This is a genomic window from Komagataeibacter saccharivorans (genome assembly GCF_004348195.1).
Lineage (GTDB): Bacteria > Pseudomonadota > Alphaproteobacteria > Acetobacterales > Acetobacteraceae > Komagataeibacter > Komagataeibacter saccharivorans.
Genome location: NZ_CP036406.1, coordinates 56,776 through 114,446 on the forward strand (window position 1 = coordinate 56,776; position 57,671 = coordinate 114,446).

The 57,671-nt window shown below is 58.4% G+C and carries 52 protein-coding genes, 5 pseudogenes and 1 other annotated feature (2 of these 58 only partly in view); of the genes and pseudogenes, 23 read left to right on the forward strand and 34 right to left on the reverse strand.

All coding sequences use genetic code 11. The annotated features are described in order from the left end of the window. From KSAC_RS15470 to KSAC_RS15490, 5 genes are all read right to left on the reverse strand, one after another. Nucleotides 1-497, reverse strand: the 5' portion of a protein-coding gene (locus tag KSAC_RS15470; RefSeq protein WP_243705408.1) for a DNA/RNA non-specific endonuclease. The gene continues 328 nt to the left of window position 1, outside the view; 497 of the gene's 825 nt are visible here — the first part of the coding sequence; it begins with the start codon at nt 495-497; the stop codon falls past the left edge of the window. Nucleotides 498-619: 122 nt separating this feature from the next. After that, entirely contained in the window at nt 620-856 is a 237-nt protein-coding gene (locus KSAC_RS15475) for a hypothetical protein (protein WP_132306654.1), read from the reverse strand. Nucleotides 857-918: 62 nt separating this feature from the next. Then, entirely contained in the window at nt 919-1,305 is a 387-nt protein-coding gene (locus tag KSAC_RS15480; RefSeq protein WP_132306656.1) for a hypothetical protein, read from the reverse strand. Nucleotides 1,306-1,323: 18 nt separating this feature from the next. Beyond that, entirely contained in the window at nt 1,324-1,506 is a 183-nt protein-coding gene (locus tag KSAC_RS15485; RefSeq protein ID WP_007396069.1) for a hypothetical protein, read from the reverse strand. Between the two features lies 1 nt (nt 1,507). Then, nucleotides 1,508-1,789, reverse strand: a complete 282-nt coding sequence (locus KSAC_RS15490) for a hypothetical protein (RefSeq protein ID WP_132306658.1) — start codon at nt 1,787-1,789, stop codon at nt 1,508-1,510. A 259-nt stretch (nt 1,790-2,048) separates the two neighbouring features. On the opposite strand from KSAC_RS15490, the gene KSAC_RS15495 reads away from it, so the two are divergent. Next, nucleotides 2,049-3,283, forward strand: a protein-coding gene (locus KSAC_RS15495; protein ID WP_132306660.1) for an IS3 family transposase whose coding sequence is annotated in 2 segments (ribosomal slippage) — nt 2,049-2,343 and nt 2,343-3,283 — 1,236 coding nt in all. Because the reading frame shifts where the segments join, the coding sequence is not laid out codon by codon here. Further along, nucleotides 2,336-2,452 (forward strand) — a sequence feature (AL1L pseudoknot). (Overlaps the previous gene by 117 nt.) Nucleotides 3,284-3,437: 154 nt before the next feature. Here KSAC_RS15495 and KSAC_RS15500 read toward each other — a convergent pair. The 13 genes from KSAC_RS15500 to KSAC_RS17455 form a co-directional block, all read right to left on the reverse strand. Further along, nucleotides 3,438-3,755, reverse strand: coding sequence for a hypothetical protein (locus tag KSAC_RS15500; protein WP_132306662.1), 318 nt, complete (start codon nt 3,753-3,755; stop codon nt 3,438-3,440). A gap of 62 nt (nt 3,756-3,817) precedes the next feature. Then, nucleotides 3,818-4,441, reverse strand: a complete 624-nt coding sequence (locus tag KSAC_RS15505) for a hypothetical protein (RefSeq protein WP_132306664.1) — start codon at nt 4,439-4,441, stop codon at nt 3,818-3,820. Nucleotides 4,442-4,632: 191 nt separating this feature from the next. Beyond that, entirely contained in the window at nt 4,633-5,097 is a 465-nt protein-coding gene (locus KSAC_RS15510; protein WP_132306666.1) for a DUF3085 domain-containing protein, read from the reverse strand. Between the two features lie 551 nt (nt 5,098-5,648). Beyond that, nucleotides 5,649-5,906 (reverse strand): hypothetical protein, encoded by a 258-nt coding sequence (locus tag KSAC_RS15515; RefSeq protein ID WP_132306668.1) that lies wholly within the window; start codon nt 5,904-5,906, stop codon nt 5,649-5,651. 53 nt (nt 5,907-5,959) lie between these two features. Further along, nucleotides 5,960-7,768, reverse strand: a complete 1,809-nt coding sequence (locus KSAC_RS15520) for a ParB N-terminal domain-containing protein (protein WP_132306670.1) — start codon at nt 7,766-7,768, stop codon at nt 5,960-5,962. 160 nt (nt 7,769-7,928) lie between these two features. Continuing rightward, nucleotides 7,929-13,019: a methyltransferase gene (locus KSAC_RS15525; RefSeq protein WP_132306672.1), complete on the reverse strand. Its 5,091-nt coding sequence runs from the start codon at nt 13,017-13,019 to the stop codon at nt 7,929-7,931. 334 nt (nt 13,020-13,353) lie between these two features. Further along, complete coding sequence (locus tag KSAC_RS15530; protein WP_132306674.1) at nt 13,354-14,325, reverse strand: phosphoadenosine phosphosulfate reductase domain-containing protein; 972 nt, start codon at nt 14,323-14,325, stop codon at nt 13,354-13,356. Continuing rightward, nucleotides 14,322-14,696 (reverse strand): hypothetical protein, encoded by a 375-nt coding sequence (locus KSAC_RS15535; RefSeq protein WP_132306676.1) that lies wholly within the window; start codon nt 14,694-14,696, stop codon nt 14,322-14,324. Before KSAC_RS15535 ends, KSAC_RS15530 begins: the two co-directional genes overlap by 4 nt. Nucleotides 14,697-14,917: 221 nt before the next feature. Next, nucleotides 14,918-15,814, reverse strand: a complete 897-nt coding sequence (locus tag KSAC_RS15540; protein WP_165927371.1) for a ParB/RepB/Spo0J family partition protein — start codon at nt 15,812-15,814, stop codon at nt 14,918-14,920. Nucleotides 15,815-15,818: 4 nt separating this feature from the next. Beyond that, nucleotides 15,819-16,844: an AAA family ATPase gene (locus tag KSAC_RS15545; protein ID WP_132306680.1), complete on the reverse strand. Its 1,026-nt coding sequence runs from the start codon at nt 16,842-16,844 to the stop codon at nt 15,819-15,821. A 238-nt stretch (nt 16,845-17,082) separates the two neighbouring features. Next, nucleotides 17,083-18,009: a replication protein RepA gene (locus KSAC_RS15550; protein ID WP_132306682.1), complete on the reverse strand. Its 927-nt coding sequence runs from the start codon at nt 18,007-18,009 to the stop codon at nt 17,083-17,085. A 358-nt stretch (nt 18,010-18,367) separates the two neighbouring features. Beyond that, a complete protein-coding gene (locus tag KSAC_RS15555; protein WP_132306684.1) occupies nt 18,368-19,204 on the reverse strand; it encodes an IS5 family transposase in 837 nt (278 codons plus the stop codon). A 50-nt stretch (nt 19,205-19,254) separates the two neighbouring features. After that, nucleotides 19,255-19,647: a hypothetical protein gene (locus KSAC_RS17455; RefSeq protein ID WP_207918863.1), complete on the reverse strand. Its 393-nt coding sequence runs from the start codon at nt 19,645-19,647 to the stop codon at nt 19,255-19,257. Nucleotides 19,648-19,768: 121 nt separating this feature from the next. Here KSAC_RS17455 and KSAC_RS15565 point away from each other — a divergent pair, with 121 nt between their 5' ends. Further along, on the forward strand, nt 19,769-20,851 hold the full coding sequence (locus tag KSAC_RS15565) for an IS5 family transposase (RefSeq protein ID WP_165927363.1): 1,083 nt from the start codon (nt 19,769-19,771) through the stop codon (nt 20,849-20,851). Nucleotides 20,852-20,947: 96 nt separating this feature from the next. On the opposite strand, the pseudogene KSAC_RS15570 reads toward KSAC_RS15565, so the two are convergent. From KSAC_RS15570 to KSAC_RS15590, 6 genes and pseudogenes are all read right to left on the reverse strand, one after another. Next, nucleotides 20,948-22,075, reverse strand: a pseudogene (locus KSAC_RS15570) (IS1182 family transposase); the annotation flags it as partial. Between the two features lie 53 nt (nt 22,076-22,128). After that, on the reverse strand, nt 22,129-22,746 hold the full coding sequence (locus KSAC_RS15575; RefSeq protein WP_165927372.1) for an invasion associated locus B family protein: 618 nt from the start codon (nt 22,744-22,746) through the stop codon (nt 22,129-22,131). A gap of 51 nt (nt 22,747-22,797) precedes the next feature. Continuing rightward, nucleotides 22,798-25,350, reverse strand: a complete 2,553-nt coding sequence (locus KSAC_RS15580; protein WP_132306688.1) for an autotransporter outer membrane beta-barrel domain-containing protein — start codon at nt 25,348-25,350, stop codon at nt 22,798-22,800. A gap of 147 nt (nt 25,351-25,497) precedes the next feature. Further along, on the reverse strand, nt 25,498-27,846 hold the full coding sequence (locus KSAC_RS15585; RefSeq protein ID WP_243705410.1) for a beta strand repeat-containing protein: 2,349 nt from the start codon (nt 27,844-27,846) through the stop codon (nt 25,498-25,500). Further along, nucleotides 27,847-29,037: pseudogene (locus KSAC_RS17870) on the reverse strand (autotransporter-associated beta strand repeat-containing protein); the annotation flags it as partial. It abuts the gene before it with no gap. A gap of 184 nt (nt 29,038-29,221) precedes the next feature. After that, nucleotides 29,222-29,452, reverse strand: a pseudogene (locus tag KSAC_RS15590) (transposase); the annotation flags it as partial. Nucleotides 29,453-29,571: 119 nt separating this feature from the next. Here KSAC_RS15590 and istA point away from each other — a divergent pair. The 4 genes from istA to KSAC_RS15610 all read left to right on the forward strand — a co-directional run bounded on the left by istA (nt 29,572) and on the right by KSAC_RS15610 (nt 34,355). Continuing rightward, complete coding sequence (gene istA / locus KSAC_RS15595) at nt 29,572-31,095, forward strand: IS21 family transposase (protein ID WP_132306692.1); 1,524 nt, start codon at nt 29,572-29,574, stop codon at nt 31,093-31,095. After that, the gene (istB, locus tag KSAC_RS15600) at nt 31,085-31,864 is read left to right on the forward strand and encodes an IS21-like element helper ATPase IstB (protein ID WP_132306694.1); all 780 of its coding nucleotides are present in this window, start codon (nt 31,085-31,087) and stop codon (nt 31,862-31,864) included. The genes istA and istB overlap by 11 nt, the downstream gene beginning before the upstream one ends. Nucleotides 31,865-32,051: 187 nt before the next feature. After that, the gene (locus KSAC_RS15605; RefSeq protein WP_165927382.1) at nt 32,052-33,104 is read left to right on the forward strand and encodes an IS5 family transposase; all 1,053 of its coding nucleotides are present in this window, start codon (nt 32,052-32,054) and stop codon (nt 33,102-33,104) included. A gap of 36 nt (nt 33,105-33,140) precedes the next feature. After that, nucleotides 33,141-34,355 (forward strand): IS256 family transposase, encoded by a 1,215-nt coding sequence (locus KSAC_RS15610; RefSeq protein WP_132304347.1) that lies wholly within the window; start codon nt 33,141-33,143, stop codon nt 34,353-34,355. Nucleotides 34,356-34,567: 212 nt separating this feature from the next. Here the strand turns inward: KSAC_RS15610 and KSAC_RS15615 are convergent. Then, nucleotides 34,568-35,695, reverse strand: a pseudogene (locus KSAC_RS15615) (IS1182 family transposase); the annotation flags it as partial. A gap of 623 nt (nt 35,696-36,318) precedes the next feature. Further along, nucleotides 36,319-37,500 carry a Fic family protein gene (locus KSAC_RS15620; RefSeq protein ID WP_132306698.1) on the reverse strand — a complete coding sequence of 394 codons (1,182 nt, stop codon included), beginning with the start codon at nt 37,498-37,500 and terminating at the stop codon, nt 36,319-36,321. Nucleotides 37,501-37,833: 333 nt separating this feature from the next. Here KSAC_RS15620 and KSAC_RS17735 point away from each other — a divergent pair, with 333 nt between their 5' ends. Further along, nucleotides 37,834-38,778 carry a tyrosine-type recombinase/integrase gene (locus KSAC_RS17735; protein WP_165927373.1) on the forward strand — a complete coding sequence of 315 codons (945 nt, stop codon included), beginning with the start codon at nt 37,834-37,836 and terminating at the stop codon, nt 38,776-38,778. Between the two features lie 155 nt (nt 38,779-38,933). Here KSAC_RS17735 and KSAC_RS15630 read toward each other — a convergent pair whose 3' ends face one another. Further along, entirely contained in the window at nt 38,934-39,839 is a 906-nt protein-coding gene (locus tag KSAC_RS15630; protein ID WP_132306702.1) for a hypothetical protein, read from the reverse strand. A 370-nt stretch (nt 39,840-40,209) separates the two neighbouring features. On the opposite strand from KSAC_RS15630, the gene KSAC_RS15640 reads away from it, so the two are divergent. Then, a complete protein-coding gene (locus KSAC_RS15640) occupies nt 40,210-41,472 on the forward strand; it encodes a cation:proton antiporter (protein WP_132306704.1) in 1,263 nt (420 codons plus the stop codon). A 61-nt stretch (nt 41,473-41,533) separates the two neighbouring features. Here KSAC_RS15640 and KSAC_RS15645 read toward each other — a convergent pair whose 3' ends face one another. Beyond that, complete coding sequence (locus tag KSAC_RS15645; protein ID WP_132306706.1) at nt 41,534-42,004, reverse strand: GNAT family N-acetyltransferase; 471 nt, start codon at nt 42,002-42,004, stop codon at nt 41,534-41,536. 497 nt (nt 42,005-42,501) lie between these two features. Between KSAC_RS15645 and frmR the strand changes: the two genes are divergently transcribed. Genes frmR through fghA form a run of 4 tightly spaced genes read left to right on the forward strand, consistent with a single transcriptional unit; the run spans nt 42,502 to nt 45,241 of the window. Beyond that, nucleotides 42,502-42,777 (forward strand): formaldehyde-responsive transcriptional repressor FrmR, encoded by a 276-nt coding sequence (frmR, locus tag KSAC_RS15650; protein ID WP_025829448.1) that lies wholly within the window; start codon nt 42,502-42,504, stop codon nt 42,775-42,777. A 41-nt stretch (nt 42,778-42,818) separates the two neighbouring features. Next, on the forward strand, nt 42,819-43,928 hold the full coding sequence (locus KSAC_RS15655; protein WP_039733241.1) for an S-(hydroxymethyl)glutathione dehydrogenase/class III alcohol dehydrogenase: 1,110 nt from the start codon (nt 42,819-42,821) through the stop codon (nt 43,926-43,928). A gap of 59 nt (nt 43,929-43,987) precedes the next feature. Continuing rightward, on the forward strand, nt 43,988-44,389 hold the full coding sequence (locus KSAC_RS15660) for a VOC family protein (RefSeq protein ID WP_039733238.1): 402 nt from the start codon (nt 43,988-43,990) through the stop codon (nt 44,387-44,389). 24 nt (nt 44,390-44,413) lie between these two features. Continuing rightward, a complete protein-coding gene (gene fghA / locus KSAC_RS15665; RefSeq protein WP_039733239.1) occupies nt 44,414-45,241 on the forward strand; it encodes an S-formylglutathione hydrolase in 828 nt (275 codons plus the stop codon). A gap of 175 nt (nt 45,242-45,416) precedes the next feature. Here fghA and KSAC_RS15670 read toward each other — a convergent pair whose 3' ends face one another. Beyond that, complete coding sequence (locus tag KSAC_RS15670) at nt 45,417-46,313, reverse strand: LysR family transcriptional regulator (RefSeq protein WP_082084838.1); 897 nt, start codon at nt 46,311-46,313, stop codon at nt 45,417-45,419. A gap of 116 nt (nt 46,314-46,429) precedes the next feature. On the opposite strand from KSAC_RS15670, the gene KSAC_RS15675 reads away from it, so the two are divergent. The 6 genes and pseudogenes from KSAC_RS15675 to KSAC_RS15700 form a co-directional block, all read left to right on the forward strand. After that, a complete protein-coding gene (locus KSAC_RS15675; RefSeq protein WP_171789708.1) occupies nt 46,430-46,774 on the forward strand; it encodes a YciI family protein in 345 nt (114 codons plus the stop codon). Then, a complete protein-coding gene (locus KSAC_RS15680; RefSeq protein WP_039733240.1) occupies nt 46,771-47,391 on the forward strand; it encodes an NIPSNAP family protein in 621 nt (206 codons plus the stop codon). Before KSAC_RS15675 ends, KSAC_RS15680 begins: the two co-directional genes overlap by 4 nt. A gap of 158 nt (nt 47,392-47,549) precedes the next feature. Beyond that, nucleotides 47,550-47,819, forward strand: a complete 270-nt coding sequence (locus KSAC_RS15685) for an antitoxin (RefSeq protein ID WP_110548427.1) — start codon at nt 47,550-47,552, stop codon at nt 47,817-47,819. Next, a complete protein-coding gene (locus KSAC_RS15690) occupies nt 47,816-48,226 on the forward strand; it encodes a type II toxin-antitoxin system VapC family toxin (RefSeq protein ID WP_110548428.1) in 411 nt (136 codons plus the stop codon). The genes KSAC_RS15685 and KSAC_RS15690 overlap by 4 nt, the downstream gene beginning before the upstream one ends. 23 nt (nt 48,227-48,249) lie before the next feature. Next, on the forward strand, nt 48,250-48,531 hold the full coding sequence (locus tag KSAC_RS15695) for a hypothetical protein (RefSeq protein ID WP_132306708.1): 282 nt from the start codon (nt 48,250-48,252) through the stop codon (nt 48,529-48,531). 40 nt (nt 48,532-48,571) lie between these two features. Next, a pseudogene (locus KSAC_RS15700) lies at nt 48,572-48,990 on the forward strand (transposase); the annotation flags it as partial. A gap of 55 nt (nt 48,991-49,045) precedes the next feature. Here KSAC_RS15700 and KSAC_RS17620 read toward each other — a convergent pair. The 3 genes from KSAC_RS17620 to KSAC_RS17630 are packed head-to-tail and all read right to left on the reverse strand — an operon-like array spanning nt 49,046 to nt 50,644. Beyond that, nucleotides 49,046-49,843, reverse strand: a complete 798-nt coding sequence (locus tag KSAC_RS17620; protein WP_243705412.1) for a transposase — start codon at nt 49,841-49,843, stop codon at nt 49,046-49,048. Then, complete coding sequence (locus KSAC_RS17625; RefSeq protein WP_243705413.1) at nt 49,735-50,166, reverse strand: transposase; 432 nt, start codon at nt 50,164-50,166, stop codon at nt 49,735-49,737. The genes KSAC_RS17620 and KSAC_RS17625 overlap by 109 nt, the downstream gene beginning before the upstream one ends. Beyond that, nucleotides 50,102-50,644, reverse strand: coding sequence for a transposase family protein (locus tag KSAC_RS17630; RefSeq protein ID WP_341812913.1), 543 nt, complete (start codon nt 50,642-50,644; stop codon nt 50,102-50,104). The genes KSAC_RS17625 and KSAC_RS17630 overlap by 65 nt, the downstream gene beginning before the upstream one ends. A gap of 81 nt (nt 50,645-50,725) precedes the next feature. Here KSAC_RS17630 and KSAC_RS15710 point away from each other — a divergent pair, with 81 nt between their 5' ends. After that, nucleotides 50,726-51,016 (forward strand): transposase, encoded by a 291-nt coding sequence (locus KSAC_RS15710; RefSeq protein ID WP_165927374.1) that lies wholly within the window; start codon nt 50,726-50,728, stop codon nt 51,014-51,016. A 230-nt stretch (nt 51,017-51,246) separates the two neighbouring features. Here the strand turns inward: KSAC_RS15710 and KSAC_RS15715 are convergent, their stop codons facing one another. Further along, nucleotides 51,247-52,461 (reverse strand): IS701 family transposase, encoded by a 1,215-nt coding sequence (locus KSAC_RS15715; RefSeq protein ID WP_132306712.1) that lies wholly within the window; start codon nt 52,459-52,461, stop codon nt 51,247-51,249. Between the two features lie 105 nt (nt 52,462-52,566). On the opposite strand from KSAC_RS15715, the gene KSAC_RS15720 reads away from it, so the two are divergent. Next, nucleotides 52,567-53,345 (forward strand): IS5 family transposase gene (locus KSAC_RS15720; RefSeq protein ID WP_279433738.1). Its coding sequence is split into 2 segments (ribosomal slippage): nt 52,567-52,906 and nt 52,906-53,345, totalling 780 coding nucleotides; the frame shifts between segments, so codons are not numbered across the junction. 110 nt (nt 53,346-53,455) lie between these two features. On the opposite strand, the gene KSAC_RS15725 is transcribed toward KSAC_RS15720, so the two are convergent. Continuing rightward, nucleotides 53,456-54,337: a LysR family transcriptional regulator gene (locus tag KSAC_RS15725; RefSeq protein WP_165927376.1), complete on the reverse strand. Its 882-nt coding sequence runs from the start codon at nt 54,335-54,337 to the stop codon at nt 53,456-53,458. A gap of 114 nt (nt 54,338-54,451) precedes the next feature. Between KSAC_RS15725 and KSAC_RS15730 the strand changes: the two genes are divergently transcribed. The 3 genes from KSAC_RS15730 to KSAC_RS15740 all read left to right on the forward strand — a co-directional run. Further along, nucleotides 54,452-54,955 (forward strand): nucleoside deaminase, encoded by a 504-nt coding sequence (locus KSAC_RS15730; RefSeq protein ID WP_341812914.1) that lies wholly within the window; start codon nt 54,452-54,454, stop codon nt 54,953-54,955. Between the two features lie 34 nt (nt 54,956-54,989). Further along, nucleotides 54,990-56,336 (forward strand): nucleobase:cation symporter-2 family protein, encoded by a 1,347-nt coding sequence (locus tag KSAC_RS15735; protein WP_165927377.1) that lies wholly within the window; start codon nt 54,990-54,992, stop codon nt 56,334-56,336. A gap of 414 nt (nt 56,337-56,750) precedes the next feature. Further along, on the forward strand, nt 56,751-57,671 hold the 5' portion of the coding sequence (locus tag KSAC_RS15740) for an amidohydrolase family protein (RefSeq protein ID WP_132306719.1). Its footprint extends 453 nt past the window's final position; the window shows 921 of its 1,374 coding nt (coding positions 1-921); its start codon is at nt 56,751-56,753; the stop codon falls past the right edge of the window.

Here is a 57,671-nt window from a genome sequence, read left to right on the forward strand (position 1 = left end):
GCGAGATCCCGCACCGCCATTTCCACGCCAGCCCATATCCCTTCATTGAGTTCCGGGGTCTGGGGCACGACATTCGCCAGAGAGAATGTTTCTTCCTGGGCTGTCAGGTCCGGCGCTTCGCCCGACGGCGTCATATGGCCGCGGTCATAGCCAGAACGGCGGTAATCCGCGAGTGTCGCCCCATCGCCGGGCGGCAGGCGGGGATCGGCATGGAAGCGGTCGGTCACCCGCCCCAGCTCACGGGCCCGCGCAATATCGTCGCGCGTCAGATGTTCGGCGGACCAGAGCGGTTCATGCGCCAGACCGGAGTTCAGCGACGCATAGTCCTCGTTGCACAGCAGGGTCGTGCGCGGCGTGAGCTTCGGATTGATCAGGGCCGGAAGCTGCCCCCCGACACCGAAACCGGGGCATGACGCGGATTGCGCATGCGCGGGACAGGCGGGCAGCGCCAGCAGGGTCAGCGCGAGCGCACTGACGGGCATGATATCACGCAACATGCTGCGTTTCCTTCGTGTCTGGATGAGGGATGTCCCGGCGCATTCCCCGCGATCATGCCGCATGGGGGCCGGGCGTACAAGTGAGCTGACGCGGCGGCCTTGCGCGCCGGATTGCGCACGTATCACAAGGACGCATCGAGTAGCATCGTCATCGCCTTGCGACCGGCCTGAGAGGCGCGCCTGCGGAATGCCGCACGGACGGGGGCCGGGATCGAGGTCGCCTGTGCGCCAACTTCGAGATCGGCTTTTTCGCGCAGCAGCCCGCGCGCAGCACCCATGCGCGCCACCGACGCACTGCGGTGAAAAACCGGTGCGGCAAACAGATGGGCAACCGGTGCATGATGTGTAGTCTGGGTCATATTCCTGTTTCCTGTTGCGGCGCCGCCCGTGGCGGCGCCTGAACGCCCATGCCGGGCAATGGTCAGGGATGGGACGACGCACCTGCGCGCCAGTGCGCATGGAAACGCCGGACATCGGGAAGGCTCGGATAAGCCGAAACGCCCTGCTGCGCGTCGCAGGCAAGCAGGACACGGACCGGGATTTCCTGCCGGTATCCGTCACTGAGACGCCGGATCACGGCACGATCGGAGCGCCCCGAAATGAAGCGATCTTCCCAGCGGCCAGTCGCGGGATCGCGTCTGGCGGCGGTCTGCACGCCATTAAGGAAGGCTTCGACGATCCACCGCTCTACCGCGCCACAGCGCAGGCTGGCAGGCAGCCTGTAGATGCTCCCTGCCGCGATCGGGCCGACCCGCAGCGGATTGTCGCCGGGCGAGAACCATCGCCCGGCATGATACTGTCTGAACATGGGTTTTCCTTCGCCCGCTCAATGTCGGGCGACGACGAAACGGTGCGTGTCCCTGATCGGACCGTCCTCGGTGATGCCTGCAAGGAAAGACGGACCCACGCAGATGAACAGCATGGCCACGACCAGGCAGAGGATCGTGAACAGCGCGCCCAGCCCGTCCTTGATGTCGCGGAACAGCGGGGAGTTCAGGAACGCTTTCATCTTACCGCCCTCCCGTGCTGCGACGGGGCGACGGGAGCCGCCTGACTGTCCCTGTAGCGTCCCGCGCCTCATCGGGCACGGGTATGACCAGCGCGTCACGGGATATGCGGCACAGCGGCGGGCGGCCTGCGATGGTATAATGGGTACGCGCTTCCTTGCGGTAGACCGTCCCGAGCGGAGCGGCCGCAAACCGGAACCGGTCATGGATGGACAGCTTCCCGAACGTCACGGGCTCGGCGTCCCGGTTCTTTCCTGCCATCAGTTTCGCTGTTTTCTCTGCCATTTTCGCCTCCTCAGGTTTTTTCTGACCTGATCGCGCCCTCATCGGGGGGCGGGCGTGGCAAGGGCGGCGTCAGCCGGGAGCGGTAGCGACGAACCCTTGCCGCGACCGACGCCCTATGAGAGCGCCTTTTTCTTTTTTCATTTCTTTCCTCTCTTCGCTTTCCTTTTTCCTGCCTTTCAGCTTCGGGCAGGGCTGGGGATTACGCGGATTGAACTGCCCCGGGTTTACCGGAGAGTAAAACTCTCGGAGGATGATCCCTATGGTAGAGAAGAAGAAGACATCGCGTTATTCGCCTGAGTTCCGTGAGCGCGCCGTGCGCCTTCTGGACGAGCATCGCTCGGATTACCCGAGCCTGTCGGCGGCCTGTCGCGAGATTGGTGGCAAGCTGGGCTGCTCGGGCGACAGCCTGCACGACTGGTGGAAGCAGGCCCGACGGGACGCTGGGGCGCAACCGGGGCCGACCTCGGCCGAGACGGCACGGATCAAGGCGTTGGAGCGTGAGGTCCGTGAACTGCGTCAGGCCAATGAGATCCTCAAGAAGGCCTCGGCTTATTTTGCTCAGGCGGAGCTCGACCGCCCGTTTCGCAAATGATCGCGTTTATTGAAGCCTACCGTGCCGATTACGGGGTCGAGCCAATCTGTCGCGTTCTGCCGATTGCCCCGTCCACGTTTTACCAGCAGGCGGTCATAGCAAGAGATCCGGCCAGGGCCAGCCCGCGTGCCCGGCGTGATAGGGAGTTGATGGAACATATCCGCCGGATCTGGCAGGACAACCGTGCTGTTTATGGTGCGCGCAAGGTCTGGCACAGCCTGCAGCGTGAAGGGCGACAGGTGGCGCGTTGCACTGTTGAGCGCCTGATGCGCAAGATGGGTCTGAAGGGTGTAATCCGGGGCCGGAAGGTCATCACGACCCGTCCGGATACGGCGCGCCCCTGTCCCGATGACAGGGTCAACCGGCAGTTCCGGGCCGAGGCCCCCAACCAGCTCTGGGTGTCGGACTTTACCTATGTCCAGACCTGGAATGGCATGGTCTATGTGGCGTTCGTCATTGATGTGTTCGCCCGCAGGATCGTGGGCTGGAAAGTCTCGACTTCCATGACCACCCAGTTTGTGCTCGATGCCCTTGAACAGGCCATCTGGCAACGAAAGCCCGCGGGAAACAAGGCGCTGATCCATCATTCGGATCGTGGATCACAATACCTGTCGATCCGGTATACCGAACGCCTGGCGCTGGCTGACATCGACGCCTCGGTCGGCACGGTTGGTGACAGCTACGACAATGCACTGGCGGAAACCATCAACGGTTTATACAAGGCCGAGGTCATCCATCATCTGGGGCCATGGAAATCCATGGCGCAGGTCGAATGGGAAACCCTCAAGTGGGTGGACTGGTACAATAACCGACGCCTGCTGGCACCAATCGGCTACAGGCCTCCCGCCGAAGCCGAACAGGCCTTCTATGCAGATCAGAACAGGCTTGATATCGCTGCCTGATTACTGAACAAATCGCTCTCCGGTAAACCCGGGGCAGTTCAGATTTCAGGAGGTTTCCATCTCGCGCAGGCTCGCGGAAAGGACGCGGCAGGCCTCGTGGCACTCAGGATGATTTGTGTCCAAAACGGCACGGAGCAGCATCGCAGGACGTGGATCAGGCCTCCACGAGTTCGAACGGCGTCAGTTCGGACGCACCGGTCCACGGGCTGCGGCGCTGGATCACTTCCACGCCCCGCACTATCCCGTAATAACCGTGCTTCCTGTACTGCCGCAGGCGTTCGGGCGTAATGCGCGGCCGTGCAACGCGCGTCCGGAAATCGACCAATGCGGCGACCTCATCTGCGTACGGGCCATGCCATTCGCGCGCATTGACGGGAAAGATGCCGGGTGTGCGGATCAGGACGCCCTCACGGACGGTTGCAATCTCAAGGCGGTAGCCTGCGATCATTTCAAATCGGCTGGTGCCGGACATGGACTTCTCCCAGAAAGGTAACGGCCCCGCCTGGCGGAGCCGTTACAGTGACGAGCAATGGCTCAGGCCGCAGCGCTGCGGGCCACCCGGTCCATGGCGGCGATTTCGGTCGCCATGTCGAAGGGATGAAGTTTTCGGGCATAGGCGGCGCGCAGCGCGTCCTGCGTGCAGGTCTGCGCAGGATCCTGCTCGCGGCCCGTGAGTTGGGCCAGACGGAAGGCAACCGCGCGCGTCCAGCCGTATAATCCCAGCGAACGCTGCGCGATGGTTTCCAGATACGCCGGTCCGTCACCCGGCCAGACAGGGGCATGCCCTTCCAGACAGAACGGCGTGAATTTGCTGCCCCATGAAGACACGCCCGGGCCATCGGCATGCGGTACGGCCTGTTCCAGCGTCACATGCAACCAGGACTCACAGTTGAGTTCCTGCGCCCGTGCGGCCGCGTCAAACCCGCGCGGCTTGCGCTGTCCCCGTGCCATCCGGGCCAAAACCACAAAGGACTGTCGGGGACATGCCGCCGCAACATGCCGACCAAAAGCAATGACCTGACTTGCGACATCCGGCACGTTCGCCGCCGTAATCCGCCGTGGCGGAACCAGGTTGGTCATGATTTCGCTCTTTGTCGAAGCTCCCCACCGACCAATGGTACGGGTAGCGGGAATGGCGTTCAGGATCAGTACGGGCATGACCGTGCTCTCTCTTTATTTCTGTTTCGGATGTTTCGCGCGTGGCCATGGCGTGCCGGTCGGGGCCAGAGCGGCGCCATGCGCCGGCACTGGACCCACGCGCAGCATCGCGAGCATGGGGAAGCGCCACCTCTGGCCCCGAGCGGCACGCCATGGCAGCGCCTTCCCTTTGCTGCCTTTCGTGTTCTCTTTCAGGCCCGTCGCCGCGCGCCAGCATTACGGCGCGGTGGCGCCAGACATGGCGCGCTGATCCGTGACGGCGTCACATCGAGCCACAGGGCACCCCCCGCCGTCGCTTCAAGTGCGTTGCGGATGCCGTCGGCCGACAGAAACTCCACGCCATCATCGTCGCCAAAGGCCGCGCGCTTGATGTCGTAGCTGTCTTCAGGGCTGGTTTCAGGATCGGCCTCGCGGGCATAGGCCACCAGATTGGCGCGCCCCCGTGGATCGCCAAGCGCAGGCATGCCGTTTGACATGAGGTACAGGCCGTCATCTCCAACGAGCATCAGTCCAGCCGGGATGCGGGTATGTTCAACCTTCCCGTCCTTCACGAAGGCCGGGTCGCAGCTCTGCGCGAACGTGGGCATGTGCTCCTTCGCCGCCGTGGCGTGCGCCAGCAGCCGGGCGACCAGTGCGTGATCGAAATGCAGTTTCATAAGCGGTTTCCTTTCCATGTCCTCGCCTGAGGGCATGAAAAAAGGGTGGCGCATGGCATGCGTCACCCTCTGAAAACCCCCTGCCTTCTGCCTGTCCGTCCACGCGGCAACGAACGCGCGGGGCGGTCCTGCCCCCGCCTTTTCCCATTGTGGCAATGCTGGTGTTTCGTACTCCGCAAAACGGAAGGGGCGCGACACCGCAAGGTGTAGCGCCCCTTGAAAATCGTAGCTGGAATGTCCTAATCTGAACCCGTGGCCGGGGGGCATCCGGTGAAAGATTACCCCCCGACCGTGTGGTGGAAGTGGATTAATCCGCTAGGCCCTTCAGGACGGTGGCTGCCGCCTGGAGGGCCTTCTTCGCTGTGCGAAGCAGCTTCTTTAACCACTTCCGGTCCACCACAATCAGGACGATCATGGTTTCCCCTCAGTTCAGGACATGACATCACGGCCCCCGGGATGTCATATCCGGCTACGATGAATGGGGGCCGCGACATCCCGCGCCGTAGCCTGCGTGGATGTTTCGTCCGTCCTCGTCAGGCGGCCCCGGTTTCTTATGCCGCCAGAGCCTGCGGCGGGCAATGGCGGGACGGTCCCAGCCAGCCCTCGCCTTCAAGCCGCCTTCGCAGGAGAACCTGCGCATCGAACACGAGCGCCAGCCACTCACTGGCGGGCCGCTCCATGCGTATCCATTGCCGGTGCAGGTCCGCGCACCGCCACGCGGTTTCATGATCGGGCAGCAGCCCCAGTGTCTGCCCGCAAAAAGAGAGTTGCGCCCATGGTTCCGGCCTGCCGCAGAAGCAGGTCGCCACCCTGTAGCGTCGGGCCCTGCGGACCGACGCGCACGGCTTTGTCCGCCCCTTCATCATGCAGCCAACGCCATTTCAGGTTCGGGCGTCGCTGCATTGGGCAGCGCTGTCATGTCTGCCTCGCCTTCGTCCACCTGCATCGCGCCAGCGACGGCGTCACCCGCGCCCCCGGCGTCCTCATGCGTTTCGTCCGCCTCCAGTTCGGCGTCCAGGGCTATCATCCGGGCCGCGGCCCCGCGCTGCCGATCCAGCTTCTCCTTCCACGCAACCGGCGCCCCGGCAAAGCCCGCGACGTCAGGAACCCAATGCCCCCCGGGGCCTACATGATTAATGAGGGCTGCGCGCATGAGCTTGCCCGTGGCCTGTTCAGGCAGCCCCTCGGCCTGCACGGCCCGGGTAATCCCGGCCTTGCTGTACGTTTTCAGGAAGTCCTCGACCGCCATATTGGGCATATGGCTGTCCGCGCCGAACAGGATGCCCAGCAGGAGCGCCTGCGGGCCGCTGCCGTCGTACGGGCTGACATCGCAGTTCGCGATGCTCCGCACCACCGTCATCGCATGATGGCGCATAAGCGCCGGGTCGCGCACCAGATGCCCCTCGGGAAACAGCGCGGCCAGCGCATTATCGCGGGCGGTGGGCTGGTGATAGGCGATGTGGCTGGTGTCATTCTTCACCGTCACGTTGCCACAACCCAACGCCAGAAGGAGAGCGCCTACAAGATCCCATGGGTCGACGGCATCAGCAGCCCCATCCAGCGCCCGGTGCAGGGCCAGCGTGCGGATCTCCCCGATCATCTTCAGACCCGTTCCTGATATGTCGGGCCTCTCACGCGGTTTCTCCACGACCGGTCCCGGGCTTTCGCTGGCCCGACTGGTAGCGGACGCATCCACGCGCATCCGGAAACCCTTCTCGCCAACCCTGAGCGTCACGGGATGGAGAAAAACCGCGATCTGGTCATCTTCACCTGCTTCATGCCACGCCTGCACGGGATAGGCGTTCTCGGGCAGGATCGGATATCCGTAATCATCAGTCGGCGTGATATGGCCATTGGCAGGCAGGCCCGCCTCCATGGCCTCGCGCTGGGCGGCCGCGTAGGCACGGGCATCGCTGGTATAGCGGTTGTCCTGCCCCCCTTCACCGAAAAGGTCCTCCTCCCAGACAATGCCGTGCCGTCTGGCAGTGGCGTCGTCGAAGCGCGCATCGCGGGCATAGAACTCCGCGATCGAGAACGCCCGGGCCAGATCATCCCAGTCCATGTGCTGGCCATCCTCCACCGTCATCCGGTAATCGGCAGGGTCCTGCCCTTCTTCAGCACTCTCTGCCCAGATTTCAGCCCACACCCTTGCCTGCTCGTCGGGAGACGCCTTTGCGATGGCCTTGCGGGCATCATCATCGGGGCCGATGCCCAGTTCAATCGCATCAAGGATCGGCGGGTGCAGATGTGCCAGCAGGTCAAGCCGCCTGAGATAGGCAGGGGTCACCATCAGCGCCTTGCAGATGGCGGTTTCCTTCATTTTCTGTTCGCTGCGCATGCGGCTGACCGCCCGCCACTGGTCGGGCTCGCTCATCCCCAGCCGGATCATGTTCTCCGACGCGGCCACCAGGCCGTCCAGCTCTTCATCGGCGCCTGTGACGAAGACGGGGATGGTCTTCAGCTTCGCCATGATGGAACACCGTGCGCGGCGATGCCCTGCGATGATCGTCAGCATACCATCCCCGCCTTCGCGCACCAGCGGCGGATGGATCAGGCCCACCGCCCTGATGTTGAGTGCCAGCCTGCGGTCTTCCTCGACCGGGGGCGCCGCCCGGCGGGGATTGTCCGGGTTGGCGCGCAGGGTCTTCGGGTCGATCTCGCGTAGTTCCATGGTCCTGTCCTTTGCTGAATTCCGTCTTTCGACATCTTCAGGGCGGTCGGGGGGCGCGTCGCCGCGCAAGGCCGCGCGCAGCGCGCCCGGCCTGAGCCTTGCGCGGCGATGCGGCCTCTGGCAGCCCCCTCCTTTTCCCCGGTTCTCCTTCCCGTCCTTCTCAGGCCGCCAGATCGGTCACCGCCTCCACCGCGTCGTCATTGGCGGGTGTCTCCATGACGGTCGCGGCCAGATCGGCTTCAAGGGCTTCGAGGGCTTCACGCTTTTCTTCAAGCAGCGCCTGTTCCGCAAACGGCGTGCCGATCCGTGCACGATAGGCGGGCAGGCGGGCCTGTGCCCCGTCACGGCGGCTGATCGCGTTGCGCAGCGCATCCTCGAATGTCAGCAGCAGGTGTTCGATACGGGACACCAGCCCCAGCGGCTTCACCTCATCATCAAGATGCACGGCGGCACCACCCTGTTCGAGCGCGAGATACAGCGTCACATCCGCTTCCTTTTTGCGATTATCCACCGCATAGGTCGCGCGGGCTTCGCACATGATGTCAAAGCCACCGATGCGTCCCAGACGCCACTCCCCATCGTCACCGTTGCGGGCTGCCATGCGGATCTGCGAGAGAAGATAGGCTCCCGCCTTCTCCCGCGCGGTGATGATGCTGCGCGCGGTCTCAAGGCCAAACGCCTCGCCGCGCGTCGGACGCCTGCGCGCGATATCCGCCTCGATCTTCGGGATCAGCCCCTCCATCGCCGCGACTTCCTTTTCCGCGTTCCGCACCGCGCGCTTCACATTGAACTGGTCGTCGTAATGGGCGGCATAGAGGCGTTCGAGGCGGGCCAGTTCCGCTTCCAGCCCCGCCTTGCGCAGCAGGCGCTCATCGCCCGAGGCCAGCGCCTTGGCCATGGCAAACTGGTTGGCTTCGGCCCCCACATCTTCAAGGCGACGGATGGTGCGGTCGCCGGACATGGCAAGGCAGATGAAACGCTGCTTGCGCTCGAGCATCTGCCAGTTGGTCGCGTCCACCGAGCCTTTCTGCGCGTAGGCGTAGATTTCGATTTCGTCGTTCTGGTTGCCCTGCCTCTCGATCCGGCCTTCGCGCTGGATGATGTCCGCAACCAGCCAGGGCACGTCGAGATGGTGCAGCGCCTTCAGCCGCTGCTGGGCGTTCACGCCCGTTCCCATTGTCGCGGTAGAGCCGATCAGGATGCGCTTGCGTCCTGAATTGAGGTCCGCGAACAGGCGCTGCTTGGCCGCCGATTTCTTGTAATGCTGCATGAACGCGATCTGCTCGCGCGGCACGCCCAGCCGGATCAGTTCGTCGCGGATCCATGAATATGCGGAGAAGCCACGTTTTTCGAGAGCACTTTCGGTGCCCAGATCCGAGAAGATCATCTGTGTCGCACCGGGCAGTTCGCCAGCTGCGCCGGTCTCGGGGTCGGTGTAACGGTTCTCCGATGTCTCGCGCCAGATCCTGAACACATTGGCGATCATGATGTTGAGCTTGCTCGTCGGATCGCTCTCCATGCCAGGCACCACGAAGCGCAGGTCGATCCCGGCATGACGCGCATCGGTAATCACCGACAGGAGGATGTCATCGCCTTTCTTCGGCCGTCCGGTCCGGTTCTCGATGGCGGTGATCCGCTGCGCCAGCGTCTGCTGGTATGCCTTGAAATTGTCATTGGAGGGCGCGACCACGATTTCGCGGCGACCGCCCCGCACGTTGGGCAGTTTCACATGCTGGCGCAGGTCGTCGGGCAGCACCACGTCGGCAAAGCTGCGATACATCGCCATGAGGTCGGCGACGTTGACGAATTCGGAGAACCGCGTGACCGGCTTGTAAAGGCCGCTGGGCTGCAGTTCGAGTTCCGTGCGGGTTTCACCGAAATTCGCCGCCCATGCATCGAATTCATGCAGGCCGCGTTCCTCCAGGGCGGAAAGCTGCATGTAACGCTGCACGGTATACATCTCGCCCAGCGTGTTCGTGATCGGGGAACCCGACGCCAGCACAAGCGCGCGGTCGGGATTGTCCTGCGCGATGAAACGCGACTTCACGAACAGGTCCCACGCGCGCTGCGACCCGTTCGGATCGACGCCCTTGAGATCGGACTGGTTGGTGGCGAAGGACAGCTTGCGGAACAGCTGCGCCTCGTCGACAAGAATCTGGTCGATCCCGATCTCGCCGATATGCAGCAGGTCATCCTTGCGCGCGGCCAGTCCTTCCAGACGGGCTTCCATCCCTTCCTTCATGCGCTCGACACGCTTGCGCGACAGGGTGTCGTCCCTGTCCAGCGTTTCCAGAAGCTCCTCATAGGAGGCGACCTGTTCGGCGATCAGAGCGGATTCAAAATCGCTGGGCGTGGGAATGAACCGGAACGCATCATGCGTGATGATGATCGCATCCCAGTTTCCCGTCGCCGCCCGGGCCAGGAAGCGCTGGCGTTTCGCCTTCTCGAAATTCGTCTCGTCGGCGACCAGGATGCGCGCGGTCGGATAGAGCATCAGGAATTCGCGCGCGATCTGGGCGAGGCAATGTCCCGGCACCGTAATCAGCGGCTTGCTGACCAGTCCCAGCCTGCGCTGCTCCATGACAGCGGCAACCATGGAGAAGGTTTTCCCCGAACCCACCGCATGCGCCATGTAGGTGCTGCCCGCGGCTATGATGCGCCAGATGACACGCTTCTGGTGCGCGCGTAGCGAGATGACCGTGCTGGCGCCGGGTAGCGTCAGGTGCGTGCCATCAAACCGGCGTGGGACCAGATTGTTGTAGACGTCGTTATAGAGACGCACGAGGCGCTCGCTGCGATCGGGATCGTTCCAGACCCAGTTGTGGAAAGCCTGCCGGATCGTCGCCAGCTTTTCCTTTGCCGCTTCCGTCTCCTTCGTGTTCAGTTCGCGGTGTTCGCCATCGGCGTCCCGCCATACGTCCCAGATCTTCGGGCTCGACTGGTTGAGCGCATCGAGCAGGAGTTCACCGGCATGCCGCCGCTCGGTGCCCCATAGGGAGGTGGCCTCGGCCTTGCCCCGGAACGGCGCGATATCAAGGCTCCATGCGGCCACTTCGACCGTGTGGCGCACCGTCGTCTCCACACCGATCACTTCGGCGATGAATGCGCTCACGTCCGATGCGGGCAGCCACGGCGCACCCAGCCGAGCCGTAATGTCCGAGGGCCGCAGGTCTTCGGGCTGCACCGCTTCCAGCGCCACCACATTGCGTGCGTAGCGTGCATCGTCCTGCGCCGCTTCGCGTGCCTTCTTGAGTTTCGTGCGCACCGCGCCGGACAGGGCTTCGTCCGCCGTCACCCAGACATCGCGCCCCGTGACGCTGCGCTCGGGATCGAGATAGATTGCATCTCCCAGTTCATTGATCACCTGCGCTTCGGACCGGCCAAGCAGTTCCGCCACGCGAGGGATCTCCACGCCGCCGGTCTCATGGAGGCAGACGGCAAGCGCATCGAGGGCGGTCTGCACGTCCGGCTCGACCGGGGCGTGGACAACCCGTTCCGAAAAGATCGGCCCCATGGATCCGAGCTGTTTCTCGGTGTCGTAATTCTCGATCGAGGCGACCAGCCACACATCGGGATCGTCGAGAAAGGGCTGGAGATTGGGACGGCGCTGGGTTTCGGTCTCCACGCCGGTCTTCTCGTTCATGCGGGTCGTGGTGTTCGTCAGGTTGATCGGGCCGAACTGACGGACAAAACTGGTATAGGCACGCCGCAGATCGGACTGCAGCCGCCCGTAGGGACGGTTTTCCATCTGCGCGCGCAGCACCGCCCGCGTTGCATCGCGCACCGGAACCAGCGCTTCGATGATCCGGGCATGTTTCTGGAAGATGCCCTCTGTGCTGCCTTTCTTCCTGACCGGCACCTCGACCCCGACGCCGCCGACGATCTGATGCAGCACCCGGCTTTCGATGTAGTAGCTGCCTTCTTTCAGGACCGCGCCATCGGCAGCCGTCCCGACACGCGCACGCCGGGCGGGGGCTGTGAGATCACAGGTCTCGGGTTTCGGGAAGCGGATGTCGGGGGCGATGCGCGCAAGTGCTTCGGGCAACGCACAGTCCAGCATGAGCCCTGCGACCGGTGCGCAGGTATAGTCCGGGCCGAACTGGGTGGTGGTCCATTCATGCGCCCCCAGCACCTGCTCGCCGTGGTCCAGGAAATAGCGGTTTACGCTCAGCGCCCCATTACCGTGATTGCTGTCGGGCACCTCGCCCGTCTCCAGCCAGCCCTCATCCCCCGGCACGTCGCCCACCATGCGGCGGCGCAGGACAACGATATCCACCACAACCTCGGTCCCGGCCTCGTCCTTCATCGCCCCCTGCGGCAGACGCACCGCGCCCAGCAGGTCGGCCATTCCGGCGATATGCGTGCGTGCCGTGCCGTCACGCCTGTCCATCGTATGCCGTGACGTCACGAACACCGCGATGCCCCCGGGACGCAGGGCCTCGACGGAGCGTGCGATGAAATGGTCATGCAGGGACAGGCGCAGCCGGCCGATCGTGTCGGCTCCGCGCACCGTGCGGCTGGAGAAGGGCGGATTGCCGATCGCCAGTTCGTAACGCTCGCCTGGCAGGGTCTTCGTGAAATCCTCCTGCCGGATCCACTGGTTCGGATAGAGCGCGCGCGCGATCCGTGCCGTCAGGGGATCGTTTTCGATGCCGGTAAAGGCCACCCTGCCTTCCAGCTTTTCGGGGCGGGTCGCGATGAACAGGCCGGTGCCACAGCCCGGTTCCAGCACCCGGCCTCCCGAGAACCCCATCCGCATGACCATGTCCCACAGCGACCGCACCATGAGCTCGGGCGTGTAATGGGCATACTGGGTGGCCCGCATGAGACCGGCCCTTTCGGCATCGGTCGTGCTGTCATGCAGCGCGCGGCCGATATCCTCCCATCCGGCCCGGAACCCATCCTCGCCGTGCGGAAAAAGCGAATTGGCAAGGTCGCCAGCGCCAAAGCCGGTAAAGCGGATCAGCAGGTCCTGTTCGGCGGTCGTCGCCGCGCGGTCTTCGCGTTCCAGTTCACCCAGCAGGCGGATTGCCGCGATGTTGTCACGCGCGCGATCCTTCCAGTTCGCGCCCAGGTGGCGGGGGCCGACAAGGCGGTAATCCGTGCGCGGAATGATCAGGGGGACGGATGCCGACAGGGGTGCAGTCCCCTCCTCCCCTTCCAGTTCACCCCAGAAGAGGTCGGCAGCGCCCCCGCTGCTGAGGGATGAGGTGTCGAACAGGCTGAGCTGGGCGTGAGATCGGTCGCGCATGGCAAACTCCGGGCAGGCGCGGACAGCCGCCCCTGCCGGTGCAGGACGGTTGCCGCGATGGATTGATGTCAGTGGAAGGGTCAGGGTCCGGCGGGTCAGTGCCGCGTGCCGGTTTCTCTTTTCTTCACCCGTCCCCCGCGACCGGGCCGGGGGGACGGGCGCAAGGGCGGCGCTTCGCGCCGGGATCGGGGCGACCCGCAGGCCTGTGCTGCGCAGCAGTCAGGGCGAGGACACGAACCGACCAGCCCCTTGCGCCTGGCCCGCCGGTCTGGTGCGTCCTTTTTTCTCGTATTCCTGTTCTGCTTTTTTCTGCTTTCCGCAGCCACGCCGCGGGCTAACCCGGCCCCGCGCTCTCGCCGAAAGCTCCTGCTGGCAGTCGCCAGTGATCTGTCAGCACGGGGCCTGCCCAGTCGGGCGACAGCGCCTGCCGGACCAGGTCGGGCTGTTGCAGGGCAGCGGGAAACGGGCGCCCCCGATCGGCAAGGGTATTCAGGTCGATGTCGCGCCGTATTGTGCAGCCGAAGGCACGTTCATATGCGGCGAAGCGCGCGAAGCGGTCTGGGGCGATGAGGCGGAAGGTCGCGGCCTGGTCTGCCGACATGAAAATGCAGCCAAGGCAGGACAGTCGGCCGAAGCCGATCCGGTATGGCAGGGCTGGCACGATGCGGTGCCGCCTGAGGCAGTCCCATACCAATGCTTCCGACCATCCATGAATCGGACGCCAGTGATCGACGAGACGGGGACGGCGCAGGCTGGCGCGGGTATCGGTACGATGCGGCTCGAATACCGCGTAGCGGGCGCGCCCGGGGCTTTCTTCCGCGCGCTCCCCGGTGACAAACAGGGTCCGGCGGCCGAGGAAGCGGTCCTGCCCGCGCAGCGCCATGGCGGCAACGTCGATCTTGGCGACACTGCTGCACCAGCGCACGGCGAGGTTGCCGCTGATCTGGGGAAAACGCAGGCGTCGGCCCGGCTTCCCCTCCCCGCCCCTGTGCATGGTCCCGTCCGGGGTCTCGAAGTTGACCGGTGCGGCAGGCGTGCCGTTGCGCAGCATCTCGCGCTCTATGCCCCCGTCGCGCCATGACATGTAGCATGGCAGGTTGAAGGCGCGGGCGACCTGGCGGACATAGCCGGGGGTGGAGGGCCAGTCCATGAACCCCTCCCCTCCCCCGTCCACGTCATGATGCCAGAGTTCGATGCTTTCCGGTCTGGCTCCCAGCTCCAGGGCTGCAAGCAGAGACGCCACGCTGTCTTTCCCGCCGCTCAGGGCCACGATGATATGGTCGTAGCCCCGCAGGTCTGGCGTCATGCCGCGAACCGGGCCACCGGAGTTCCGGTGCGGATGACATCAGGGACCGTGCCACCCACCGAGCTGGCCCACAGGCGCAGGGGCTTGCTGTGCCGACCATCCCATGTGAGCGCCTCGCACTCCTTCAGCAGACCCGCCTGCCGGGCGTCACGATCGCGCTGGGCGCAGACGTTTTCGTTGCCGCCGGCCCAGCGTCGGCAGGGCTGACCAGGTTCGGCATCACAGCCGCGACAGGGCAGGGTGATGGCCGGATCTCCTGCCATCCAGGTGACGCCACAGCGGGTGCAGGTAAGCGGAGCGGTCACGTTGGCCCAGCGCATCGGGGCAGGCGGGCGAGGGGAGGTTGCAGTGGGAATACGGTGTGGGCGCATGATGCCTTTCTCCATTTCTGGTTTTGACATCATCCGCGCGACCGGGCCGCGACGGCCGGGGCAAGGGCGCCGCCTGCGGCGGGATCGGCGCGGCTACGCGACGACCCACCCCTTGCGCCGGGCGGCGGGGGCTGGTGTGCCCTCTCATAGTCCCATTATAAATGCGGCCGCTATGCAACGTTGCATAGCGGCCGCATTATCTAAAAAGCCTATTGTCTGTGTTATTTCCCATCTGACTTTGATAACAGTAAGTCGATGGTGCGCCGCGCATCCATAAGCACGTTTCTGTCCTCACCAGACAATTTCAACGCGCCATGGGGTAGTTCCCGACATTTTTTTGAAAAGTTCTTAATAGCCGCTAGCGATAACGATACCTTAGACTTCCGCCGTCGCGGCAAAGGCTCGGCCGACTTCTCTGTTTCAGACAATGATTGTGTGCTTCGTGACTGATTGGCAACCGAAACTGTAAGTTCTCCCGAAAGGGCTTGTCCCATCAGTTCGGCCCGGCGGGCATCATCCCGTTCTCTAACTATCGGCACCAGAACATTCACTGGTATTCTCAATTCCGACGCCGAGTTAAGAAATTCCTCAGGTAGATTCAGTATTCGAAGCGACCGATTAATCCTCGGCTGGCTTAAACCGATTTGACGCGCCGCCTCACTTTGTGACCAACCATTATGGTCGATCAATTTCTTTAATGCACGCGCTTCGTCTACTGCAGACAAATCCACTCTTAACAGATTTTCAACTAAACTTGCACTCGCGTAATCGCCACTATACTCAATAGCGAGAAGCGACGACCAACCAAGCTGGCTTGCTGCACGCCAACGACGTTCTCCCGCAACAATAATCCAGTCGCCGTCTTTCTCTGGTCGAGGACGAACAAGAATGGGTTGAAGTTGCCCGTGTCGCTCAAGCGAACTTGAAAGTTGTTCGAGTTCGTTTTCATCGATCACTTTCCGCGGCTGCGAAATATCCGGGAATATCTTATCAACGTCAGCTTCAAATGTGTGATGAAACTTACTACTTTCTAAGAATGGTGTTGCCATTTTCTCCATTAAACCCGCTTGAGCTGTAAGAAATGGCGATGCGGGTCGAGCTTTAAATTGTCTCGCCATTGGATTACTCCGGTGAGATGTTTGTTGATAAGACGTCCGTCGCCAGCAGGGGTGACGTTCCACGCGATATAGCTTCTGCAAGCCGAATATATGGACGTACAGCAGCATTCCGTGGAGTAAGCTCGGCAGGTATTTTAGATTCCCACGCAGCATTGCTGTATGCCGTGCTGCTCGGAACAGGCTCCAGAACGGGAGCGCGGTTTCGCAGCACATTAATGAGATGTGTTACAATTCCGATATCAACGTATTGCGTTGGGGAAAACTGGGTAGGAATTATCCCGCCAATTCGTAACCGAGGGTTAGATCGACGATGGACTTTCGATATTGTATCTAAGACTAAATTCACGCCCATCACATCATAAGGTTCGGTACGGACGGGTATATACACAACGTGCGCAGCAGTAAGCGCCATCCAAGTCAGGAATCCTAAGTGAGGAGGGCTGTCGATTACGATAAAATCGTAATCCGCTTTCACAGACCCAATAGCCTCCCTTAATAGCCCCTCAGTACCGGGTTCTCTTCGAATATCCACCTCAGCCAGGTCGATGTGACTAGGGGCAAAAGAAAACGGAAGACAACGTCCGGATGATAATTCTGTACCTTTAGGTAATATTACTTCTGAAAATGCCACATCCTTCAACAGCGAAGCCTCTAAAGTACGCCCATTCCTATAAATATCAACAATATCGTCACCAACCAGCGCTGAAGTTGCGCTAGCTTGAGGGTCTGCATCAATCAAAAGGACCCGATAATTGAGTCTAGTCAAAGAAAATGCAATATTTAGCGCACTAGTTGTCTTTCCTACGCCACCTTTTTGGTTGGCGAATGTAATAACTTTGGTTTCTTGCGGGGCCCGTTTTAGTAGGGCGTCCAATTCAATTGTAACGTCTTGAGGTACCGGCTGCTTATTATTCTCCCAGCGTGAAATTGTGTGCCGGTCATAGTTGCGCTGAAGACGCTCATTAAGAAGATCTTTTAACTGGGACTGTGATAATCCGAGCTGGTGTCGGATCGATTTGAAGCCGGACATGGGGCGCCTCGCTCTTAATGGGTGCCCATATCTTCGCACCATCAACAATCAACAGTCAACACCAACAATCAACAGATGTGTGCGCTTTAGCGATGGATAGTCTGGACTATACTCACGGTCCTAAGCAGATTACGTTCTTTGGCGAAAAACTGAGTAACGCTGGAATAAGCTCTTTTTCATCTCAAATGCTTCCGGCGTATGTGACCGTGAGTATAGTCCAGCCTGCCAGAGTCATTGACTATGATCGGATACGGCTTACCCGTTCTGCAACAGGAGGAGGCGACGGGTGTAGGGTTAAACCCATTTTATCATCTATATCGACATTTGCTTCGGGGTAGACTGAAAGAGCGAGTTTCAACGAGGGCATCACATCGCGCCGAAAAAACCGAAGTTCTTTATACTCAGGTCCGAACTGACTTTTTAATGCCGCCCATGTCACTTTCACCGGCACGGACAAAACGTGAAGACGGTAAGCTAGCCAAACATAAATATCGATGGCCATCGATTTTCCAGATATCTGTCGTATGGCGATCTCTCGTAGTGGCAGAGGATGCTCTATCAGTGACTGATAGAATGACTCGTCTAACCGAACGACGTCATGCCATAGACAAGGTTGCGCGGAATTTATAGTTTCGACGGGGAAAATAGCATCACGCACAAACGCTCCATTACTGACAAATTCAGCTCCCGCTTCTTGGCGAAAAAAGGTCAGTCTGCATCTGCTAATGCGACGACTCTGCTCTTTAACAAGCCGGTAGGTTTTACCGCCTACTGTCAAATTCATAGCAGCCAACCAGGCGTTCATGGACGCTCCGAGTTCGACATCTCGACTTCTGTTTCTTACCGCTTGGGTTTGAAGGTACAAAAGTATCAGTCGTGCTACGGAGCCGTATGGGATCCCAACGGGATTTTTCTGTGAATCTAGTCCACTCTCAACAAGAAGTTTTACAGGCCCCCCATCGCGTTCCCATACGGTGGAAGCAGTTTTTCGGTGAGGCAGAGCAGCCATAGCAAAACCAGCATGGGCAATTCCGATTTGTTGCTGCTCGTCCGTCATAACCGCGTGAGCTGCGTCTACGCACACGCGAGCATTCTTATCTCCGGTCGCTAAGCGCCGAGTTTCTTCCACTCCATGTTGCATAAGCAAATGATGCACTTCCGCCATATCCGCACCCTGCTCTAAACCATGGGGATAGGTCAACTTGGACTATTCTCACAGTGGTAAGCGTTTTGATCGCATGCCTGTTGGACTGTTCTCACGCGCAAGATTGGACTTCTCTCACGGGTCTAATTGTAAGTTTATTTGTTAGTATATCTATTTGCTATGTGAGCAGGGTCCAGTGGATAAGCGCGATTCGCGTTAGGACAGTCCAAACGAGCGTGAGAACAGTCCAATGAAAGGCAGGGGTAGGTAAAAGATCTTACCAGACCCTTGTGGATGACCCACTCCACCTATCAACGTGAGGAAAGTCCAAACGCTTCGATTGAGATGGATTTATCTATGAGCCCGATCCGAAAGTTCTTCAACCCTGACAATGCCTTGCTGTCCGTCGTGTGAGCATGCGGATTGAAGCGATCAGTGTCCACGCGGTTGATGAGGCGATGGATTTTTCCCAATCTTTGGCCAGCCGCCTGCATCGTCCCAGCCAGGCGAATGTCCGTTCAACCACCCAGCGGCGCGGCAGGATTTCAAAGCCCTTTGCCGTATCGGATCGCCTGATGATTTCGATGGTCCATTTTCCCATGGAGGCAAGTGCAGATCGCAGTTTGTCGCCAGCATAGCCGCCATCGGCGAAGATGTGGCGCAGCCAGGGAAAGCGCCTGCGTATTGCTGCCAGGACATCAACGGCCCCATCACGGTCCTGAATATCGGCGGCATGAACGAGGAGAAAGATCAGGAAGCCACAGGTGTCCGTCACGATATGACGCTTGCGGCCCTTGACCTTCTTGCCCGCATCATCGCCAGAAAGCCCGCCACTTTCCGTGGTTTTCACCGACTGGCTATCCATCACGCCCGCGCTCGGGGAAGCTTCGCGCCCCTCAATCTCGCGCAGGGTCATGACCAGCACCGTATTCATGACTTCGAACAGTCTCGCCTCACGCCACGCGTAAAAGTAGCGCCTGACAGTGGATACCGGCGGAAAGCATTTCGGCAGCAGGCGCCACGCGCACCCGGCCGACGCTATGTAGAGTATGGCGTTGACAACCTCGCGCATATCCGTCGTGCGAGGGCGACCGCCCCGTTTCGCCGGGGGCACGAACGGCATGATTAAGGCCCACTCCCCGTCCGTCATATCCGATGGATACCGCAGTCCTTCCCGGCTATGTTCACGTCGGGCAATACCAGTCCATGCCACCATTCACTCCATCTCTTTGCAAAGACGGATGAATCACAACTGACTGGTATTGTTCAAAAACTTTCGGATCGGGCTCTATGCAACGTTGCATAAGTGGATTCGCAGAAAAACCGTAATGAGTTTTTTGTGGTGCGGAATTGCGCTCTGTTTGTCCGCCGCTCACGATTGCTTACATTACATTTTATCGGTCCGGTCAAACACAGATCCAGCTCCTTCGCACTCTCGCAAAAAAGGGCTTGAGCCGTGACCGTTCCCAGTTCCGGAATACTGGCCAGCACGTCCCAGCGCTGGGACAGATGCGCATCTTCCGTCACGAGCGCGTCAGTCGGCGCATCGAGCGATGTGATCTGCGCCTCGATCTGCAGCAGGCGATGACGGCGTGGCGCTGCGGCAGACTGATCGTGAGGGTTTTTGAGACGATTGAGCGTTGCCGTGCGATCGCGCATCAAACAGCGATGCGTGGCCCCCATTTCGGCAAGGCGGTTCTGTAGATGGAGGGTTCGAAAAACCCTCTGGTATTGAGGTCTGCTCTGTGATTCCATTTTCCTTGCGTTGATTGGAGTATGGATCATGAAGCAGGCGGGATTTTTTGACGTTGAAGAGCGGCTTGCCCGGCTGAGCGGGCTTGGTGATCAGCTCGAAGCATTTTCCCGGACTGTGGATTTTGAAATCTTCCGCCCTGACCTGGAGAAGGCTCTGGCGTATTCTGACGGAAGCAAAGGCGGACGACCGCCATTTGATCCGGTGCTGATGTTCAAAATTCTGGTGATCCAGACGCTCAACAATTTGTCTGATGAGCGGACGGAATATCTGATCAACGATCGCCTCTCCTTTATGCGTTTCCTTGGGCTGGGACTTTCAGATCGGGTGCCGGATGCCAAAACGGTCTGGCTGTTTCGCGAGCGTCTGACCCAGGCGGGTGCGATCGATGGGCTGTTCAACCGCTTTGATGCGACCCTGCGCAACGCCGGGTATTTGCCGATGTCAGGCCAGATCCTGGATGCCACACTGGTAGCGGCTCCAAAGCAGCGGAACACCAACGCAGAGAAAGCCGATCTTCGGGAAGGACGTATGCCTGAAGACTGGCAGGACAAGCCGTCAAAGCTGTCGCACAAGGATCGTCATGCGCGCTGGACGCTAAAGTTCACCAGAGCGAAGCGGCAGGATGATGGAACCATGCCATCCAGTGATCTCGCCATCCCGTTCTTTGGCTATAAATCGCATGTTTCCATCGATCGGAAATACCGGTTCATCCGGAAATGGAAAACAACGCATGCCGCCGCCAGTGATGGCGCGAGATTGAGAGAGGGGCTGCTGGATAAAACCAATACGGCCTCAAGTGTCTGGGCTGACACGGCCTATCGCTCAAAAGCCAACGAAGACTTCATGGAAAAGCAGGGATTTGTTTCCAAGGTTCATCGCAAAAAGCCGCATCTCAAGCCTATGCCCCGGCATATCCAGAAATCAAATGCTGGAAAGTCGGTCATCCGCTCGCGTGTCGAGCATGTCTTTGCCGATCAGAAGTCACAGACGGGGCTGTTTGTCCGGACTGTCGGTATCACCCGAGCCACTATGAGGATCGGCCTGGCCAATATCGTCTACAACATGCGCCGCTTCCTCTTCCTCGAAAGATTGAACGTGAGCGCGTAATCATTCAGCAGGGGACAACACTCGATCTGCTCAAAACGCAGATCGAATGCTACCCCAGATAGCGTCAATCAGCACGCCAAAAGCCCAAAATCAAAACCAAGGTACATCGACCAATAGTTCTTCGATCCCTCCAGGCGGCCGGAAGTCGTAAGGCCTACGGGGACATGGCCGTTCAATGGCAACCAGTGGATCGATGCCTTTTTTCCGCAGGTCCCGGACGGCCTGCCCGCTGGCGTAACCGGTGTCGGCGAGAACCGTTTTCGGGAGACCGATTGTATTTTCCATCGACAGCACCGTGCCGACAAAGGACGGCGCGTCCGCTGACGTCGCGACAACGTCGGTTGTCACGATCAGTTGGCTGCCTTCGGCGCAGACCACGGCCTGGGCATTGTAGGCCTGCCGGAACTCGTGGGCGTCCGAACGCCGCATGAGGCGGCTGTCGGGATCGGTCAGGCTGATCTGTCTCTCGGGTGGTGGTTCATCATCCGGCGGTTTCGGCGCCCGGCCGCGACGCCCTGTTTTTGCCTCATATGCGGCTTTTTTCTGCTCGTATGCCGGTCGCGCTGCCTCAGCCTTCGCCTTCGCATCGGCTTCCAGTCGGGCGCAGGCTTCGTCCAGCTTCGCTTTCAGCGTTTCCCGTCGGGCAAGCTCTTCCGGCAAGGCCTGCGGATCACTGTCTGTGGCGTCCGCGTGCTCTGCCTGTTCCATCAGTTGCGCGATATCCACCGCCAGCTGTTCACGTAGGGCCTTGATCCGGTCGTAGCGCACCGAACGGTATTTCGAGGCGTCGGCATCGATTTTGGTGCCGTCGATCGACACCACGCCCAGACGCAGCAGGCCCATCTCGCGCGCCAGAAGCAGAACCTGTGCAAATGCAGCTTCAATGGCCACCCGGTTTGTCCGGCGGAAAGCAGCAATCGTGTCGTGATCCGGGTGCAGGTTCGCCGCCACGAAGCGCACCCCGATATCGCGATAGGTCGCCCGCTCGATCCGGCGTGAGGAAAACAGCCCGTTCGCATAGCTGAAGATCAGAAGGGCCAGCATCAGGCGCGGATGATACTGCGCCTTGCCGCCCGTGCGCACCGGAACGGAAAACGCACCCATCGGAACCCGCTCAACGGTTGCGACAATGAAATGCGCCATATCGTCCGCCGGAAGCCACGACTTCAGATCAGGCGGCAGAAGATACGGCTGAGATCGGTCAAAGGGAATGAAGCGGCTCATCCCAACATACTATACCCTCGCCGCTTCAAGGGGTACCCCAACCCGACAGGCTGCTAGTTTGTGCTTGAAGAAAGGGATGTGATACGTGCCATGGCTTCTGTCAAACCTTTGCTGAAGACTGGTAAGTCAACAGAGTGATTATCGAGAGAACTTGCCTTGACCTCCAGTTTTTTTGCTGACTGTAGTTGAAGCATCTGTTGACGTGTAAAATTAACCGGCACCAGACAACCGCCTGAGACACAGGTGCTGAAGGAAACCTGTGCAACAACTGGCTTAGAGTCAGCGAAAATACTCACGCCTTTTGATAGAGACAGTCCAAAAGGTAGAATGATCACTCCCGATACGTGATCACCATTTGGCATCAATTGTACGCTCAAGATTCTCTGATGTGTCTTACCGTCGGATTGTTGTTGAGCCACTGCACAACGCCCCCCTGACGTCGTATTCTGGCATAGTACCACCCAATCTTGGTAAGTCTCGTTCAGGGATGAAGCTCCGTTCGGCAAGATATAATGCGCACCTTGCTGGGACATGGCAGCAACATTCACGGTTTTGCGCAGATCTGGTGTCCCGGCAGAGGCATGACTCTCAACGGAATGCATGCTCCAGAACCCGACTACAGCTGCAGCAGCAACCGGTATAGGAAAAACAATACCGAGAATTTTTTTCATATGCTTCTCCATTTTGAGGAACTTAGAGAAGTCCCTAGATAACAGTAAAATTTAGTACTTATATGTAATGCGAAATCTTACACCATTGTCGATCGCCTGAACGCCATATTGACCAACGTAGGACAATCCCATGTCTAAACGATCACTTGCCTTGATACTGAATCCGGCATTTACGACCGCTGAATCTGCCGCAAGCGGAACGCCTGCAATATCCATATCGCCCGCTCCGGCTGCCGCAAAGATCTCATGAGTCGTGGGGATCGTAAGGCCAAAACCATGACGATAACCCACCATGATATGCGGCGTAATGAACGTATTGCCGCTTCTCATAGTCTGGGAAGCTCGGAAGCCAAAAGTTGAGAATGTCACACCGGTATCAGTTTTTCTGCCATCCAGAGCATCGGGACCACCATGCTCATGGAAGGCATTAGTCATCATGTTGACGTAGGCAACACGTGCAAACGGCTCAACCACTATGGTTTTACTACGAATCTTATAGCCTAGTTCACCAAAGCCCTGCGACGTTCCTCCAAGATAGCTGCTGGACAAACGGTTACCTTGGTACCCGTCAAACATGACGGTTCGACGGGTGTTCATCATATTCCAAGTATAGCTCGCTCCAAGGCTGAGATATAGATTTCCCCAGTGATTACCACCATACACTCCAAGCGTAACATTGTTGCTCTGCCCAGAAGAGTCCCGTCCACTGCTTGTTGTGTAGGTAGAGCTTCCATATCCAACCAGAGCACCAACCCGTCCGGTTTCAAAAACCGGCGTGTCCACGCCCATGATAAAGCCGGCTGTAGTATGGTTCATGGTTGCGGCATTACCATTACCAAAATTTCGACCGAGGCTTCCGTAAGCTTCTCCCCAGAAAACAGCACGATCAGAATAGCATCTTCCATCGTCCCGCTTCTTGTTTGCAGCTGCTGTCCGGATCGTATTATCGACATAAGAACCGTCACAATCCGCGAAAGCCAGACGATCAAGCGCGGCTTCACGGACAAAAAACGCATCCTCGATCATGGCCGTTCGAGCCGAAGCGTGAATTTCACCCGATAGTGCATCAAGTGCCTTGCGGGCATCAGCACCATTCAGTTGCTCCATGGCTTGAACTACAGGATTTCCTGCCGGAAGATGATCCATACCCCGACCGGTTTCGTGTTGATTGCGCGTATCGCCGGGTTCCGAGAAGCTCGTATTGTTTCTCTGCAAGAGAATATCAACATCATTTGCCGTATAAAATAGAGATGGAGAAAGAAATGTATAAGAGTTAGTGAGATTTGTATTAAGAGAATCATACCTTCCAGAAACACCACCTCCTGACGTCAGCAAATTATAAGCCTGACCATATTTTATATTTCCACCATTAGATACTTCAAAAGTGACCATTCCCCCGGAAATAGTTGTTCTTCCTGTTACTTTTACAAGATCGCTATTTAGCAAACTATAATTTTTATTATTAACAGAAATAATAGAGCCGGTTTCAGAGGCCGTGCCGCCTGCGGACAGGACGGAACCGGAAGACATCGCCAGATCACCATTTACATTCAGGGTGCCAATAGAGCCACTGCCAGCAGGAGAGATAGTGCCACCCGAAACAACGGTCGTGCTACCAACAGTCCCTGTTCCTGACAATGTAGCACCATTATTCACCGTAACAGTTGAGTTGGAAAGTAGACCATCCACCGAAAGTGTACCGGCGTCGACATCGGTCGCCCCTGTAAATCCGGTGTTATCACGATCAATATTTACCAGACCACTACCGGTTTTGGTAAATGAGCCGTCCCCCTCTATCACGTTGGCAAGTGTGCCGTCTGTGTCCTGATCCACAGTGAAGGCTGCATGGTTCACAATGTTGCCAGAACCAAAGCTTGATGTGGTTCCAACCAGCGTGCCACCACTGACCGTTGTCACACCTGTGTAGGTGTTCGCACCTGTCAGGATGGTTGTTCCTGCGCCCTTCTGGATCAGGCTACCCGTGCCATCAATGGTCTGGGACAGCGTCAGCGTGTTACTGCGATCAGCAACCAGCGTGCCATTGTCGTGGATCGCCGAGCTGTCAGCGACATCACCCGTTGTCCCGCCATTGCCCAGCTGCAGCGTGCCACCACTGACCGTTGTCGCACCTGTGTAGGTGTTCGTGCCCGTCAGCGTCTCGGTGCCACCGGAAACCGTCAGCCCGCCCTGGCCCGAAGCCACACCGGAATACGTGTCCTTGGCGTTGGCTAGGGTCAGGGTTCCGTCCAGCGTGCCGTTGCCAGCTCCCGCCAGGGAGCCGGCTGTTGCATTGTTGCTGGTGACGTCGAACGTGCCGCCATTGGCAGCCAGCGTGCCTGTGATGGTGTCGCCGTCCAGCGTCAGCGTGCCGTTACTGTTGGTGACGTCGCCCGAGACCGTATTGCCCGCACCCAGCGTCATCGTGCCGCTGTTCACCGCACTGGCCAGCGTGCCACCCGTCGCGGAGAAGGTCGCGCCCGCGGCGTTGGTCGCCGCACCCGCCGTGCTGTCGTCCAGCGTTGCTGTGCCGGCCGTATTGTCGATCGCGGCAAAGGTGGCGTTCTCGCCGCTCAGCGTGCCGCTGTTGGTGGTCGTGCCACCCACCGTGCCGCCATTGACATCCGTCGTGCCGGCTGGTGGTCAGCGTGCCGGCCACCGAGCCCGGAAGATCCAGACCCGCACCCGAGGCCACAGACGTGTCACCTGTGTAGGTGTTCGTGCCCGTCAGCGTCTCGGTGCCACCGGAAACCGTCAGCCCGCCCTGGCCCGAAGCCACACCGGAATACGTGTCCTTGGCGTTGGGCGGTCAGGGTTCCGTCCAGCGTTGTTGCCAGCACCCGCCAGGAGCCGGCTGTTGCATTGTTGCTGGTGACGTCGAACGCCGCCATTGGCAGCCAGCGTGCCTGTGATGGTGTCGCCGTCCAGCGTCAGCGTGCTGTTACTGCTGGTGACGTCGCCCGAGACCGTATTGCCCGCACCCAGCGTCATCGTGCCGCTGTTCACCGCACTGGCCAGCGTGCCACCCGTCGCGGAGAAGGTCGCGCCCGCGGCGTTGGTCGCCGCACCCGCCGTGCTGTCGTCCAGCGTTGCTGTGCCGGCCGTATTGTCGATCGCGGCAAAGGTGGCGTTCTCGCCGCTCAGCGTGCCGCTGTTGGTGGTCGTGCCACCCACCGTGCCGCCATTGACATCCGTCGTGCCGGCCGTGGTCAGCGTGCCGGCCACCGAGCCCGGAAGATCCAGACCCGCACCCGAGGCCACAGACGTGTCACCTGTGTAGGTGTTCGTGCCCGTCAGCGTCTCGGTGCCACCGGAAACCGTCAGCCCGCCCTGGCCCGAAGCCACACCGGAATACGTGTCCTTGGCGTTGGCCAGGGTCAGGGTTCCGTCCAGCGTGCCGTTGCCAGCACCCGCCAGGGAGCCGGCTGTTGCATTGTTGCTGGTGACGTCGAACGTGCCGCCATTGGCAGCCAGCGTGCCTGTGATGGTGTCGCCGTCCAGCGTCAGCGTGCCGTTACTGTTGGTGACGTCGCCCGAGACCGTATTGCCCGCACCCAGCGTCATCGTGCCGCTGTTCACCGCACTGGCCAGCGTGCCACCCGTCGCGGAGAAGGTCGCGCCCGCGGCGTTGGTCGCCGCACCCGCCGTGCTGTCGTCCAGCGTTGCTGTGCCGGCCGTATTGTCGATCGCGGCAAAGGTGGCGTTCTCGCCGCTCAGCGTGCCGCTGTTGGTGGTCGTGCCACCCACCGTGCCGCCATTGACATCCGTCGTGCCGGCCGTGGTCAGCGTGCCGGCCACCGAGCCCGGAAGATCCAGACCCGCACCCGAGGCCACAGACGTGTCACCTGTGTAGGTGTTCGTGCCCGTCAGCGTCTCGGTGCCACCGGAAACCGTCAGCCCGCCCTGGCCCGAAGCCACACCGGAATACGTGTCCTTGGCGTTGGCCAGGGTCAGGGTTCCGTCCAGCGTGCCGTTGCCAGCACCCGCCAGGGAGCCGGCTGTTGCATTGTTGCTGGTGACGTCGAACGTGCCGCCATTGGCAGCCAGCGTGCCTGTGATGGTGTCGCCGTCCAGCGTCAGCGTGCCGTTACTGTTGGTGACGTCGCCCGAGACCGTATTGCCCGCACCCAGCGTCATCGTGCCGCTGTTCACCGCACTGGCCAGCGTGCCACCCGTCGCGGAGAAGGTTGCGCCCGCGGCGTTGGTCGCCGCACCCGCCGTGCTGTCGTCCAGCGTTGCTGTGCCGGCCGTATTGTCGATCGCGGCAAAGGTGGCGTTCTCGCCGCTCAGCGTGCCGCTGTTGGTGGTCGTGCCACCCACCGTGCCGCCATTGACATCCGTCGTGCCGGCCGTGGTCAGCGTGCCGGCCACCGAGCCCGGAAGATCCAGACCCGCACCCGAGGCCACAGACGTGTCACCTGTGTAGGTGTTCGTGCCCGTCAGCGTCTCGGTGCCACCGGAAACCGTCAGCCCGCCCTGGCCCGAAGCCACACCGGAATACACGTTGCCGAACGTGGTGTTGGCGTTGGTCAGGGTCAGCGTGTTGCTGCCCAGTGCAATCGTTCCGTTGCCATCCAGGGCCTGGATCGACGTACCGCTACCCGTCACACCGGAAACATCGAACGCCGCATCATCATGCACGCCACTCGAGTCCGCAATCGAACCCGTGCCAGACAGGGCCAGCGTGCCACCACTGACCGTTGTCACACCTGTGTAGGTGTTCGTGCCCGCCAGGATGGTTGTCCCTGTGCCCTTCTGGACAAGGGCTCCCGTACCATCAATGGCCTGGGACAGCGTCAGCGTGTTGCTGCGATCAACAGCCAGCGTGCCATTATCATGGATCGCCGCGCTGCCAGAGACATCACCCGTGGTGCCGCCATCACCAAGCTGCAATGTTCCACTACTGATCGTCGTCGTGCCCGTATAGCTGTTGGAACCCGCCAGGATGGTTGTCCCTGTGCCCTTCTGGACAAGGGCTCCCGTACCATCAATGGCCTGGGACAGCGTCAGCGTGTTGCTGCGATCAACAGCCAGTGTGCCATTATCATGGATCGCCGCGCTGCCAGAGACATCACCCGTGGTGCCGCCATCACCAAGCTGCAATGTTCCACCACTGATCGCCGTCGTGCCCGTATAGCTGTTGGAACCCGCCAGGGTTAAAATTCCGTCTCCAGACCCGGATGTATCGGATACTGTCAGACTACCACTTCCGGACAAAACACCAGAGAGTGTCGTATTTAGACCATTCGTATCAACTGTAGAATCGGTACCATCCACCAACGTTGCGTTGACAGACGAGGTTAAATCAGAGCCCGTATCCTGCAGTATACCACCAGAAAGATTAAACTGATAAGATCCGTTATTCCCTTCGTCGGCAACAATGCCATCTGTGCCACCAACTTCCAGCGTCCCACCCTGACCAACCGTCAATGTACCCGTCTGACTATTAGACGCTCCATCCCCAAACGAAATACTACCGGAACTGATGACACCTCCATCACTCACGGAGACCGTTCCGCTGCCATCAAGATTGACATAAAGCTCTTGAGAAGCTGTCAGCGTGCTGTCATTTCCCGTAACCGAGATCTGACCTGTGCTGCCGTTGGAATTACCGAGCCCCACCACAGCGGCTGTGGCAGAAGATGCTCCTTCAATGGTAACTATTCCCCTACCTCCTTCCCCGACAAGAAGCAGCTTAGAATTGATCGTCGAATGTCTATCTACTGTGATCGTTCCTGTACTACCAGCAGCCCAACCAGCCTGAATATACGTATTTTTAGCAGTAATGGCGCTTCCACTTTCAACATTCAGACTTGCCGACGAGCCGGAATTTATACCAACTAGAATCTGACCGTGGTTTTTATCTGTTGGCGTGCTCGTCATGGAGACGGTTCCATCAGAAAGTGTAACTGACCCGTCATCATGAATGGCGGCCGTCCCGGACAGACTTCCTCCATCCGAAACATTCAATCCAGCCCCTGAACTAACAGTGGTCAGACCCGTATAGGTATTGGCTCCTGTAAGCGCTAGTATCCCACCGTTGATCGTTGTCGAACCTGTGTAGGTGTTATTTCCTGTAAGAGTCTGTGTAGCACTACCATTTTTCACAACAGACACAGAAGAACCGTTATCAGTAATAATTTCTGAAGATGTATTATCTTCTGTTGGATTAAATATTTTTACATTATCTGGCGCGGAGCTGGCGTAAGAATTATTAAAAGCACAAAGACAAACACCGCACAATAAAGATGTTGCTAAGCGTTTACTTTTTTCCTGTATGAAAAACTTTTTCATTACAATGCCTACCACACAAGTAAGGACTCGTCTTCTCGGGTAATTTTTTAGTTTGAAACCATTATGCCACTACTCTAACGGCGCTGACGTTCAAGAGTTTCAGCCGTGGAGCAAGAGTAGATATAGGAGCGAGCTTAGCTGCTGAGGACACCCTCGATCTTTAAGAGCCCGATCCGAAAGTTCTTCAACCCTGACAATGCCTTGCTGTCCGTCGTGTGAGCATGCGGATTGAAGCGATCAGTGTCCACGCGGTTGATGAGGCGATGGATTTTTCCCAATCTTTGGCCAGCCGCCTGCATCGTCCCAGCCAGGCGAATGTCCGTTCAACCACCCAGCGGCGCGGCAGGATTTCAAAGCCCTTTGCCGTATCGGATCGCCTGATGATTTCGATGGTCCATTTTCCCATGGAGGCGAGTGCAGATTGTTGATTTTCACTGAGAACTGACCCGGGTAGGGCGGAAATTTTCATCGAGATTTGACCCATGCCTCCACACTCCCCGGCATCATCTGCTGGGGGTTTTTGGAGTGATTGACATGGAGCTTCTGAGTGTGATCCGCCGGTGGCATCGCCGGGATCATTTTCCGATCCGCGAGATCGAACGCCGGACAGGACCGTCACGCAATACGATCCGGAAATATCTCCGGGCAGAGAGCATTGAACCGCGGTTCCAGGTTCCCGAACGTCCCAGCCGACTGGACCCGTTTGCTGACAAATTGAGAGGCTGGCTGGTTCTGGAAGCCGCCCGCCCCCGCAAGAACCGGCGCACGGCGCGACGCCTGCATGAAGACCTTGTGGCACTGGGTTATGATGGATCCTACGGACGGGTGGCCGCTTTCATCCGCCAATGGAAACACGAACAGCACCAGGCACGCCAGACAACGGGCCGGGGTGTTTTCGTGCCCCTGTGCTTCCAGCCTGGGGAAGCCTTCCAGTTTGACTGGGGCGAGGACTGGGCGGTGATTGCCGGCCGTCGCGTCAAGCTGCAGGTTGCCCACACCAAACTGTCCTTCAGCCGGGCCTTCATACTCAGGGCCTATCCCCTGCAGACCCACGAGATGCTTTTTGATGCGCTTACCGAGGCCTTCCGCGTACTCGGTGGCGTGCCACGGCGGGGTATTTTTGACAACATGAAGACCGCCGTGGACCGGATTGGCTCTGGCAAGGCACGTCAGGTCAACCTGCGCTTCATGGCCCTGGCCAGCCATTATCTGTTCGAGGCGACCTTCTGCAATCCGGCAGCCGGATGGGAGAAAGGGCAGATCGAGAAGACCGTGCAGGATGCCCGACGCCATATCTGGCAGGATCTGCCTGCCTTTCCTGATCTGGGGGCGCTGAATGCCTGGCTGGAAGCCTGCTGCCTGGAGTGTTGGGAACGGCTGCCGCATGCTGAATTGCCGTGTAGCGTCTCCGAGGTCCATGCTAGCGAGCGTCCTCACCTCATGGTGCCGGGGCGGCCCTTTGACGGGTTTGTCGAACAGACCAAGCGCGTCTCGCCAACCTGCCTGATCCAGTTCGAAGGCAACCGCTACAGCGTGCCGGCCTCCTTTGCCAATCGTCCGGTCAGCCTGCGGGTTTATCCCGACAGGCTGCGCATTATCGCCGAAGGGCAGGTTCTGTGCGTGCATGACCGGATCATCACGCGTTCGCATGGTGTGCCAGGCCGCACGGTGTATGACTGGCGGCATTATCTGGCGGTCATCCAGCGCAAACCGGGCGCCCTACGCAATGGCGCGCCGTTTACCGAATTGCCAGCTGCCTTCCGGACCCTGCAGGATCAGCTGCTCAGGCGGCCTGGAGGCGACCGGGAAATGGCTGAAATCCTGGCCCTTGTGCTGCAGCATGATGAGCAGGCTGTCCTCTGCGCGGTTGAACTGGCACTTGAAGACGGCGTGGCGACCAAGACCCATGTTCTCAATACGCTTCATCGCCTGATCGATGCCAAGAGAACCGTGGTTCCCCGGCTTGATGCCCCACAGGCCCTGATGCTCGAACACGAACCGTGCGCCGATACAGGGCGGTATGACATCCTGCGAAGGGACAGCCGCCATGCGTCATGATCCTGCCGCTGCTTCACTTGTCGTCATGCTCCGTGGATTGCGGATGTATGGCATGTCCCAGGCCACAGCCGACCTCATCGAGCAGGGCGCACCTGCCTTCGAGGCGGCTATCCCCATCCTCTCACAACTCCTGAAGGCGGAACTGGCCGAACGCGAAGTGCGCTCCATCGCCTACCAGACAAAGACCGCCCGGTTCCCCGCCTATAAGGACCTGTCCGGGTTCTCCTTTGCCGATACGCAGGTCAACGAGCCCATGATCCGCCAGCTCCATGGCGGGGACTTCATCGAGCGTACTGAGAATGTCGTGCTGATCGGTGGCCCGGGAAACGGGAAAACCCACCTGGCGACCGCGCTGGCCATCCAGGCGATCACCTATCACCGCAAGAAGGCGCGCTTCTGGTCAACGGTCGACCTGGTCAATGCGCTCGAACAGGAAAAGACCGCCAACCGGGCCGGGCAGATTGCCGACAGGCTGCTCCGCCTGGATCTCGTGATCCTTGATGAACTCGGTTATCTCCCCTTCAGCGCGTCTGGCGGCGCCCTGCTGTTCCATCTGCTCAGCCGCCTCTACGAGCGCACCCGTGTCATCATCACAACCAATCTGAGCTTCAGTGAATGGGGAGACGTCTTTGGTGACCCGAAGATGACAACGGCGCTCCTCGATCGGCTGACCCATCACTGTCATATCCTCGAGACAGGAAATGACAGCTACAGGTTCCGTGCCAGCACCGCCGCGTCAAAAAACAGAAAGGACAGATCCTCTTCTTGACCGCCCGCCCGACTATGCCTGAAATAGCAGCTGGCTGGGTCAATTCCTGATGAAAAACCCGGGTCAGTTCTCAGTGAAAATCAACAGATGGATCCCATACTGTGCAGCCACCTGGAGGGTTCGAAAAACCCTCTGGTATTGAGGTCTGCTCTGTGATTCCATTTTCCTTGCGTTGATTGGAGTATGGATCATGAAGCAGGCGGGATTTTTTGACGTTGAAGAGCGGCTTGCCCGGCTGAGCGGGCTTGGTGATCAGCTCGAAGCATTTTCCCGGACTGTGGATTTTGAAGTCTTCCGCCCTGACCTGGAGAAGGCTCTGGCGTATTCTGACGGAAGCAAAGGCGGACGACCGCCATTTGATCCGGTGCTGATGTTCAAAATTCTGGTGATCCAGACGCTCAACAATTTGTCTGATGAGCGGACGGAATATCTGATCAACGATCGCCTCTCCTTTATGCGTTTCCTTGGGCTGGGACTTTCAGATCGGGTGCCGGATGCCAAAACGGTCTGGCTGTTTCGCGAGCGTCTGACCCAGGCGGGTGCGATCGATGGGCTGTTCAACCGCTTTGATGCGACCCTGCGCAACGCCGGGTATTTGCCGATGTCAGGCCAGATCCTGGATGCCACACTGGTAGCGGCTCCAAAGCAGCGGAACACCAACGCAGAGAAAGCCGATCTTCGGGAAGGACGTATGCCTGAAGACTGGCAGGACAAGCCGTCAAAGCTGTCGCACAAGGATCGTCATGCGCGCTGGACGCTAAAGTTCACCAGAGCGAAGCGGCAGGATGATGGAACCATGCCATCCAGTGATCTCGCCATCCCGTTCTTTGGCTATAAATCGCATGTTTCCATCGATCGGAAATACCGGTTCATCCGGAAATGGAAAACAACGCATGCCGCCGCCAGTGATGGCGCGAGATTGAGAGAGGGGCTGCTGGATAAAACCAATACGGCCTCAAGTGTCTGGGCTGACACGGCCTATCGCTCAAAAGCCAACGAAGACTTCATGGAAAAGCAGGGATTTGTTTCCAAGGTTCATCGCAAAAAGCCGCATCTCAAGCCTATGCCCCGGCATATCCAGAAATCAAATGCTGGAAAGTCGGTCATCCGCTCGCGTGTCGAGCATGTCTTTGCCGATCAGAAGTCACAGACGGGGCTGTTTGTCCGGACTGTCGGTATCACCCGAGCCACTATGAGGATCGGCCTGGCCAATAGAGAGTGTCCGATCTTCTGTGTATGACTGATCTGGTCCATGCTGTCCCGAAAGGAAGCATGAATGACCATCTCGAGAGAAATCCTGGACGCACTGCTGACGGACGTGGAGCGTCCTGAAGACCTGCTCGGCGATGCCGGTCTGCTGAAGGAGCTGAAAATTCGGCTCATGGAGCGTATGCTGGGTGCGGAGTTGACCGCGCATCTGGGTTATGAGGAAGGCAAGGCTGCCCCGCCGGGCCAGTCGAACCGGCGGAATGGCTCCACGACCAAAGTGCTCAAAGGCCAGGACGGTGCCTTGCCTTTGACGGTGCCGCGCGACCGCGACAGCAGCTTCGAACCAGAGCTTGTAAAGAAGGGCCAGACCCGAATTGACGGGATCGATGACAGGATCATCGGTCTCTATGCCGCCGGTCTGACTGTCCGGGACATTCAGACCCATCTGCTTGATCTTTATGGCCTGAAGGTCTCTCCTGACCTGATCAGTCGCGTCACCGATGCCGTGCTGGACGAGGTCCGGGAGTGGCAGGGCCGGGCGCTGGATCGGATGTATCCCATCGTGATCTTCGATGCCCTTCGGGTAAAGATCCGCGATGCTGACAGCCGGACCGTTAAAAACAAGGCGGTTTACGTCGCCCTCGGTGTCACCCGCGAGGGGGTGCGCGAGGTTCTGGGGCTCTGGATCGCCGAGAATGAAGGCGCCAAATTCTGGCTTTCGGTCATGAACGAGTTGAAAAACCGGGGCATCCAGGACATCCTGATCACGGTCGTGGACGGGCTGAAAGGCTTTCCCGAGGCCATCACCGCCGCCTTTCCCGAGGCGATGGTTCAGACCTGCATAGTCCACCTGGTCCGCCACAGCCTGAACTTCTGCTCATGGAAGGACCGCAAGGCCGTGGCTGCCGACCTGCGCCGGATCTACGGGGCCGCAACCGCTGACCTGGCAGCCGCAGAGCTCGATGAGTTCGAGGAGAAATGGGCCGGGAAATACGCGTCAATCGCCCCGGCATGGCGCCGGGCATGGGCCGAAGTGATCCCGTTTTTTGCCTTCGATCCGGCGATCCGCAAGATCATATATACGACGAACGCCATCGAAAGCCTGAACCGGGTCATCCGCAAATCGATCAAGACGCGCGGTTCGTTCCCGACTGACGATGCCGCAGCAAAGCTGATCTACCTGGCGATCCGCAACTTTGAGAAAGACGGGCGGAATGTGCGGGAATGGTTTGCAGCCCGCAACCAGTTCGCCATAATGTTTGGCGAGCGCTTCGCCGCTTGAGTATCTGAAAACTCATGGGCCAGGCCAGATACACAGACTTCAGGACACTCCCGGCCAATATCGTCTACAACATGCGCCGCTTCCTCTTCCTCGAAAGATTGAACGTGAGCGCGTAATCATTCAGCAGGGGACAACACTCGATCTGCTCAAAACGCAGATCGAATGCTACCCCAGATAGCGTCAATCAGCACGCCAAAAGCCCAAAATCAAAACCAAGGTACATCGACCAATAGTTCTTCGATCCCTCCAGGCGGCCGGAAGTCGTAAGGCCTACGGGGACATGGCCGTTCAATGGCAACCAGTGGATCGATGCCTTTTTTCCGCAGGTCCCGGACGGCCTGCCCGCTGGCGTAACCGGTGTCGGCGAGAACCGTTTTCGGGAGACCGATTGTATTTTCCATCGACAGCACCGTGCCGACAAAGGACGGCGCGTCCGCTGACGTCGCGACAACGTCGGTTGTCACGATCAGTTGGCTGCCTTCGGCGCAGACCACGGCCTGGGCATTGTAGGCCTGCCGGAACTCGTGGGCGTCCGAACGCCGCATGAGGCGGCTGTCGGGATCGGTCAGGCTGATCTGTCTCTCGGGTGGTGGTTCATCATCCGGCGGTTTCGGCGCCCGGCCGCGACGCCCTGTTTTTGCCTCATATGCGGCTTTTTTCTGCTCGTATGCCGGTCGCGCTGCCTCAGCCTTCGCCTTCGCATCGGCTTCCAGTCGGGCGCAGGCTTCGTCCAGCTTCGCTTTCAGCGTTTCCCGTCGGGCAAGCTCTTCCGGCAAGGCCTGCGGATCACTGTCTGTGGCGTCCGCGTGCTCTGCCTGTTCCATCAGTTGCGCGATATCCACCGCCAGCTGTTCACGTAGGGCCTTGATCCGGTCGTAGCGCACCGAACGGTATTTCGAGGCGTCGGCATCGATTTTGGTGCCGTCGATCGACACCACGCCCAGACGCAGCAGGCCCATCTCGCGCGCCAGAAGCAGAACCTGTGCAAATGCAGCTTCAATGGCCACCCGGTTTGTCCGGCGGAAAGCAGCAATCGTGTCGTGATCCGGGTGCAGGTTCGCCGCCACGAAGCGCACCCCGATATCGCGATAGGTCGCCCGCTCGATCCGGCGTGAGGAAAACAGCCCGTTCGCATAGCTGAAGATCAGAAGGGCCAGCATCAGGCGCGGATGATACTGCGCCTTGCCGCCCGTGCGCACCGGAACGGAAAACGCACCCATCGGAACCCGCTCAACGGTTGCGACAATGAAATGCGCCATATCGTCCGCCGGAAGCCACGACTTCAGATCAGGCGGCAGAAGATACGGCTGAGATCGGTCAAAGGGAATGAAGCGGCTCATCCCAACATACTATACCCTCGCCGCTTCAAGGGGTACCCCAACCCGACAGGCTGTTAGGGCTGTTTTCGTTGGGAAGTCTCGCAATTCACGCTCATCCAGGCGGAACAACACCTTCATCAGTAGCATCAGTCAAAGCCAACCCAACCATCGTGCAGGTCGTTCGCCAAATGTCAGATGACCAATCTGCGTCCAGGACTACCGATGAACTCGCCAAGCCGGCCCTGCCCCCCTCGAATGCGGAAAACAAAAATCGGCTATCCTGTCCGTCGTCATCCGGTTTGAAACGAACTGTGGTCATGACGCAGGGCGCCAATATTCACAAATGGCCGAATGGTCCCAATGCCGGGGTAGCCGTACAGGGCATGCATTACACTGTCTGTGATGAACAGGGGCACTGGACGGAAATCGGGACCGACCGGCCATTAGGTTGGGTCTATACGCCGCTGACCGGACCTGGATAGAACAAAATCGGAGCGGGGCATAAGCCAAGCCCTGACCTGTATAAGGGGTGGTGAGACGTCCGCTTCCAAAGATCGTTTTGCTCGACAGCAGGCCTTCCGCTTTCCCCCATAACCGCCGTCCGCTTAACCGCAGGAAAGCGACAGAATATCCCGATTGCGCGGTTAAAACGAAGCCGGTTCCTCCCCGAAAGGGCGATTGAGCAGCAGCAGGACTTCTTCTGCGGCATAGATCCGGTTGCGCGTATAACCGGTGCGCTCTGTCAGGATCCCGACCTGGCAAAGCTGGGCGAGGGCGGTATGGGCGGCAGGCGCAGTGATCTCCAGCAGGGCGCTCAGCCGGGGGGCGGTGAGTACCGGGTAATCCGTCAGGAGGGCGAGGGTCCGCAGGGCCGCCGACCCTCTACGGAAGGCGCGCCGGGTCAGCCACGCGGTCTTCAGGGCCTGCGTCGCCGCCCGGGTGACCTTGATCTCGCGGACCGTCTGGCTGATGGCATCCGACAGGAAGCCGATCAGCGGGGGCCAGTCCAGCCGCTGCTGCGCCCGCTTGAGAGCGTCATAATAAGCCTGCCGGTTGGCCTCGATATAGGGCGACAGATAAAGAGGCACCTGGCCCTCGGCCGCCATCATGAGCGGGATCAGCAGACGCCCGACCCGACCGTTACCGTCATGGAAGGGGTGGACGGCTTCGAAATGGGCATGGGCAACGGCAAGGCGCGTGATCAGGGACTGGGTCATCATCTGCATCCCGTCTTCGCGCATGTAGGCCAGAGTCGCTTCCAGACATGGTGCAACCTGATCCGGCGGGGGCGGGTTATAGGTGGAATAGGCGATATGACCGGTGCCCCCGATCCAGACCACGTCCTGACGCAGTCTTCCTGGCACGTCCCGGTAGCCGGGATCATGTGCGACCACGGCGCGGTGGAGCGCTTGCACAAGATCCCGCCGGAACAGGTCCCGTCCGCTTTCCATGGCACGGGGCAGGAAATGCTCCAGGGCCCGGGCATAATCACGGACCTGCCGGACGGCCTGCGTGGCGCCGTGATCGTCTTCATCCACGACGAGAAGTTCACTGAGCGTACTGTGCGTGCCTTCGAGGGCGGAACTGCTGACCGCCTCGCGCCGGCCGAGTACCCGGCTGATCAGGTACGGATCGGGCAGGGTGCGGGCAAGGGCGGTAATTTCGCCAAGAGCAGTCTGCGCTGCTCCGTGCCGGGCACCAACGGCCCCCAGCACGAGGCTTCCATCCGGGGGCGGGGGCGGCACGACACCGTAATGCTGGGCATAGGGAGGGGGAAGCCGCTGCAGGGTTTCCCGGATGCCACCTGCCAGATCCTCGCGTCGCATGGGTTAACCTTTCCGTGGGGACGACCGCACACGTAAGTAATTAAGGAACAGGACGAAACCTTTATCACAGGATATCATGAGCGACCATGTTAAAGCTTTTCCCTTGCCGGTCGGGAGGAAAGCCGGTTTTTCCGGGGGCGGACTTCCCTGCATTGACCTTACCAGACGCGATAATTCCCCTTATCGCGTGTGATGGCATTGAAACGGGTTGAATGGAGCGCCTGCGGCTGCCATCCTGTCTCCATGACTGCCAAAACGCCCGCGGACCGGTTGCCTGCCCGGAGAGTGGCTCCAGGCTTTTCCCCCGCCGCGGACAGGGAGACGGGCGGTCCGTTGCTTACCCCGGCAGCCAGTGCGGCGCTGGAGACCGCCATCCGTTTTGCGAGCCACGCCACGGCGCCGGCGACGCTGCGCGCCTATCGGGCCGACTGGGCGCACTTCCAGGTCTGGTGTCGGCAGGCCGGGTTCCAGCCGCTGCCCGCGGCACCCGAAACCGTCGGGGCCTATCTGGCCAGCCTCGCCGGGGTGTTTTCCCCGCGTACCATCCGCCGCCGTCTGGCCGCCATCGGCAAGGCCCACCGGTCCGGCGACTGGCCCTGGAATGCAGGCCACCGGGCCATCCAGGGGCCGCTGCAGGGCGTGCTGCGGACGCAGCACCGGCCGGTCCGCAAACCCGTGGCGGTACGGCGGGCCCTGCTGATGGATCTGTTGGCCACCTGTGACCTGTCGCCCCGGGGACGGCGCGACCGGGCGCTGCTGCTGGTCGGGTTCGCCGGTGGCCTGCGCCGCTCGGAACTGGTCGGACTGCAGGTGGAGGACCTGACACCGATGGCGCACGGCCTGCAGCTGGGCATCCGGGCCAGCAAGACCGACCAGACGGGGGAGGGGGCGGTGATCGGCCTCGCCCGCGGGCAGCGGCCCGAAACCTGCCCGGTCCGCGCGCTGGAGAGCTGGATGGATGTGGCCCGCCGTGGGGTCGGCCCCCTGTTCCGCAAGGTCGAGGCCTCGGGCCGGATCGGCAGCACCGGACTGCATCCCGATGCCGTGCGCCAGATCCTGCACCGACGCGGGGAGATGGCCGGGTTCGCGCCGGAAATCCTCGGCCGGCTGACGCCGCATGGCCTGCGTTCCGGCTTCATCACCGAAGCCTATCTCGGCGGCGTGCGTGAGGAGGAAATCCGCCGTCATGTCCGTCACCGCGATCCGCGCAGCACGCGGGGCTATATCGAGCTGCTCGATCTCGTGGTGGACAGTCCGGCCGGGAAGGTCGGGTTGTGACGGGAGGAAATGGCCGGTTGCGCCTCATTGGAGACTTGCGGTGCTCTTGGTTGCATTCCGTATAGCGGACATGCGCAGCTTATATGGACAATTGTGCTCAGCTACGCACTAAACTTCCATCAAGTCAGTCAAAAGAGCCGGTTTTTATCGATCTTTCATTCGTTGCGGGGGGCATTTCCACGCAGAGTTACGAGCCATTCTTCAAAATCGTTAGTTCCATATTTGTTTTTGGCTAGATTACAGGCCAGATGAGTTATATGAACATTATCTTCATCATATGCTTCGTTACTACTATCTATTCGGTCAGCAGAGGGCTGAAGCATTTTATTCCTTGTTCCTGGCAACAGGAGACCGCCGCACAGGGCGCATAGTCCGCGTTGATCGACCTGCCATTTTCGAGTCAGCATTGGGTAAAGATCGGATATGTTTGGAGCCGTGCGATTGGCATTGGTGACAATGCGTTGGGTGCCACCATTACGCACGCGATTGATAATGAGGTCGGCCATCCGTGTTGCCTCTTCACGAATACTTTTGGGTGTTCCGGAAACACTGGCCCGGATATTGATATAAGCTTGTACCTCAGGCGATAGATGTAGGTCCAACGGAGTAATTGGCAACGCCATAACCGCTGCACGCTCTTCGCCGATAGCTTCGACGATGCCCCCTCGGTTTTCCATCAGCGCGAACTTACGATATGCATTTGGAATGACGTCATGAGCCTTCGGATAAGGCGGTCCTTCCATCACCGCCGCCTTGAGAACCGCCATGGCATGGGGCCACTGCTCGCCTAAGTTCGGCCAGAAATTTTTCGATATGATTCGGCGCGTTTCAAGCACCTGACTCGGCTCGATCACGACAGCTGCAATCAGCCTGCCACGATGTTCGGGATCTTCGGTCAGATTACCATTAAGTGTTCCGACATAGATCAGAATATCACGGCTAGGGACAAACTCCCGCCTCAGCATATTCCCTACGGAAGGGCGAGAGAACGAAATACACGGCCATTCGTCACTGATTTGACCAAAGACGCTTTTTAAAAATACCCGTCCATCGGGTTTCATCAGATCCTTGACTTGCACTAATCGCCTCATGTTTTTTGATCAAATTAAGAGTAATATTCAGTTCATATTCATTTCCAATCACTTGATGAAATGTTATCTTATCATGTAGCCCATGAGTTTTTCCCTAGAGGGTGTTATGCACTTTGCATGAGGAGTTCGGCTACGTTTTTCAGCATGAACCCTGCGAAGGCGATGGTATGCATTGCGGCGAGCGTTGGGGCGAAAGCAGTGTGTCCGCTTAGTGCTTGACAAGCAGACAAGCAGGTTCCGCCCTCGTCTCCGCCGTTCAACGAACTGTCAGATTCCTCCAATAGCGACCTATCGCCGGTTTTTCTTGACGTAGGGAGTGGGAGCGGCCAGCGGTGAAGGCATGGATACCATCAGCCTCCTCGGCCTGCTTCTGACTCTTTCGGCAGGGTTCAGCATTCTCAATCACCACACGTTTCGCCTTCCTGTGACGATTGGCGTGCTGGTCTTCTCATTGCTGGCTTCCCTGCTGGTCATGATCCTGAATCCGTTGATACCGGGCTATGACCTTCAGGCTCTCCCGCGATCTGTTCTCGGAGCGATCAATCTTCCCACGGCCCTTCTGAATGGTGCGCTGTCCCTGCTTCTGTTTGCCGGGGCCACGCAGGTAAACGTCGGACATCTGCGCGCAAAGCTTGCCTCTGTGGCCGCCCTCTCTGTTCTGGGAACCGTTCTGGCTGTTGCCTTTCTGGCGATCGCGGCATGGTACGTCTTCCCCCTGTCAGGCCACGCCATTCCTTTTGCATGGTGCATCGTCCTTGGCGCCATTCTCGCACCAACCGACCCGGTTTCGGTCGTCGGCATGCTGAAACGTCTCGGACTGCCCGGACCGCTTCAGGCCGTTTTTGCAGGAGAGAGTCTGTTCAATGACGGCGTGGGCGTTGTCATTTTCGGTGTCACGATCGGGCTGGCGACCGGGGACAGTCAGGGGGTAACTGTCTCCGAGATTGCTCTCAGCTTCTGCCGCGAGGCGATCGGTGGCGGCCTGCTGGGAGCACTGACCGGATGGATCGCGCTCCGTGTGCTTAAGGGACAGCGGGATCCGCATATCGATCTGCTGACATCGCTCGCTCTGGCGACCGGAACCTTCAGCATCGCCAACCAGCTTGGCATGTCGGGTGCGATTGCCGTCGTCGTGGCAGGACTGTGCTTTGGAACAAGCTATAGCCATTCCGTTTTCGATGAGGCATCCCGAAAGGAACTCGATATCGCATGGACACTCATTGACGAGGTGCTGAACGTCCTGCTGTTCATGCTGATCGGCTTTGAAATCCTTGAGATCACGCCGCATCTGTTTACGGTGCTGGCGACACTTGCCGTGATCCCGCTGTCCATTGCCGTGCGGGCATTGAGCGTGCTGTTTTCAACGCTTCCGGTTCATCTCAGGCAATGGGAACGGGGCCGTGTTCTTGGGATCCTGACCTGGGGCGGTCTGCGTGGCGGCATTTCGGTTTCGCTGGCGCTTGGGTTGCCGCCCGGAAACTTGCGCGACCTGCTGCTGCCGGTCTGTTACGGCGTCGTCGTGTTTACCATCATCGTGCAGGGACTGACCATGGAGCGGGTTGCCTGCAGACTTTATCCCTCGTCCTCCGAACTGCCGCAGTAATGCCAGTTCCCCATCTCCTTGTCCCGATTTTGATCAGTTATCGCAGACGATCCATTTATCTTCACGGCGAGCAAGGACATTCGGGCAGTGTCTTGACCATGTAAATGCGTCGAAGACCCTTTTCCTCGGTGCGATGCGTCTCGGCATACCCGATGCGCTGATAGAGGGAGAGGTTTTCAGTCATGGCCTCATTGGTATAGAGCCTGATGTGACTGAAACCTGCCTCGGAAGCTGTGTTTTCCGCAAACTCCAGCAGTCTTCTCCCTATACCCAATCCCTGCGCAGCGGGGGCGACCGCCACGTTGTCGAGAAGCATGGCATCGGTCTCCCGGAGCAGGACAAGGATGCCTTGAACTGTTCCATCATGAACGGCAACGTGAACGCGCCCGCTGTGGATCAGGGAAGCATAATTATCCAGCATCGGACCCGGTTTGCGCCCAATGCGAGAGACGTAAAGACTATAGGCATGTCGTACGATGGTCTCGACAGCGGAAAGGTCTTCGGGGGTGGCGAGGCGGATTTCATGTGTCATCGACTTTTTCTCAGTGTAACCTTCCGCGTCCCATGGTTCTCTCGGGGAATAAGAACCATACAACAGCATCGCGATGATAGTTCACTATGTGCCTTAAAATATGCATCATACCAAGTTGCATGAGCGGCAGGAGGCATCGTTTGTCCGCTCCAAAGCGCGGCACCGTTCTCCCCGCAAAACTGCCTGTTGCCTCAATGGAAACAGAGCGGACAGGCTGTTTCCGCCTCATCTCGGTCGTTTGGACCACAAGGTTGTTTGCCAAATAGCGGACATCAGCGCTTCAAAGCCTCGTTGCAGAGATTGTCTGGATCTCACTGATTGCACCTATTGAATGATCCCAAGACACAGACAGGCAACCCATGGACGTTATGGTGAAAATTTCAGCAATACGGAATTGTGATCGGATCATATGACAAGCACGTTCCTTATATCCCTTACATACTGCCCCATAGTATGAAAAGGATACTCAAGGGTAGTATATTCGGGAGTAAGCGTTCGTGCCGCACACACCGGCTGAGAAAAAGCGCGTTCTGACCCGCGTGCGCCGTATTCGCGGGCAACTTGATGCGCTGGAACAGGCTTTGGAGAAGGGAACTGATTGCGGTCCGGTGCTGCAACAGGTGGCGGCTATCCGGGGAGCGATCAACGGATTAATGGCCGGTGTTCTCGAAAGCCACCTGCGGGAAGAATTTGTTGAGTGTGCCGGTGATCGTGATGCTGCCAGTGGTTCGATCGAGAATGTGGTGTCACTCGTTCGATCCTATCTCCGGTAATGCCCTCGATGCTGGCTGATAGGTTATTTGGAGAAAAAATCATGAAATCACGGGCCGCAGTTGCTTTCGAGGCGGGTAAGCCCCTTGAGATTGTCGAGATCGATGTAGCGCCTCCTCGTGCTGGTGAGGTGCTCGTGCAGATCACGCATACGGGTGTGTGCCACACTGATGCGTTTACCCTGTCAGGGGATGATCCCGAGGGACTGTTCCCAGCCGTTTTGGGTCACGAAGGCGCGGGAATTGTCATCGAGGTCGGAGAAGGGGTCACCAGCGTTGCCCCCGGCGACCATGTCATTCCGCTTTACACGGCGGAATGCGGTGAATGTCTGTTCTGTAAGTCGGGAAAAACCAATCTCTGCATTTCAGTGCGCGCCACACAGGGTAAAGGCGTGATGCCGGATGGCACGACACGCTTCTCCTACAAAGGTCAGCCGATCCATCATTACATGGGGTGTTCGACGTTCAGCGAATACACGGTTGTCGCCGAGGTTTCTCTGGCAAAAATCAATCCCGCATCCAATCCAGAGCATGTCTGTCTGTTGGGATGTGGCGTCACCACAGGGATTGGTGCGGTACACAACACGGCCAAGGTGCAGCCGGGAGATACGGTTGCCGTCTTCGGTCTGGGCGGGATCGGTCTCGCGGTCATTCAGGGAGCGCGACAGGCAAAGGCTGGCCGGATTTTCGCTATTGATACCAACCCGGAAAAGTTTGAACTTGCCAAAGCATTCGGCGCCACGGAATTCCTCAACCCCAAGGATTATGACAAACCGATTCAGCAGGTTCTTGTGGAAATGACCGGCTGGGGTATTGATCATACATTTGAATGTATCGGAAACGTCAACGTCATGCGCGCGGCGTTAGAAGCCGCGCATCGTGGGTGGGGGCAGTCGATCGTCATCGGGGTGGCAGGGGCCGGTCAGGAAATTTCGACCCGTCCCTTCCAGCTTGTGACGGGGCGTTCGTGGCGCGGCTCGGCTTTCGGTGGGGTCAAGGGACGCAGCCAGCTTCCCGGCATGGTCGAAGATGCCATGCGTGGCGATATCGAACTTGCGCCTTTCGTAACCCACACCATGCCGCTCGAAGACATCAATACGGCCTTCGATCTGATGCATGAAGGAAAATCCATCCGTTCCGTCATTCATTTCTAAGGTCTGCGTCTCACCGCGCAACATCATTTCCAATGGTTGGAAATTACAGGAGAACGATCATGGCAGTTATTTCCGGTGACGGTGTTTTCTCTCATGTTTTTCTTGGGGCAGTGGATACTGCGGTATCCGCGAAATTCTATGACGCCGCGCTTGCGGCTCTGGGCATAAAAAACCTGGGGCCGTTCGGGCATGGGTGGATTCTGTATGGCCGCGAAAAGCCAGCCTTCATCATTGCACGTCCAGGCAACGGTGAAGCGCCCTCAAGCAACGGTGTCACCATCGGTTTTGCAGCAGCGACACCCGCCGAAGTGGAGGCTTTTCATGCCGCAGGTCTTGCCAATGGGGGAGCCGATGAAGGCGCACCCGGTCCGCGAAGCCACTTACCGGGCGCTTACGCTGCCTATCTCCGGGATCCGGCAGGGAACAAGATCTGCACTTATACCTTCACGGACGGTAACTGACATGCGCAAAAGGCAGTGAGAGCCATGGAACGCAAGGAAACACACGCCTCTTTTGGGGGCGTGCAGGAAGTCTGGCGACACAAGTCCGTGTCGTTGGGTGTGGAAGCAAACTTCGCGATCTACCTGCCGCCGCAGGCAAAAACTGAAAAGGTTCCCGTTCTTTACTGGCTCTCCGGTCTGACATGTACGGAGCAGAATTTCATTGGCAAGGCTGGCGCGCAACGCGTGGCCGCAGAACTGGGCATCGCCATTGTCGCGTCGGATACCAGTCCACGGGGCGTGGGTGTGGCTGATGACGATGCGTACGATCTTGGACAGGGTGCCGGATTTTACCTCAATGCGACGCAGGAGCCGTGGGCTGTGCATTATCGGATGTATGATTACGTCGTCACGGAACTTCCTGCGCTGATTGAGGCGAGCTTTCCGGTTACGCAGCAGCGAGGCATTGCGGGACATTCGATGGGTGGATTTGGCGCCATCATGATCGCGCTGCGTAATCCTGGCCGCTATCGTTCTGTGTCAGCCTTTTCACCCATTGTGGCACCAACGCAGGTACCATGGGGTGAAAAAGCATTCAGTGCTTATCTGGGGCCGGATCGTGCCAGTTGGGCAGCCTATGACCCGCTTGAACTTGTGCGGACAGCGAAGGAAAGACTGCCTGTTCTGATAGATCAGGGTCTGGCGGACCAGTTTCTGAAAGAACAGCTCAGGCCAGAACTGTTCCAGGAAGCCGCACAGAATGCAGGGCAGGAACTCATCCTGAATCTTCGTCCTGATTACGATCACAGCTATTATTTTGTAGCCAGTTTTATTGCAGATCATCTCAGATATTTCGTGAGTAAACTACGATGAATAGATTGTCTGTCTTTTGGGATCCGGAATTTTCTGGCTTTGAGTGGAGATGAAATCTGTTAGGGGCATCTTTCAAACTGTGAAATCAGCTGGCAGCTTGCCGTGTGGGCTTGAGCGTACCGTCGAAGAGCATGGACCTTTCGACGCGCCGGAGCATCGTAGGATATCTCAGATGTCATGGCGGAAAGGCGTTTTGAACTTCGATAACGAAACTCCGCAGTTTTGGGGTCATAGCAGGGCCGGCATTGTAAAGCAGATGCATCGGGCGACCAGGAACTCTCCACTGGGATAGAATGCGGACAAGGCGGCCAGAATCAAGTTCGGGCTTCAAGGCCTGTTCAGAACCCAATACTATGCCCTCTCCTGACAAGGTGAGGGCCAATAGAAAGCCCCAGTCGTTGGACGTCACAGTGCCAGAAACCATGACAGATCGTGTGCAGGTCTTTCGTATAAAGTGCCATGCTGTTCGTACAGAATTTGCAGAGTTTTCGTAGACAAGACACTGATGCCGGGCGAGTTCCTCAGGACTGTCCGGAGCGCCAAATTTTTCGAGATAGGCAGGCGCTGCGCAGACCGTGAGGGAATATGAGGCCAGAGGGCGACTGACGACCGTAAGATCGGGATCTGGCTCGCCAATACGAATGACAGCTTCATGGCCATCCAGCGTCGGATGAACCAGTTGATCCGTAAGGGATACTTGTAATCGTACCTTCGGGAATTTCTTCCGAAAATTATGTAGAAACATGGGGAACATGGTCCGCCCGAAGGTAACTGGTACGCTGACAGCAAGTGTACCACGTGGTTCGCCCAGCGTGTTGGCGGCAAGATTATCAGCACGCTCGACAGCCTTCAGGACGAGATGACATTGCTCGCAGTAAAGACTCCCTATTTCTGTGAGGCTCTGACGACGTGTCGTCCGATGGAGCAGGCGCGTGCCAAGATGACGCTCCAGAGCCTCTATATGTTTGGCCACCATCTGCGGCGATAAGGTCAGACGCTGAGCGGCCGCGGCAAAAGACCCCAGTTCCACAACCTTGATGAAAACCTTCATACTGGTCAAACGATCAAGCATTCATCATCCTCAGTTGTGACTGACATCTTCTATCGACAATTTATCTCTTAAAAAAGAGGAATATGTTGAGCCTGCTGATTGATCGGCAAGCATCTTCTCCGATGGAGCTCTTTAGAATGCCTATTTATCTTGTGCGAATGGATCATCCGGACGGCGACGGGTGGGGGCAGCATGTCGTGGCGCATGTGCTGTATCTCAAGCGCCTCATTCAGGAAGGTAGTCTTCTGGCTTCTGGTCCGCTGAAAGGCACCCCATTGCGGTCAGGTTTTCTGATCATGAAAGGTGCCAATCGGCAGGAGATTGAAGCGATGGTGGCTCGGGATCCGTTCTCGCCGGAAGGTTTGATCTGTGATCTTCGAATTGAAGAGTGGGATCCGCTGTTCGGTTGCCTGTCCAACCTATCGACCGGCAAACCGCCCGTGGAACTGCAATCTCTATTCCCATCCGAAGAACACTCATGATCTATGAAATGATTCGCTTTCGGACGGATGTTTTGGGAGTGCCAGCCCTCTCCCGTCTCCTGAAAGCACGGTTCTCGGATACCCTGAATCCTGTTGCGGGAAGCCTCACAGGGGTATGGCGAACGGAGATCGGTGAACTTGGAACGCTACTCCTGCTGCGTTCCTTTTCCTGTCAGGATGCCTTGCTTAAGGCGCGGCACAGAACACTGGAGTCCAGAACGCCCTTCGGTATCAAGATGAACGACGTTTTAATAGAAGCTGAGGCGTTTGAAGGCTTTCCGTTTCTTAAACCCCCGGAGTTTGGTGAATGTGGTGGACTCTATGAAATCCGAACTTACAGTTTAAAAGCTGGAGGGTTGGAACCGACCCTGAAAGCGTGGCAGAGTGCTCTGAAGCCTGCACAAGCCTATACCCGCCACCTGATCACCAACATGTTCGCGCTGGATGGTGCGTCACGCATCTGCCATATCTGGGCCTTCGACAGCTTTGAACAACGCAATATTCTGCGTCAGCAACATTACGTGGACGGACTTTGGCCGCCAAAAGGAGGGCCTGAGCAAATTATTCATGCCCAGTCCTGCCTTTGCTTACCGGAAACTTTCTCGCCATTACGGTGACGACGAAAAGCTCACAAATGTTCCCATGAATGACTGCTTTGCCAGCCTTGTCGCTTGATAACCGACATTCTGTTACCCCCCCCAAAGCAGCCGTGAAGACGCCGCTTGAAAGCCGCCACTGCTCCGTGTATATGCACTGGATATACACGGAGCATCACATGCATTACCATCGCCAGCTGGATGCCTCGCCCCCGCGTGAGGCCAAACTCTTTCGGAACAACAAGAGCCAGGCGGTTCGCATTCCGGTCGACTTCGAGCTTCCCGGTGAGCGGGTGCTGATACACCGGGAGGGGTCACGGCTAATCATCGAACCTGTGCCTGGAAAGCGTTTGTTGGCCGTCCTTGCTGAACTGGAGCCACTACCACCCGAAGACGCTTTTCCCGATGTCGACAGCACACTTCTGCCGGCGCGGGACATCGACCTGTGACCGCGCTCTTCATGTTGGACACCAATATCATCTCTGATCTGGCCCGGAATCCTCAGGGTATGGTCGCTCGACATATCGTGTCTGTCGGTGACGACGCGATATGCGTCAGCGTCATTACCGCCGCCGAACTTCGTTATGGCTGCGTGAAGAAGGGCTCGCCGAAACTGATGGCGCAGATCGAGGCGATCCTGGAGAACACCACCGTGCTCGCCCTTGAGCTCCCTGTCGACGCTGAATACGGCCGCATCCGGGCGGATCTCGAGGCGGCCGGAACGCCGATCGGCCCGAACGATCTCTTAATTGCCGCTCATGCTTGTGCCGTCGGCGCGGTACTCGTCACCGCCAACACTGGTGAGTTCGAGCGTGTATGTGGCCTGAAGGTCGAAAACTGGCTCGCCACTGCGTAGCGAGTCCAGCAAAGGAGGAACGAGTGCTGAAGGACGTTACGGCAGATCTTAACGGTATCTTGGCGGCACACGCCGAGGTACAGGCAGCGCTCTCGTTTATCATTGCGTCGCCGCTACTGGGGCGTGAAACGCTCTCTGCAGTGCTCGGCGAAGTCTCGGAGCATGTGATCGCGCGATTCATCGGTGGAGCTCGAGAGGCACGCGGTAATAACGGTTACGATTTGCGTGGCCCCGCGAACGAAAAAATTGAGGTGAAAGCACGTCAGCTCAGTCGCTACGGAGTGACGTGCCCCCCGGAAATGTAACCATTTAAAAGTAGAGTCCGATCGAGAAGGATACGGACGGATGAAGCGCAGTCGTTTTACGGAAGAGCAGATCATAGGGATCCTGAAGGAACAGGAATCCGGGCTGAAGGTCTCTGATCTTTGCCGTAAGCACGGGATCAGTGACGCGACCTTCTACAAATGGAAGACCCGTTATGGTGGCCTTGAGGTATCCGAGGCCAAACGGCTGAAGGCGCTGGAAGATGAAAACAGCCGCCTGAAACGTCTTCTGGCGGATGCCATGCTGGATAATGCGGCACTGAAGGAAATTGTTGGAAAAAAGTGGTAACGCCTGTCGCGAAACGGCAGGCGGTCCGACACATTCAGGAAGCTCTGGCCCTGAGTGAACGCCGAGCCTGTGCGCTTGTTGGTGTTGCCAGGCGTGTCGCGCGGTATGTTTCTACCGGAGCGGACGATGCTGCCCTGCGCCAGCGCCTACGGTGTTGATTTTCACTGAGAACTGGGCTCTTCCGCAAAGTGTGTGGTGATTTTTGCGCTATGAGATTGGAAGTACACGTGCCCTGAGGAGTTCGAAGCCTGCTCTCCCGAACATGGTGCGCTTTATCATTTTCAATCGACTGATCTGCCCCTCGACAGGGCTGGTTGTCCACGATGTCACAAGAGAAGCCTGAATGGCTGCGGCATCCCGTTCAAGGGCTGGAACCAGACGGGAGAGCAGCGTATCCCTTCCTGCTTTCAGTAAAAGCCTGAGGTTATCTTCTGATTTCCTGCAGAGCAGATTTTGCATTTTCCTCACCCAGCTGGTCGTTTTTTCCAGTTGGGGTTCTGCTGCAAGAAGTTCTCTGACAAACAGGGTCTGCTGATCGGCAAGTGTTCCAGGATCCGTCAACAGGAGGCGTGCCAGTTTCCGTCCGAGGGGAGGCACAGCATGGCGTCGGGAGCGCTGTTGTGGAGACGTAGCCTGTCGTATCGTCAACCATTTCCACACAATCCCATATTTCCCGGTAAAGCCCTGACTGACCAGCTCCCGCCACAATGTCGCGGCGGTATGGCATCCTTCATGCCATCGCCTGTCCAGATAATCCGTATAAGGCGCGAGGATACCGGGCTTTGTCGTGGTACGCTTCCATGTCGGGGCGTGCCCCAGCCTGAACCAGCGCCGCAGGGTCTTGCGCTCGACACCGATCATGTCAGCTATGGCCTGAAGGCCATGCCCTTCGGCTTTCAGGGCAAGGGCTTCATTGAATCGGGTTTCACGCCTTGACTGTGCGGCCTGGCTCGCATTCCGTGTGGGCGCCTGCGCTTTTTGCAGGCATGATGGCTGGGCACGCATCCCGGTATCCGTGGAGACTGACTGACAGAGTTTCTGCGAGATCTTCGTGGCTGTAGGTCCACAACCGCCACAAAGGCATCCGAGAGGTTTCTGAGCAGATGCCATCTGTCTGTGACCTGAACGGCCGATGGTGCGCCTCTGTAACAGGCATCCGCGTATGCTCCAGCCCGGTCTCTGGCAATGATCTCAATACCGGGATTTTGCACAAGCCATGCAGCAAGGGTATCCGCCTGCCGGTCTGGCAGCAGATTGACCACATCATTTTTTTTCCAGATCGACCAGGATGGTGCCGTAATGATGCCCGCGACGCCAGGCCCAGTCATCCACACCCAGAACACGGGGAGACCGCGCAGAGGGCTTCCCTGACATTCTGGAAAGGAGCCTACGGATCAGAGTGTCTGCGCTGACCGGGCAACGCAGGCGTTCTGCCATTCTTTCGCCTGCAGACCCACCCAGGGCATGGGCCACATAATGGTGAAGGTCTGTCAGGCGCATGGTATGCCGCCCATAAGGCACGGTCATATCAGAAAGCGGGATGACAAACGTCCGGCGACGACAACCAGCAGTGTTGCAGTAAAGACGGAACGAGGAAACCCGAAGTGTGACACGACGGCCCTGCCAGGGCAGATCCGACAATGTGCGGCGATAAAGACTATGGATCCGTTGCGTCCGGATATGACAGTCGGGACAGACAGCACTGCGATCACGCAAACTCGCTTCTATCTGCACCGTATTGTCGCTCGGCGTGACCTGATCAACAACGAGAGAGGGAGGAAGATCAAGGCACCGGAAGCGTGACACGACAGAAAAATCCCCAAAATTTGCATATTTTCAGGATTTCTCAGCTTCTTTCCCGCAGTACAAGTCCTCGCACCACATACTTTGCGGAAGAGCCCAGTTCTCAGTGAAAATCAACAACCAGGGCAAAGGGCCGACATAACCGAAGCAGATACCCTTCTGGATGAAGTTGATCCCGAAGCCTTTATCGCCGACAAGGCGTATGATGCTGATCCGCTTATCGAAAAGCTTGAAGAACGGCAGATCACACCGGTTATTCCATCAAGGAGAAACCGACGCCATCCAAGGAAAATCCGCTTCTCACTCTACAAAAAGAGAAACGAAATCGAACGGTTCTTCGCCAGACTGAAGCAGTTCAGAGGCGTTGCAACATGATACGACAAGCTGAAATCAACATTCCTCGCAGCAGTCCAACTCGTCTCCGCCATCATGAAAATTAACTGACGACACGCCCTAGCACTACAGTTGTGTTTTGATGCGAGAGGCATAGGCTTTTGCCTGATGTATTCGTCTGAAGCGTGACCAGTTCAGGATATGGTTGAGGGAGATCTGGCGCTGGGTCAGCCTGACGATCAGACGCCGGATTTCCTGAATGGACCACCGGATCAGACCTGGTGCGGGTTCGCTGGTCTTTTTTTAGGAGACCTGTCGTTTGCCTGTGCCCTGACCCCGGCCATCAGGGCATAGGCCAGCATGACAAGGGATACGTGACGGTGCCAGCCGTGCCAGGAACGGGTTTCATTGTGATCAAGGCCGAATTCGTTTTTGGCCGTTCTGAACCCCTCTTCGATCCGCCATCGCGTGCCTTCGACCTGAGCCAGCTTTTCAGGCGTCGTTCCTGAGGGGCACCAGACAGTGAAGTATGCAAGGTCCCCGTCGGCTGGGTTCCGGCGCACAAGGAGCCCCCGAATCCAGGTTCTGTTGTCGGCCGGGGTATAGTCTGCCCCCTCAAGTTCGGCGAGCGGACACCACAGCCAGTCATACTGACGCTCGCCTTTCGTCCCGTGTCCGGCTGACAGGGAGACCCAGTCTTCTTCTGGAGCGTCCCGGGCGATATCACGGGCTTCTCCCGCAACCGGTCTCTCTCCCAAGCCCCAGGAGTTGAACCAGTGACTGCCTGCCACCCCCAGAACATACCCTTTTGCGGCATGACGCAGGCTCATTTCGATTTCCCCTACGCCATAGACACTATCAGCAGCGACCCATTTGAAGGGAAGGCCGACCTGCATGCCGCGTTCGATCATCTGTCGGGCCAGAGAGGGTTTGGTTGCAAACGTTACTTCCGCAGGAACAGAGGCCGCAGACAGCCGTACCGGATCCGATGTCCAGGCTTTGGGAAGATACAGGGCGCGATCCACGAAAGCATGACCCCGTGAAGAGACATAGGCTGCAAACACACCAACCTGACAGTTCGTGATCTTGCCAGCCGAACCCGTGTACTGGCGCCCTACACCACAGGACGCCTTGCCTTTCTTGAGAAAACCGGTCTCATCGATCACGAGAACCGCGTCTTCATCACCCAAGGTACTCAGAACATGGTCGCGGACAATATCGCGCAGACCGTCAGCGTCCCACTGCGTCCGGCCCAGCAAAGCCTGCTGACGCCAGGGGCCTTCGTCGCCTGCAGCTTCCGCACGTTGCCAGCCCGTCTTGCGCGGCAGATTGCCCAGGAGCGTTTTCAGATAATGCTCCGCTGAGACCGCAACCCGATCCTGACCAAACAGGGGACGTATTTTTTCCTTGACCGACCGTAATCCCTCAACCGTCAGCGACAGCGTCTCCTCAACAGACGCGCCACCTGTCATCCTGTTCCGTTTCATACCAACACATGGAATCATATCTCGCATCAAAACACAACTGTAGTGCTAGGGCCTGTTAGGCCTTGAATGACGGAACGGATTGCATAGCTGTTTATGATGAGCATGATGCAGTCTGTCTTTTCCGATACCGCATGGTCCGTCTGGGAGCCTTTGATCGAGGAAGTCCGTCCGAAGGGCAAAACCCCACCGAAGAACCTTCGACGGACGATATCCGCGATTTTCTGGCGCCATCAGAACGGCGCGAAGTGGCGTGCCTTGCCATCAGAGTTTGGTCCCTGGTGGATTGCAGCACAGTTGTTCATTCGATGGTCGAAACTCGGTGTGTGGCAGCGCCTCTTTGAAAAGGCCAAAGACAGGGATCAAGACCTCGGCATGGTCTTTCTTGATGGCACGACAATCCGTGCCCATCATAAAGCGGCCGGAGCGGCTAAAAAAGGGGGCACAGAGAACGCCGAAAGGATCGTGAGGCTCTTGGCCGCTCACGTGGAGGATTTGGCACCAAGGTCTGCGTAGCTGCGGACAGTCATGGCAGGGCACTGTCCTTCACGCTGGCACCCGGACAGGCACATGAATTACCGTGTGCCTACGCCCTGCTTGACGCTCTGCCATACCCACCAATCTATGTCGTCTGCGATCGTGGGTATGCCTCACATAAATTTCGTGAAGATCTTTGGAACCGTGGATCTCGTCCTGTCATCCCGCCAAGGAAGAATGATCCAGAAGTCGCTTGTCCAAAATGGGCTTACAGACACCGGCATCTGGTCGAAAACCTGTGGGCAAGGCTCAAGGAGTGGCGGGCTGTCGCGACCCGATATGAGAAAACTGCCGCATCCTTCCTCTCCGTCATCCTCATCGCTGCTACAGCAGACTATATCAAGGCCTAACAGGCCCTAGTAGCCTTCGCGGTAGTTGTCGTCACGAATCTTGTAGAGTGTATATATTAATCGTCTATACAAAATAATTAATTCATTAAATATAATAAAAGTGACCGCCGCTATCTTTTGCTATGAGATAATGGGAGAGAATTGAATAAATCAATTACATATCCAGAACCAACGCTGGATATGGTTGTTTCGTCTCTCGTACAGAGATCAAGGCTCTCGCTTAAACGGATGTTCGAGAGATTATGATAATCGAGCAGTCCTTCCTGAACATCATGCCCGCAGTCGAGCATGGTGAGAAAGCCTGCACCAGCACCATGCCGCAGATGGGCGAGTAGAAGGGCCACCGAATTGGTGTGCAGACTAATCCTTGGCGCAATACGGAGGCGTGTGAACTCTGCGTTGAGTCTTGGCCACATCGACAGGCTGTCGTCTAACAGGCAGAGTTGAATATCGTGGCATGCTGTGATCCATCCTCCCAGAGGCGCCGCAGTGGGCAGCACCCCATGCGCGGCAACTAAGCCGATGGGATAGTCACGCGTGATATGAATACGAAGTTCTGGATGCTTTACCACATTGAAAGCAATGATGGCGTCAAATTCCCGAGCGATCAGACGATCCGTCAAGCTCGCCGTATCACCGGTCATTACCTTAAGCGACATCTCCTGCGCTGGATGGGCTGCGATGAAGGGCAACAGACATTCCATTACTCCCAAGCGCACCATCGGCTTAGCGTTTTGTGCAACATTTTCGCGCAACCGTTGTTCGCCCTCGATCCATGTTGCAGCCTGATCGAGTAACTGTTGTCCGGCCGAGGTCACATTGACCCCATGTGCAGTGCGCACGAGAAGCCGCGCGCCTAGTGCTTTTTCCAGCATCTGCACCTGCCTACTAAGGGCCGATGACGACACGTTGAGTACATCAGCCGCGGCGCGGATCGAGCCTCGGCGCGTTATCTCGATAAAAGAGAGCATTTCGCGGGAAAACACCGACATCGGTCTGTCCTTGCAAAAAATGGGACACAGCGCGCCATTCATTGCGCTATGCGGGACGCCGTTACAAGTGTCATTTTTATACCGACACGAACCGCTCACTGCTGGAGGCCGACAGTGCCCACATCATCCCCCGTAGAAGCCCGCCTGTCCGACATGGAAAGATCGCTCCTTCAGGAAGCGGCTGATATCGCAGTCCAATGTGCGCAGGCGGGTAACCATCCCTTTGGCGCACTGCTGGCGGACAGAGATGGTACGGTGCTCCTGCGCGCGGGCAACAACTGGCAGTCCGACAGAGGCATAGGCCATGCCGAACTGTGCCTAGCGCGTGAGGCAGCGCAACGCTACACACCGGAGTTTCTCCGGCATTGCACGATATTCACCTCGGTTGAGCCGTGTTGCATGTGCGCTGGGGGTATTTATTGGGCCGGTATTGGTCGGGTGGTCTTCGGCATGAGTGAAGAGCGCCTTGCCAGCGTGGCGGGGGACAATCCGGAAAATCTGACACTGGCATTGCCCTGCAGGCAGGTGTTTGCAGCCGGGCGGCGAGAGATCAGTGTGGTGGGGCCGATCTCTGACATGGAAGATGACATCGCCCAAGCCCATCAGGGTTTCTGGTAAGCGGCTTCGGCTACCGAGTTCAAGGATGTCGACCATGCAGTCTTCCTCACCTGCGCTCCAGGATCCGGTCGATGCTCTGCTGGCGCCTGGGCGTATGTTGCTGCTTGCAGCTCAACATGTGCTGGTGATGTACACTGGTGTTATCGCCGTGCCGTTGGTCATCGGCAGCACGCTCCACCTGTCAGCGCATCAGGTCGCCACGCTGATACAAGCTGATTTGCTCACCTGTGGACTAGCTACGTTGGTTCAGACCATCGGTCTGGGTAATTTTGGCGCACGCCTACCGCTCATGCAGGGAGTCTCATTCGCCGTTATTTCTTGTGTGACCGGCATAGCCTCGAACCCAGACCTGCTGGCCCAAGGTGGCGATGCTGGTCTGCGCGCGGTCTATGGTTCGGTCATTGTCGCCGGGCTGATTGCCATGCTGGCTGCACGACTGGGCGGCTATATTACCCGCCTGTTTCCGCCGGTAGTCGTGGGAACGTCTCTCATGATTATGGGGCTCAGCCTGCTGCCGGTGGCCGCAACTAACATCGCTGCTGACGCATCATCCCCCGGCAATGGGGGGTTGGCGGCAGCTGTGTTGGTCGTGACGATCGCCCTATCAGTGTGGGGCAAAGGTACGGTCCGTAATCTAGCGGTGTTTCTGGGTGTAGTCTCGGGCTTGATCCTTGCGGTTCTGATGGGACGATTGCACCCTCATCTAGGCGGCATGCCCCCGGCCATCGCTATCTTGCCACCTTTTCCTTTCGGGCGACCGAGTTTTCACCTTGCCCCGATCCTAGGCATGACCATCGTCGTGGCGATTACTTGGGTGGAATCAGTGGGGGACGCGGTGATCGTGGGCGAGATGTGTCAGCGTCCGGCAACGCCGACGCGGATTGGACAATTGTTGCGCGCCGATGGTCTTGCCACCCTTATCGGCGGTATCATGGGCTCATTCCCTTACACCGCCTTTTCTGAGAATGTTGCGCTACTCGGCATTACCGGTGTGCGCAGCCGATGGGTTGTGGCACTTGCTGGCGGCCTGTTGATTTGTCTTGGCCTGTCGCCCTTTTTGGCTGCGACTGTTGCCGCCATTCCCTCTCCTCTTGCCGGAGGAGCTGGCATGTTCATTTTTTCCAGCCTGTTTATGGTCGGGATCAAGACCATAGCGTCCATCGATCTGGCTCCCGGTAGGCCGACCACTTTGGTGGCGGGGTTAAGCGTCGCTATGGCCATGACTGTGTCCACAAGCCCGGCCGTTCTTGGCTTTATGCCAGCGTGGTGCGCGCCGGTGACTGAATCTCCGGTCATTATGGGATCGCTGTGCGCCATTGTCCTCAACCTGCTGCTGGTGCGCGCACCGAAAGATGAGAGCGCCTATCATGGCCTGTCTTGAACTCCATCGATCGTACGCCACAAGGCGGGAGGATTCACACCGCCCTATGCGAACAATCCAGCAAAGAGCGTCAGCTGGAACAGTGCCGACCTTACAACGGATCAGGCGTTTTCATGCTATCCGGGATCGATCTGACAAGGACATTCCCTTTCGTGGTCTGCGTGTTACACGAACGCATGGAAGAGATGATCCGCAAACCCCATTGTGGATATGGGCTACCACTTGGCGCGTTTTCGGCGCTTTCCCGCTGATCGCTCAAGTTGGTTGCGAACCGGTAGAGACGGCGATGACACGCGTGATCGGGGCCGGGGGATTGCCGCAGAAATATCGACACGCTTCCAAGAGCGTTCTGCCACGTATCGTCAGCGTCTAGCGGCTCTGGGCCGTGCCGCGCCCCCAACTGGAGATTATACAATGACGGCAAGACAGGGCTTTCACGCCCCATATCTGCTGACCATGAACACTATGAATGAAATCATCGCCGATGGTACAGTCATCGTGGGTGAGGACGGGCGCATAGCCGATATCGGTCCGCGCTCCGATATCGAGGCGCGTTGGCCTGATGTGCCCATCCGCAGCCTTCCCGACACGTTGATAATGCCGGGACTGGTCAACACACATGCCCATTCGGGCTTGTTGCGCGGCACTGCCGAAGGCTTGCCAGTATGGGAGTGGTTGCAACAGTTTATTGACCCGATGCACCGCGTGTTGCGCCCGCATGAAGCGGAAGTGGCCGCGCGTATATGTTATGCTGAAGCGCTTCTCTCAGGCACCACGACCATTGTCGATATGTGGCGATATATGGAGGGTAGCGCCCTGGCCGCGCGCGATCTGGGCATCCGCGCGGTACTCGTTCCCTATGTTGCCGAACATCCCGCACATAACTATTTTGAGACGCTCGACACCAATGAGGAACTGATCCGGAACTGGCATCAGGGCGCGGGTGGGCGCATCCATGTCTGGATCGGACTGGAACACATGTTTTATGCTACGCCCGAAGCATGGACGCGCGCCATCGCCATTGCTAAGGCGGCAGGAACAGGCTTTCATACTCACAGCAATGAAAGCCGTTTCGATGTCGAGGAAACGCTGAAACGATATGGCACACGGCCAGTCGAAGCGCTGGAGCGTTTTGGCCTTCTGGATGCGCCCCGCACACTTCTAGCGCATTGCGTGTGGCTTTCGGATGCAGAAATCGCAATTCTCGCGCGGCGCGGCATCGGGGTCGCACACAATCCGGTAAGTAACATGAAGCTGGCTAGTGGCGCCGCACGTGTCATGGATATGCGTGCAGCCGGTATTGCAGTTGGCCTCGGCACGGATGGCGAAAAGGAA

What these genes read in the sequence shown, in the direction of transcription:
- KSAC_RS17625 (WP_243705413.1), bottom strand. Translation starts at nt 50,166, where the DNA reads ATGACTGGGCCTGGCGTCGCGGGCATCATTACGGCACCATCCTGGTCG.
- KSAC_RS15680 (WP_039733240.1), top strand. Translation starts at nt 46,771, where the DNA reads ATGATCTATGAAATGATTCGCTTTCGGACGGATGTTTTGGGAGTGCCA.
- KSAC_RS15520 (WP_132306670.1), bottom strand. Translation starts at nt 7,768, where the DNA reads ATGGAACTACGCGAGATCGACCCGAAGACCCTGCGCGCCAACCCGGAC.
- KSAC_RS15475 (WP_132306654.1), bottom strand. Translation starts at nt 856, where the DNA reads ATGACCCAGACTACACATCATGCACCGGTTGCCCATCTGTTTGCCGCA.
- KSAC_RS15725 (WP_165927376.1), bottom strand. Translation starts at nt 54,337, where the DNA reads ATGTCGGTGTTTTCCCGCGAAATGCTCTCTTTTATCGAGATAACGCGC.
- KSAC_RS15655 (WP_039733241.1), top strand. Translation starts at nt 42,819, where the DNA reads ATGAAATCACGGGCCGCAGTTGCTTTCGAGGCGGGTAAGCCCCTTGAG.
- KSAC_RS15610 (WP_132304347.1), top strand. Translation starts at nt 33,141, where the DNA reads ATGACCATCTCGAGAGAAATCCTGGACGCACTGCTGACGGACGTGGAG.
- KSAC_RS15525 (WP_132306672.1), bottom strand. Translation starts at nt 13,019, where the DNA reads ATGCGCGACCGATCTCACGCCCAGCTCAGCCTGTTCGACACCTCATCC.
- KSAC_RS15620 (WP_132306698.1), bottom strand. Translation starts at nt 37,500, where the DNA reads ATGCGACGCGAGGATCTGGCAGGTGGCATCCGGGAAACCCTGCAGCGG.
- KSAC_RS15510 (WP_132306666.1), bottom strand. Translation starts at nt 5,097, where the DNA reads ATGAAACTGCATTTCGATCACGCACTGGTCGCCCGGCTGCTGGCGCAC.
- KSAC_RS15685 (WP_110548427.1), top strand. Translation starts at nt 47,550, where the DNA reads ATGCATTACCATCGCCAGCTGGATGCCTCGCCCCCGCGTGAGGCCAAA.
- KSAC_RS17620 (WP_243705412.1), bottom strand. Translation starts at nt 49,843, where the DNA reads ATGCGTGCCCAGCCATCATGCCTGCAAAAAGCGCAGGCGCCCACACGG.
- KSAC_RS15505 (WP_132306664.1), bottom strand. Translation starts at nt 4,441, where the DNA reads ATGCCCGTACTGATCCTGAACGCCATTCCCGCTACCCGTACCATTGGT.
- KSAC_RS15530 (WP_132306674.1), bottom strand. Translation starts at nt 14,325, where the DNA reads ATGACGCCAGACCTGCGGGGCTACGACCATATCATCGTGGCCCTGAGC.
- KSAC_RS15575 (WP_165927372.1), bottom strand. Translation starts at nt 22,746, where the DNA reads ATGAAAAAAATTCTCGGTATTGTTTTTCCTATACCGGTTGCTGCTGCA.
- KSAC_RS15485 (WP_007396069.1), bottom strand. Translation starts at nt 1,506, where the DNA reads ATGAAAGCGTTCCTGAACTCCCCGCTGTTCCGCGACATCAAGGACGGG.
- istA (WP_132306692.1), top strand. Translation starts at nt 29,572, where the DNA reads ATGGAGCTTCTGAGTGTGATCCGCCGGTGGCATCGCCGGGATCATTTT.
- KSAC_RS15480 (WP_132306656.1), bottom strand. Translation starts at nt 1,305, where the DNA reads ATGTTCAGACAGTATCATGCCGGGCGATGGTTCTCGCCCGGCGACAAT.
- KSAC_RS15500 (WP_132306662.1), bottom strand. Translation starts at nt 3,755, where the DNA reads ATGTCCGGCACCAGCCGATTTGAAATGATCGCAGGCTACCGCCTTGAG.
- fghA (WP_039733239.1), top strand. Translation starts at nt 44,414, where the DNA reads ATGGAACGCAAGGAAACACACGCCTCTTTTGGGGGCGTGCAGGAAGTC.
- KSAC_RS15540 (WP_165927371.1), bottom strand. Translation starts at nt 15,814, where the DNA reads ATGGCGAGACAATTTAAAGCTCGACCCGCATCGCCATTTCTTACAGCT.
- KSAC_RS15490 (WP_132306658.1), bottom strand. Translation starts at nt 1,789, where the DNA reads ATGGCAGAGAAAACAGCGAAACTGATGGCAGGAAAGAACCGGGACGCC.
- KSAC_RS15670 (WP_082084838.1), bottom strand. Translation starts at nt 46,313, where the DNA reads ATGCTTGATCGTTTGACCAGTATGAAGGTTTTCATCAAGGTTGTGGAA.
- KSAC_RS15555 (WP_132306684.1), bottom strand. Translation starts at nt 19,204, where the DNA reads ATGGTGGCATGGACTGGTATTGCCCGACGTGAACATAGCCGGGAAGGA.
- KSAC_RS15735 (WP_165927377.1), top strand. Translation starts at nt 54,990, where the DNA reads ATGCAGTCTTCCTCACCTGCGCTCCAGGATCCGGTCGATGCTCTGCTG.
- KSAC_RS15660 (WP_039733238.1), top strand. Translation starts at nt 43,988, where the DNA reads ATGGCAGTTATTTCCGGTGACGGTGTTTTCTCTCATGTTTTTCTTGGG.
- KSAC_RS15675 (WP_171789708.1), top strand. Translation starts at nt 46,430, where the DNA reads ATGCCTATTTATCTTGTGCGAATGGATCATCCGGACGGCGACGGGTGG.
- KSAC_RS15645 (WP_132306706.1), bottom strand. Translation starts at nt 42,004, where the DNA reads ATGACACATGAAATCCGCCTCGCCACCCCCGAAGACCTTTCCGCTGTC.
- KSAC_RS15630 (WP_132306702.1), bottom strand. Translation starts at nt 39,839, where the DNA reads ATGAAACCCGATGGACGGGTATTTTTAAAAAGCGTCTTTGGTCAAATC.
- KSAC_RS17455 (WP_207918863.1), bottom strand. Translation starts at nt 19,647, where the DNA reads ATGCGCGATCGCACGGCAACGCTCAATCGTCTCAAAAACCCTCACGAT.
- istB (WP_132306694.1), top strand. Translation starts at nt 31,085, where the DNA reads ATGCGTCATGATCCTGCCGCTGCTTCACTTGTCGTCATGCTCCGTGGA.
- KSAC_RS15550 (WP_132306682.1), bottom strand. Translation starts at nt 18,009, where the DNA reads ATGGCGGAAGTGCATCATTTGCTTATGCAACATGGAGTGGAAGAAACT.
- KSAC_RS15535 (WP_132306676.1), bottom strand. Translation starts at nt 14,696, where the DNA reads ATGCGCCCACACCGTATTCCCACTGCAACCTCCCCTCGCCCGCCTGCC.
- KSAC_RS15545 (WP_132306680.1), bottom strand. Translation starts at nt 16,844, where the DNA reads ATGTCCGGCTTCAAATCGATCCGACACCAGCTCGGATTATCACAGTCC.
- KSAC_RS15715 (WP_132306712.1), bottom strand. Translation starts at nt 52,461, where the DNA reads ATGAAACGGAACAGGATGACAGGTGGCGCGTCTGTTGAGGAGACGCTG.
- KSAC_RS15640 (WP_132306704.1), top strand. Translation starts at nt 40,210, where the DNA reads ATGGATACCATCAGCCTCCTCGGCCTGCTTCTGACTCTTTCGGCAGGG.